Source organism: Paraglaciecola sp. MB-3u-78 (genome assembly GCF_002835935.1).
GTDB lineage: Bacteria > Pseudomonadota > Gammaproteobacteria > Enterobacterales > Alteromonadaceae > Paraglaciecola.
Window position 1 is genome coordinate 1 of sequence record NZ_PJCF01000086.1, and the last position, 57,671, is coordinate 57,671.

The 57,671-nt window shown below is 41.4% G+C and carries 43 protein-coding genes, 1 tRNA gene and 2 pseudogenes (1 of these 46 running past the window's edge); 30 read left to right on the forward strand and 16 right to left on the reverse strand.

Features of this window, described 5'->3' with window-relative positions; all coding sequences use genetic code 11:
• A partial coding sequence (ltrA, locus tag CXF95_RS26420) for a group II intron reverse transcriptase/maturase (protein WP_101201415.1) occupies nucleotides 1–1,338 on the reverse strand: 1,338 nt, incomplete at its 3' end.
• Between the two features lie 501 nt (nucleotides 1,339–1,839).
• Between ltrA and CXF95_RS30130 the strand changes: the two genes are divergently transcribed.
• The 12 genes and pseudogenes from CXF95_RS30130 (at nucleotide 1,840) to CXF95_RS26485 (ending at nucleotide 11,681) form a co-directional block, all read left to right on the forward strand.
• Complete coding sequence (locus CXF95_RS30130; RefSeq protein WP_198556744.1) at nucleotides 1,840–2,109, forward strand: hypothetical protein; 270 nt, start codon at nucleotides 1,840–1,842, stop codon at nucleotides 2,107–2,109.
• Nucleotides 2,110–2,294: 185 nt separating this feature from the next.
• Complete coding sequence (locus CXF95_RS26435) at nucleotides 2,295–2,975, forward strand: sugar phosphate nucleotidyltransferase (RefSeq protein WP_232788082.1); 681 nt, start codon at nucleotides 2,295–2,297, stop codon at nucleotides 2,973–2,975.
• A gap of 4 nt (nucleotides 2,976–2,979) precedes the next feature.
• Nucleotides 2,980–3,861 (forward strand): dTDP-4-dehydrorhamnose reductase, encoded by an 882-nt coding sequence (gene rfbD, locus CXF95_RS26440; protein WP_101201416.1) that lies wholly within the window; start codon nucleotides 2,980–2,982, stop codon nucleotides 3,859–3,861.
• A 23-nt stretch (nucleotides 3,862–3,884) separates the two neighbouring features.
• Complete coding sequence (gene rfbC / locus CXF95_RS26445; protein ID WP_101201417.1) at nucleotides 3,885–4,436, forward strand: dTDP-4-dehydrorhamnose 3,5-epimerase; 552 nt, start codon at nucleotides 3,885–3,887, stop codon at nucleotides 4,434–4,436.
• Nucleotides 4,437–5,513 carry a DegT/DnrJ/EryC1/StrS family aminotransferase gene (locus tag CXF95_RS26450; RefSeq protein ID WP_101201418.1) on the forward strand — a complete coding sequence of 359 codons (1,077 nt, stop codon included), beginning with the start codon at nucleotides 4,437–4,439 and terminating at the stop codon, nucleotides 5,511–5,513.
• 52 nt (nucleotides 5,514–5,565) lie between these two features.
• The gene (locus CXF95_RS26455; protein WP_157828270.1) at nucleotides 5,566–5,985 is read left to right on the forward strand and encodes a GNAT family N-acetyltransferase; all 420 of its coding nucleotides are present in this window, start codon (nucleotides 5,566–5,568) and stop codon (nucleotides 5,983–5,985) included.
• A gap of 188 nt (nucleotides 5,986–6,173) precedes the next feature.
• Nucleotides 6,174–6,365, forward strand: a pseudogene (locus CXF95_RS26460) (IS630 family transposase); the annotation flags it as partial.
• 26 nt (nucleotides 6,366–6,391) lie between these two features.
• Nucleotides 6,392–7,102 carry an ATP-grasp domain-containing protein gene (locus CXF95_RS26465; protein ID WP_157828271.1) on the forward strand — a complete coding sequence of 237 codons (711 nt, stop codon included), beginning with the start codon at nucleotides 6,392–6,394 and terminating at the stop codon, nucleotides 7,100–7,102.
• A 22-nt stretch (nucleotides 7,103–7,124) separates the two neighbouring features.
• Nucleotides 7,125–8,045, forward strand: a complete 921-nt coding sequence (locus CXF95_RS26470) for a 1-aminocyclopropane-1-carboxylate deaminase/D-cysteine desulfhydrase (protein ID WP_101201421.1) — start codon at nucleotides 7,125–7,127, stop codon at nucleotides 8,043–8,045.
• The gene (locus CXF95_RS26475) at nucleotides 8,042–9,052 is read left to right on the forward strand and encodes an ATP-grasp domain-containing protein (protein WP_101201422.1); all 1,011 of its coding nucleotides are present in this window, start codon (nucleotides 8,042–8,044) and stop codon (nucleotides 9,050–9,052) included. The genes CXF95_RS26470 and CXF95_RS26475 overlap by 4 nt, the downstream gene beginning before the upstream one ends.
• Nucleotides 9,052–10,503 carry a lipopolysaccharide biosynthesis protein gene (locus CXF95_RS26480; protein WP_101201423.1) on the forward strand — a complete coding sequence of 484 codons (1,452 nt, stop codon included), beginning with the start codon at nucleotides 9,052–9,054 and terminating at the stop codon, nucleotides 10,501–10,503. The genes CXF95_RS26475 and CXF95_RS26480 overlap by 1 nt, the downstream gene beginning before the upstream one ends.
• Nucleotides 10,503–11,681 carry a TDP-N-acetylfucosamine:lipid II N-acetylfucosaminyltransferase gene (locus CXF95_RS26485; RefSeq protein WP_101201424.1) on the forward strand — a complete coding sequence of 393 codons (1,179 nt, stop codon included), beginning with the start codon at nucleotides 10,503–10,505 and terminating at the stop codon, nucleotides 11,679–11,681. Before CXF95_RS26480 ends, CXF95_RS26485 begins: the two co-directional genes overlap by 1 nt.
• Before the next feature lie 415 nt (nucleotides 11,682–12,096).
• On the opposite strand, the gene CXF95_RS26495 is transcribed toward CXF95_RS26485, so the two are convergent.
• From CXF95_RS26495 to CXF95_RS26515, 5 genes and pseudogenes are all read right to left on the reverse strand, one after another.
• Nucleotides 12,097–12,639 (reverse strand): IS110 family transposase, encoded by a 543-nt coding sequence (locus CXF95_RS26495; protein ID WP_369809353.1) that lies wholly within the window; start codon nucleotides 12,637–12,639, stop codon nucleotides 12,097–12,099.
• 66 nt (nucleotides 12,640–12,705) lie between these two features.
• Nucleotides 12,706–14,322, reverse strand: coding sequence for an IS66 family transposase (locus tag CXF95_RS26500; RefSeq protein WP_101197785.1), 1,617 nt, complete (start codon nucleotides 14,320–14,322; stop codon nucleotides 12,706–12,708).
• Between the two features lie 35 nt (nucleotides 14,323–14,357).
• Nucleotides 14,358–14,723: an IS66 family insertion sequence element accessory protein TnpB gene (tnpB, locus tag CXF95_RS26505; RefSeq protein ID WP_101197784.1), complete on the reverse strand. Its 366-nt coding sequence runs from the start codon at nucleotides 14,721–14,723 to the stop codon at nucleotides 14,358–14,360.
• Entirely contained in the window at nucleotides 14,720–15,022 is a 303-nt protein-coding gene (locus CXF95_RS26510) for a hypothetical protein (RefSeq protein WP_101197783.1), read from the reverse strand. Before CXF95_RS26510 ends, tnpB begins: the two co-directional genes overlap by 4 nt.
• 89 nt (nucleotides 15,023–15,111) lie before the next feature.
• Nucleotides 15,112–15,561: pseudogene (locus tag CXF95_RS26515) on the reverse strand (IS110 family transposase); the annotation flags it as partial.
• A gap of 1,438 nt (nucleotides 15,562–16,999) precedes the next feature.
• Here CXF95_RS26515 and CXF95_RS26520 point away from each other — a divergent pair.
• Nucleotides 17,000–18,280 (forward strand): site-specific integrase, encoded by a 1,281-nt coding sequence (locus CXF95_RS26520; RefSeq protein ID WP_101201425.1) that lies wholly within the window; start codon nucleotides 17,000–17,002, stop codon nucleotides 18,278–18,280.
• A 565-nt stretch (nucleotides 18,281–18,845) separates the two neighbouring features.
• On the opposite strand, the gene CXF95_RS31230 is transcribed toward CXF95_RS26520, so the two are convergent.
• A complete protein-coding gene (locus tag CXF95_RS31230) occupies nucleotides 18,846–18,980 on the reverse strand; it encodes a hypothetical protein (RefSeq protein ID WP_255418962.1) in 135 nt (44 codons plus the stop codon).
• A 251-nt stretch (nucleotides 18,981–19,231) separates the two neighbouring features.
• Here CXF95_RS31230 and CXF95_RS26525 point away from each other — a divergent pair, with 251 nt between their 5' ends.
• The 8 genes from CXF95_RS26525 (at nucleotide 19,232) to CXF95_RS26560 (ending at nucleotide 35,365) form a co-directional block, all read left to right on the forward strand.
• Nucleotides 19,232–21,199 (forward strand): hypothetical protein, encoded by a 1,968-nt coding sequence (locus tag CXF95_RS26525; protein WP_101201426.1) that lies wholly within the window; start codon nucleotides 19,232–19,234, stop codon nucleotides 21,197–21,199.
• An 80-nt stretch (nucleotides 21,200–21,279) separates the two neighbouring features.
• Nucleotides 21,280–22,107, forward strand: a complete 828-nt coding sequence (locus CXF95_RS26530) for an OST-HTH/LOTUS domain-containing protein (RefSeq protein WP_101201427.1) — start codon at nucleotides 21,280–21,282, stop codon at nucleotides 22,105–22,107.
• 931 nt (nucleotides 22,108–23,038) lie between these two features.
• Nucleotides 23,039–23,953 carry a WYL domain-containing protein gene (locus tag CXF95_RS26535; protein ID WP_101201428.1) on the forward strand — a complete coding sequence of 305 codons (915 nt, stop codon included), beginning with the start codon at nucleotides 23,039–23,041 and terminating at the stop codon, nucleotides 23,951–23,953.
• Entirely contained in the window at nucleotides 23,946–27,485 is a 3,540-nt protein-coding gene (locus CXF95_RS26540) for a helicase-related protein (RefSeq protein ID WP_101201429.1), read from the forward strand. The genes CXF95_RS26535 and CXF95_RS26540 overlap by 8 nt, the downstream gene beginning before the upstream one ends.
• Nucleotides 27,482–28,921, forward strand: coding sequence for an AAA family ATPase (locus CXF95_RS26545; RefSeq protein WP_101201430.1), 1,440 nt, complete (start codon nucleotides 27,482–27,484; stop codon nucleotides 28,919–28,921). The genes CXF95_RS26540 and CXF95_RS26545 overlap by 4 nt, the downstream gene beginning before the upstream one ends.
• Nucleotides 28,922–28,930: 9 nt before the next feature.
• Nucleotides 28,931–29,575 (forward strand): retron Ec78 anti-phage system effector HNH endonuclease PtuB, encoded by a 645-nt coding sequence (gene ptuB, locus CXF95_RS26550; RefSeq protein ID WP_101201431.1) that lies wholly within the window; start codon nucleotides 28,931–28,933, stop codon nucleotides 29,573–29,575.
• Between the two features lie 9 nt (nucleotides 29,576–29,584).
• Nucleotides 29,585–32,518: a DUF1156 domain-containing protein gene (locus tag CXF95_RS26555; protein WP_101201432.1), complete on the forward strand. Its 2,934-nt coding sequence runs from the start codon at nucleotides 29,585–29,587 to the stop codon at nucleotides 32,516–32,518.
• Between the two features lie 12 nt (nucleotides 32,519–32,530).
• Complete coding sequence (locus tag CXF95_RS26560; RefSeq protein ID WP_101201433.1) at nucleotides 32,531–35,365, forward strand: ATP-binding protein; 2,835 nt, start codon at nucleotides 32,531–32,533, stop codon at nucleotides 35,363–35,365.
• A 66-nt stretch (nucleotides 35,366–35,431) separates the two neighbouring features.
• On the opposite strand, the gene CXF95_RS26565 is transcribed toward CXF95_RS26560, so the two are convergent.
• Nucleotides 35,432–35,734: a hypothetical protein gene (locus CXF95_RS26565; protein ID WP_101201434.1), complete on the reverse strand. Its 303-nt coding sequence runs from the start codon at nucleotides 35,732–35,734 to the stop codon at nucleotides 35,432–35,434.
• 312 nt (nucleotides 35,735–36,046) lie between these two features.
• Complete coding sequence (locus CXF95_RS26570) at nucleotides 36,047–38,245, reverse strand: hypothetical protein (protein WP_101201435.1); 2,199 nt, start codon at nucleotides 38,243–38,245, stop codon at nucleotides 36,047–36,049.
• A 456-nt stretch (nucleotides 38,246–38,701) separates the two neighbouring features.
• Here CXF95_RS26570 and CXF95_RS26575 point away from each other — a divergent pair, with 456 nt between their 5' ends.
• From CXF95_RS26575 to CXF95_RS26600, 6 genes are all read left to right on the forward strand, one after another.
• Nucleotides 38,702–39,232 (forward strand): hypothetical protein, encoded by a 531-nt coding sequence (locus CXF95_RS26575; RefSeq protein WP_157828272.1) that lies wholly within the window; start codon nucleotides 38,702–38,704, stop codon nucleotides 39,230–39,232.
• A gap of 124 nt (nucleotides 39,233–39,356) precedes the next feature.
• Nucleotides 39,357–40,274: a tyrosine-type recombinase/integrase gene (locus CXF95_RS26580; RefSeq protein WP_101201437.1), complete on the forward strand. Its 918-nt coding sequence runs from the start codon at nucleotides 39,357–39,359 to the stop codon at nucleotides 40,272–40,274.
• Nucleotides 40,271–42,265, forward strand: a complete 1,995-nt coding sequence (locus CXF95_RS26585; protein WP_101201438.1) for an AAA family ATPase — start codon at nucleotides 40,271–40,273, stop codon at nucleotides 42,263–42,265. The genes CXF95_RS26580 and CXF95_RS26585 overlap by 4 nt, the downstream gene beginning before the upstream one ends.
• Nucleotides 42,266–42,294: 29 nt before the next feature.
• Nucleotides 42,295–42,771 carry a DUF6641 family protein gene (locus CXF95_RS26590; protein WP_101201439.1) on the forward strand — a complete coding sequence of 159 codons (477 nt, stop codon included), beginning with the start codon at nucleotides 42,295–42,297 and terminating at the stop codon, nucleotides 42,769–42,771.
• Between the two features lie 279 nt (nucleotides 42,772–43,050).
• Nucleotides 43,051–43,464 (forward strand): DUF2787 family protein, encoded by a 414-nt coding sequence (locus CXF95_RS26595; RefSeq protein ID WP_101201440.1) that lies wholly within the window; start codon nucleotides 43,051–43,053, stop codon nucleotides 43,462–43,464.
• A gap of 132 nt (nucleotides 43,465–43,596) precedes the next feature.
• The gene (locus CXF95_RS26600) at nucleotides 43,597–44,325 is read left to right on the forward strand and encodes a hypothetical protein (protein WP_101201441.1); all 729 of its coding nucleotides are present in this window, start codon (nucleotides 43,597–43,599) and stop codon (nucleotides 44,323–44,325) included.
• Between the two features lie 150 nt (nucleotides 44,326–44,475).
• Here CXF95_RS26600 and CXF95_RS26605 read toward each other — a convergent pair whose 3' ends face one another.
• The 3 genes from CXF95_RS26605 to CXF95_RS26615 all read right to left on the reverse strand — a co-directional run bounded on the left by CXF95_RS26605 (nucleotide 44,476) and on the right by CXF95_RS26615 (nucleotide 47,972).
• Nucleotides 44,476–47,172 carry a UvrD-helicase domain-containing protein gene (locus CXF95_RS26605; protein ID WP_101201442.1) on the reverse strand — a complete coding sequence of 899 codons (2,697 nt, stop codon included), beginning with the start codon at nucleotides 47,170–47,172 and terminating at the stop codon, nucleotides 44,476–44,478.
• Nucleotides 47,173–47,502: 330 nt separating this feature from the next.
• Nucleotides 47,503–47,754 carry a hypothetical protein gene (locus CXF95_RS26610; protein ID WP_101201443.1) on the reverse strand — a complete coding sequence of 84 codons (252 nt, stop codon included), beginning with the start codon at nucleotides 47,752–47,754 and terminating at the stop codon, nucleotides 47,503–47,505.
• Nucleotides 47,755–47,887: 133 nt separating this feature from the next.
• A tRNA-Leu gene (locus tag CXF95_RS26615) sits at nucleotides 47,888–47,972 on the reverse strand.
• A gap of 626 nt (nucleotides 47,973–48,598) precedes the next feature.
• On the opposite strand from CXF95_RS26615, the gene CXF95_RS26620 reads away from it, so the two are divergent.
• The 3 genes from CXF95_RS26620 to CXF95_RS26635 all read left to right on the forward strand — a co-directional run bounded on the left by CXF95_RS26620 (nucleotide 48,599) and on the right by CXF95_RS26635 (nucleotide 52,433).
• Nucleotides 48,599–48,844: a PAS domain S-box protein gene (locus CXF95_RS26620; RefSeq protein WP_101201444.1), complete on the forward strand. Its 246-nt coding sequence runs from the start codon at nucleotides 48,599–48,601 to the stop codon at nucleotides 48,842–48,844.
• Nucleotides 48,845–49,177: 333 nt separating this feature from the next.
• Nucleotides 49,178–50,086 carry a transporter substrate-binding domain-containing protein gene (locus CXF95_RS26630; RefSeq protein WP_101201446.1) on the forward strand — a complete coding sequence of 303 codons (909 nt, stop codon included), beginning with the start codon at nucleotides 49,178–49,180 and terminating at the stop codon, nucleotides 50,084–50,086.
• A gap of 97 nt (nucleotides 50,087–50,183) precedes the next feature.
• The gene (locus CXF95_RS26635; RefSeq protein WP_101201447.1) at nucleotides 50,184–52,433 is read left to right on the forward strand and encodes a PAS domain S-box protein; all 2,250 of its coding nucleotides are present in this window, start codon (nucleotides 50,184–50,186) and stop codon (nucleotides 52,431–52,433) included.
• 146 nt (nucleotides 52,434–52,579) lie between these two features.
• On the opposite strand, the gene cheD is transcribed toward CXF95_RS26635, so the two are convergent.
• From cheD to CXF95_RS26655, 4 genes are all read right to left on the reverse strand, one after another.
• Nucleotides 52,580–53,206: a chemoreceptor glutamine deamidase CheD gene (gene cheD / locus CXF95_RS26640; RefSeq protein WP_101201448.1), complete on the reverse strand. Its 627-nt coding sequence runs from the start codon at nucleotides 53,204–53,206 to the stop codon at nucleotides 52,580–52,582.
• 392 nt (nucleotides 53,207–53,598) lie between these two features.
• Nucleotides 53,599–55,884 carry a methyl-accepting chemotaxis protein gene (locus CXF95_RS26645; protein WP_101201449.1) on the reverse strand — a complete coding sequence of 762 codons (2,286 nt, stop codon included), beginning with the start codon at nucleotides 55,882–55,884 and terminating at the stop codon, nucleotides 53,599–53,601.
• A gap of 3 nt (nucleotides 55,885–55,887) precedes the next feature.
• Nucleotides 55,888–56,400: a chemotaxis protein CheW gene (locus tag CXF95_RS26650; protein WP_101201450.1), complete on the reverse strand. Its 513-nt coding sequence runs from the start codon at nucleotides 56,398–56,400 to the stop codon at nucleotides 55,888–55,890.
• Nucleotides 56,401–56,672: 272 nt separating this feature from the next.
• On the reverse strand, nucleotides 56,673–57,671 hold the 3' portion of the coding sequence (locus tag CXF95_RS26655; protein ID WP_101201451.1) for a chemotaxis response regulator protein-glutamate methylesterase. 48 nt of this gene lie beyond the right edge of the window; 999 of the gene's 1,047 nt are visible here — the last part of the coding sequence; its start codon lies off the right edge, out of view; the stop codon is at nucleotides 56,673–56,675.

Genomic DNA, 57,671 nt, shown 5'->3' on the forward strand with positions numbered 1-57,671 from the left:
TGCTGCTTTAAACAAGAAGTGAGCTTTTGCCTTACCCTGTCTGTCTTTGCCAATGGCAAAGAAATTCCAGCGGCTAAGAAGACCCACAGTTGTAAAGTAGCGCCGGTGTTTCCAATTATGATTCTTTTGTGGATGTCGACGATCTATCCATTTCATAAGCATCTGAAATATCTGACTGTCTACATACGAAAAAATTTTCTTGGAAACAGCATGACGAAAATAATTTGTCCAGCCCCGGATAATCGGGTTTAATTGCCGAATTAAATTTTCTGTCTTCGCCGTGGGGTGCGATTTTATGATCACCCTGACTTTATCCAACACACTTTTTACGCTTGATTTGTCGGGTTTGATTAACAGCTTGCCTTTGTATTTCCTGATGTTAAATCCAAGAAATTTAAAGCCGGTGTCGATGTGCGTGATGTGGGTCTTCTCCTGAGCTAGCGAGAGTCCACGTGCTTGCAAGAATGCTTCTACAGAAGGTTTCACCCGTTCTTCCAATATTTCGGGTGTTTCTGCCGTGACGATGAAATCATCTGCGTAACGTATAACATTTATCTTGGTGAGTCCTCTTGTTGCTTCTCTTGTCACTGCTTCCAAACCATCTAGTACCATATTCGCATATATTGGTGAGATGACCCCGCCTTGCGGCGTGCCGGAGCTGGTCGAGTGAAACAAGTCGTTCTCCATAAATCCACATTTTAGCCATTGGGCCAACATGTGCTTGTCTGTTTGAACATTCTCCATTAACCAATCATGACTTATGTTATCAAAACAGCCTTTTATATCCGCTTCCAATACCCATTGAGCCGAAACGTTCCTGCACAGTGTATTAAAGCACTGTGCAATGGCATCGGCTGCGCTTCTTTTGGGCCTAAACCCGTAAGAATTGGGATCGCCTAGGGTTTCAGCCACAGGGGACAAGGCCAGTGCATAAAGTGCTTGCATCGCTCTGTCTCTCATAGTCGGAATTCCTAACGGACGTTTTTTGCCATTTTTCTTTGGAATATAAATCCGCCTTAACGGTTGAGCTTTATATCCTTTTCGCATCAGACTTTTCGTCATCGCATATTTTATGGCTGGTGTTTTCCAGCATATGCCATCAATACCGGGCGTGTTCTTGCCCTTATTCTGAGTCACTTTCATCACTGCCAAATACTTGGCCGCAAATGAGTGGGCGAGTAACCATTGCAAAGCTTTCGCCTTGCTATAACGACCTGCCTTTATTGCCTTCGCAATACGCGTTTGCAGTCGAAAGACCTGTTGTTCCATGACGTGACTATTAATGTCATGCCATTGTTGACCTGCCGAGGAGGCACCAGCATAAACTTCAGCCGTCATTTGCGTTTCCTCATTATTTCGATTCTCCAAACTCTCTCACGATTTTAGACCAAATGGACGTCTGCTCACTTTCGTACCAGATAACGTTTAAACCCGTATCCACGCGATTACAGCATGGCATTCGCTTGTTCCATTCTCCCAATCTGCACTTCCATAGGCTCACTTTGCAGTAAACTGTCCCTTTCGGGGGTTGTAAAGGGTTACCACGTTCCGCCTTTGAAGTACGTCGGGTTAGGTGCCCGCTATCGACCGGTCAGGATTGTTGGCTATGCGTGTCCACCCAAAAATGACACGCCTCCCGACATTGCCTTTTGGCTCAGGTGTATCAACCATTTTCACTTGTTTGTCGTAACGGTCTTTATCACGGATTCAGCTAACTTCACCATACCAACTGTCTAGCACTCACCCGAACATGGTTATCAGGAGGGTGCTTGTCTCACGATTTGCACCCCGGTTATGAATTGCTAACCTTCGTTACGTTGTCTGGGCAGCTCTTTATTCATGCCCGTAGATTCACCTGATGGCACAGGTGGTTTGATCAACATCCTATGTTATAAGTCAAACAACTTCGCAGGCGACTTCGTGTCGCACTTTAACATCGACATTGAAACCTGTGAGCAATGCGGTGGTGCGGTTAAGGTTATAGCGAGCATCGAAGACCCATTGGTGATCCAAAAGATACTCAGTCATCTGAATACAAAAAATGACGAAGTCGTCGAATTACTGCCCCAACAAAGTAGATCGCCGCCTCAGATAAGTCTGTTTGAATAACAACAGTTCATCATCATAAACAAAACTGGTTTGCACAACAGCGGGAGGCGCTTGTCTTGAATTCTGAATTACGTGGAAACAGTTGATTAATAGACGAAAAATCGCCGACTTTCACTCCCTTAAGGATATAAAAGAGAGGTGAATATAGAAAATATAAGGCATCATGTATTTTGATTTTAGGAAAAATGACGTTTTATTTTACCTATACTCAATATGCGATTCAGCCAAGTCCAGATGGATTAGCTCAAGCGTTTATTATTGGTGAAAAATTCATTGATAGGGATTCTTGTTGCCTAGTTTTGGGAGACAATATTTTTTATGGACAATCCTTTAGTCAGACTTTAAAAAATTCAGCCAGTCGAACAAAAAGTGCAACAGTCTTTGGTTCTCAGGTAAAAGACCCTGAACGTTTTGGTGTCATTGATTTTGATAAGAATATGAGAGCGCTTTCGATTGAAGAAAAGCCAGCTAAGCCAAAATCTAACTATGCGGTCACCGGGTTATATTTCTATGATAATCGCGTCGTTGATTTTGCTAAAAGAGTAAAACCTTCTCACCGTGATGAATTAGAAATCACCAGCATTAATCAAATGTATCTTGATGATAATTGCTTGAATGTTGAATTGCTAGGACGCGGTTTTGCCTGGCTTGATACTGGAACTCATGAAAGCCTGCATGAAGCATCTTCTTTTGTGCAAACGATTGAAAATGTTCAAGGGTTAAAGGTTGCTTGCCTTGAAGAGATATCGTGGCGCAATGGTTGGTTAACGGATGAACAGGTTCTTGCACTTGCTAACCCTATGATGAAAAACGAATATGGGCAATACCTAAAACGTTTAATTAAAGAATCAAAAGCTAAGGCATAAAGATATGCGTGTATTAATAACTGGAAGCAAAGGACAGGTTGGTCATTGCCTAACGGAACAGTTAAGAAATCATACTGATGCGCAAGTCTTAGCGTTAGATTCAAAAGGCTTAGATATCACTGATCAATCTGCTGTTCAGGCGACAGTGAATAAGTTTAAACCAAGCATCATTATTAATGCAGCCGCATATACAGCGGTTGATCGCGCAGAAAACAAGGTTGAGCTTGCTTATGCTATTAATAGAGCTGGCGCAAAGTATTTAGCGGAAGCTGCGAAAAATGTAGATGCAGCCATATTACATATTTCAACTGATTACGTTTTTTCTGGAGATAAAATTGGTCTATATGAAGAGACTGATATAACTGATCCTCAAAGTGTTTACGGTAAAAGTAAATTAGCAGGAGAGCAAGCGGTAATAAAAGCCTGTGATAAACACATTATACTGAGAACAGCTTGGGTATTTGCTGAATTGGGTAATAACTTTGTCAAAACCATGCTTAGGCTTGGTAAAGAGCGTGATCAATTAAGTATTGTTGGGGATCAGGTTGGTGGTCCTACTTATGCGGGTGATATTGCAAGTGCATTAATCGGCATAGCAACAGGAATTGATAATAACGAATCGGTAAAATATGGCTTATATCATTTTTCTGGTTTTCCTCATGTCAGCTGGTTTGAGTTCGCACAAGAAATTTTCAAAAAGGCTAAAGAGCAAAACGTCTTGGATAACATTCCCGCATTAACTGCGATCACAACCGCTGAGTATCCTACACCTGCAAAACGGCCCGCAAATTCAACGTTAGCTACGAATAAAATAACCGATACCTTTGCTATTGAAGCAAGCGATTGGAAACTAGCCATCAGACATCTTGAGCCCTATACAAAATAATTAAATCAGAAGAGTGATAACGAATGAAAGTCATTGATACGAACATCCCCGATGTAAAAATCATTGAACCAGATGTGTTTGGTGATGAACGCGGTTTTTTTATGGAAACATGGTATCAGAAAGAGTTTGAAGAAAAGGTAACAAAAGGTCCTTGCCAGTTTGTGCAAGATAACCATTCAAAATCGAAGAAAGGTATCTTACGCGGTCTTCATTATCAAACTGAAAACATCCAAGGCAAACTTGTCAGGGTTATCTCTGGTGAAGTGTTTGATGTTGCCGTTGATATTCGTAAGGGATCAACTACGTTTGGTCAGTGGGTGGGAGAATATCTCTCTGCAGAAAATAAAAAACAAATGTGGGTGCCAGAAGGTTTTGCACACGGTTTTTATGTAACCAGCGATGAAGCTGAATTTGTGTATAAATGCACTGATTATTATAACCCCAAGGCGGAACTATCTATTGCGTGGAATGATCCCACGTTAGCCATTAATTGGCCAATAAATGAAAATGGAAATCCAAGTGTCTCAGAAAAAGACTCAAAAGCTTCCCCATTTACTAATAAGGTGAATTTATAAATGATTGCTTTAAATTCCCCGTTAAAACCAAATCTTAAAAAATTGCAGGTTTATCTTGAAAAGATAAATGATAATGGTTGGTACACAAATTTTGGCCCTATGCATAATGAACTGACATTAAGATTGGAAGATTATCTTGGCGTTAAAAATTTGTTATTGGTCAATAATGGCACCACGGCTTTACAAGTGGCTGGCAAGACATTAGGGACTGAATCAATATTGTCGACACCTTTCAGCTTTGTGGCAACGGTGTGTGCCTTTAAGTGGCAAAAAGATGAAGTCGCATTTGCCGACATTGACAGGCAAAGTTATAACTTATGCCCCGAGGCTGTAAAGGCTGCTTACCGGAAAGGTTGTAAAGCAGATACGATAGTGGCTACCCATGTGTATGGTAACCCTTGTGATGTTGGCGCATTTGATAATTTAAGTGAAGATAAAAATCTTAAGGTTATTTATGATGCAGCGCATGCCTTTGGGATCAAGATTGGCAATGAATCGGTACTTAACTATGGCGATGCGAGTACCTTAAGTTTTCATGCTACCAAAGTTTTTCATACGCTTGAAGGCGGTGGAATTGTTTTTAAAGAGAAAGCCAACTTTGAAAAAGCCAAAGACATTATTAATTTCGGTATTCACGCCGGACAAGGTGTTGCCAATGTTGGTTTAAATGCAAAATTAAATGAATACCAAGCTGCGGTAGGCTTAGTCAATTTAGATGAAATGGATAATGTATTAGAGCATCGAGCCGCTTTATTTCATGCCTATCGAGAAGGCTTAAAGGATGTTGTTGAGCTCCCTACTTGGCATCCTGAAGCGAATCAAAATGGCGCATATATGCCTATTAAACTTGAAAATCCGGATCAGTTGGAAAAAGTTATCTGCGCTCTAAATAAAGAAAACATCCAAAATAGGCATTTCTTTTCTCCATCACTAGATCAAATATTTGTTGATAATTTTAATTACGGTACTCCGAACAGTTATCAAGTATCCGAGGGGGTTTTATGTTTGCCTATGCATGCGCATTTGACACTTGAGCAAGTAAGTGCAGTGATTAACAAAGTTAAAAGTAATGTATAACGATCATAAAACGGATGTGAATCATATTTATTCTTTTAAGAAAAATCTTAAAATGACAGAGACAGAAATATACAATTATCTGCAGTTAAGTAATTCTGATTTTGAACCCAGATTGACAAATAGAGTAACTCTAAGAGAATACGCAAAAAAACTTCAGGAGTATGCGGTATTTTCTGGTTATTTCTATAAAGAGCAACTGATTTCATTGGTAGCAGTTTATGCGAATACCAATATTGTATTTGTACCGTATATACATGTGAAGAAAAATCATAGGGGAAAAAAACTTGCAGACAAACACTTAGATGAATTGATTTGTGAAATGAAGTTGGAAAAAAAAATATCAATTAAACTGACTGTGAGAGAAGATTCTGCAGCCCATAAATTGTACCTTAAGCATGGTTTTTACACGATAAGGCATTTTAATTATGAAGGAACAGATATTTTAGGTTTGGAACTCGAGTTGATTTTATGATGTCGAATAAAATTGAAACTCCATTAGATTATGATAATACTCTTAGTTGTTTTTTAGTTGTTTTTTAGGTGTTAATTTATTTGTTAAGAGGGATGACCTATATCCAATTTCTGGTGGTGGTAACAAAGGTCGAAAAGCCGAATATATAATATCTCACGCCAAAAAAATTAATAGCACTGCTGTTGCCCAAGCAGCCAAAAGGTGTTCCCCATAAGTTTGACGTGGATAAACAAGCAGCGTTTATTGAGTATTATGAAGAGTTAAAAGACAACCTCAGCGAGAATGAGCCCTTGTTATTCATGGATGCAGTGCATCCTACTCAGGCGACCAAAATAACATCAGGATGGATAAAAAAAGGTGTTGATAAATCTATTGAGTCTATTGAAAAAATTAAGGAAGAATTAAAGTGAATATACTACTTACATCAGTTGGTCGTCGTTCGTACCTGGTAGATTACTTTCTGGAAGCTGTACTCGATACAGATCAGATTCATTGCTGCAATAGTGAATATACAACTTCAGTGGCGAGAGGGGATGGCTACTTTTTGTCCCCTCTTATTTATTCTCCTGACTATGTTGATTCAATCATTCGTTACTGTAAAGAAAGAGATATAACTGCTGTATTATCTTTATTTGATATAGATCTATTAGTTCTTTCGAAAAATGAGCAGAAGTTTAAGAATAATGGGATTGAGCTTATTTTAGCTCCATATGAATCTGTTTACTTATGTAATGATAAATGGAAAACTTTTGAGTTTCTAAAAGAAGTTGGTTTGAAAACCCCCAGAACTTATTTATCTGTGGGTGATGCATTACAAGCCATCGAATCGAGTGAATTGGAATATCCTTTAGTTATTAAACCTAGGTGGGGTATGGCTTCAATGGGGCTATATTTTGCAGATAACGAAAATGAATTGAAGGTTCTCTTTGAAAAATCTAAAAAAGACGTTTTCAGCTCATATCTTAAGTATGAGTCAGAGCTAACAAAAGAGAGTTCTATCATAATTCAAGAAAAGCTAATTGGCGCAGAGTACGGTGTCGATGTGGTTAATACTCTCGACTCTGAATACTTTGAGACTTTGGCTAAGCAAAAAGTCACGATGAGAGCGGGTGAGTAACCGTGTTTATGGAAGCAGATTTATGAAAGGCATGAATTTATCTAAGCTCTCTACTGATTACCCAGTTGAAATATTTGTACAAGATGACTCCTATTATCCATCTTATGGAGGGGGATCCAAAGCTAGGAAAATTGCTCCCTTCTTAAAAGAGGCACAGCTTAACACTTGTGATTCAATTGTTACGGCGGGAGCTGCTAATAGTAATCACGCTAAAGTTGTTGCACTTGCTTGTGCTGAGCGCGGATGGAAGTGCACTATCGTAGTTCATGACAAGGAGGATTATTCAAAAGGTAATTTACTGCTAATGAAATTGGTCGGTGCGAAGCTTGTATTTACAGCGCTTGCTGAAGTCGGTTCAGTCATGGACTCAGAGATGGAAAGTTTTCGTTGCTCTGGTAATAACCCTTACTATATTTATGGAGGGGGTCATGGTCTTCCAGGATATCTTGCATTTTATAATGCAGCTAAAGACTTTATGGCTTCTAATCCAGGATTTCACCCAGATTATGTCGTTCATGCTTCTGGTACAGGAGGCACTCAGGCTGGGTTGACTGTGGGTTTTAATGAGTTTTCACCAAAAACCAAAGTGATTGGGATATCAATTGCGCGTAATGAACAGCGTGGCTATGACATTGTCCGTCAGAGTTGCGAGAAGCTGAGTTTCCACTTAGGTATTGAAGCAGTTAGCTCAGGAAAAATATCTTTTAAAGATGACTGGGTAGGTGAAGGATACGGTGCTACGTATCCTGAATTAATGCAAACAATCAAAGCCTTTGCTACTAATTGCGGCCTAGTTACAGACCCAATCTATACAGGTAAAGCACTGCATGGCTTAAAGAGAATGATTGAAAACGGTGACATACCAGCCGGCAGCAATGTACTTTTTTGGCACACAGGGGGGTTGTTAAACTTCCTTGAGCATTCGAAGGAATTTATAGAATGAATATACTACTCACAAGTGTAGGTCGAAGAAGTTATCTAGTAAATTACTTCAAACAGGCAGCTCAGCCGGACGGTAGAGTCTTTGCTGCTAATAGCGACGCACTTACCAGCGGTATGATTGCAGCCGATAAAGCATATGCAGTCCCACGCGTGGATTCAGCAGAGTATATTCCTGCAATTTTGGAAATTTGTCAGTCTGAAGATATCGGCCTTGTAGTTTCTTTGTTTGATATCGACCTGCCTTATCTTGCTAATGCCCGTCAGCAGTTCATTGAAAAAGGAATTGAGTTGGTTGTGAGTGAACCTTGGGTTATTGATGTTGCTAATGACAAATGGGCAACTTGGGAATATCTAAATGGTCATGGCATACCAACACCTCGCACATTTCTTGTTGTCGAAACTGTATTATCTGAAATAGAGGTTGGATCAATTGATTTTCCATTAATCATAAAGCCTCGCTGGGGTATGGGCTCGATGTCCATATTTCGCGCTGATGACAAAGATGAACTGGCTTTTTTTCATAACTATGCCAAGAGACAGATTGAAAAAAGCTATTTAAATATTTTAAGTCGTGAAAATATTAATAATTCAGTCGTCATTCAAAAGTTTATTGAAGGCAACGAATTTGGTCTGGATGTTTTTAACGACCTGCAAGGAAATCATTTGCAGACTATTGCTAAGCAAAAAATTGCAATGCGCTCTGGTGAAACAGATTCGGCTAAAACTGTTGATGATTCAAGACTCGTAGGATTAGGAGAGAAGCTTTCAGGTCTTTTCAAACACAGAGGCAATATTGATGTTGACGTGTTGGAAAATAAAGCGGGTGATTTGTTTGTACTAGAAATTAACGCGCGGTTTGGTGGAGGATATCCATTCAGTCACCTTGCTGGGGCAGATTATCCTGCTGCATTAATTGCAATGGCTGAAGGGAAGGCGGTTGAGATTAATGCAGTCGTAACTGGATGTGTAGGTCTCAAGGATATCACTCTAACAAAAGCATCGGCATAATGTCTCTGACTGCTAAAACGACGACTGGTATTCTCTGGAACTTTGGCCAGCAATTGGCCACTCGTGGTGTTGGCGTACTTATTACGTTATTACTTGCCCGGTTTTTGGTACCTGAAGATTTCGGACTAGTCGCTATGATGGCTGTCTTTCTGGCGTTAGGTAGCTCATTGATGGAATCTGGGTTTCGAGAAGCATTGATCCGTCTAGAAAATGTTACTCAGCAAGACTATGACACCGCATTCTATGCAAATTTGTTGCTGGGCCTGTTTTCTTACGGTGTACTTTTTTTATCCGCCCCTGCTATCGCATATTTCTATGAAGAGCCCAAGTTGATAGAATTGATTAGGGTAGCATCCCTAACCATTATAATTATGTCTTTTCAGGTCGTTCAGGTTGCAAGCTTAAGCCGGAAACTCAATTTTAAGGCTCAGCTCAAGGCGAGTTTACCAGCAAGTATGATTTCTGGAACTACCTCGGTGTACCTTGCATATATTGACTATGGAGTATGGGCGATTGTCAGTCAGACTTTGTTGAATGCGTTTATTCAAACCGCACTTCTGTGGAAAGTTGAAAGCTGGCGTCCGACTCTTGAGTTTAGCTGGTCTTCCGTTAAAGCGATGTATAATTTTGGTTACAAACTATTTTTTTCTGGTGTGTTAGATATAGTTTTCCAAAACCTCTATGTAATTGTAATTGCCAAGGTTTTCTCAACATATGTTGCCGGGCTATATTTCTTTGCAAATACTATGAAAGAATTAATTGTACAGCAGTTGGTACGATCTATTCAGGCAGTAACCTATCCTGCATTAGCTTCTGTACAGCATGATAATGTTCGCCTAAAACAGGGATATAAAAAGATAGTTATATTAATGACAATGATCTTGTTCTCTGGGGTTTTGTTCACTGCAGCTCTTGCAGAGCCAGTTTTTCAGATACTGCTGCCAGATAAATGGTCCCCGGCAATTCCGTTTTTTCAGTTATTGTGTATAGCTTCATTGATGATGCCTTTGCATTCAATTAGTCTAAATATATTGAAAGTCAAAGGCCGCTCTGATCTTTTTCTCTATCTGGAAGTAATTAAAAAAACAATTAACGGCTTAGTTCTTCTCGCTACATTTCGCTATGGTGTCTATGAGATATTGACTGGCCAAATAATTACTTCCTTTATTAACTTTATTCCGAATAGTTATTTTTCGAGTAAACTTTTAGGGTATGGCATAAAGGAACAAATTCGCGATTTCCTCCCGATTTTAGTTATTACTGCAGTAGTGGCTAGCATGGGATGGAATGCATTTGCACTATTTTCTAGCAGTATGTTTGCTGGTGCCATTTTCTCTTCGATCTTAATGGTTGTAGTTTATGTAATTAGTGTTTTTGTATTCCAGCGTGAAGCATTCGATTTATCGCTTTCTTTCTTAAAGCAGTTTTCAAATAGGAAAAAGGTTGTTTAATGGTTACATCTAAACCTAAGCTACTACATATAATTAGTGATGAAAAATTTCCTGATGCTGCTTATCGCCAGTTCGAGGTGGCCGCCCCTGGGTCAAGTACCTATTTGTTACCTGATACGAAAAATGAAATTAAATATTTGAAAGAGATAAATCCATTAAGAGTGTCTAAGTATTCATTTCTTAGTAAGAAATTTATTAAGTCCTTGGACCAGTATGATGCTGTTATATTGCATTCGATGAGTGATTTTGCTCTAGAGATAATAGGGCGGTCAAATTTAGATGTGCTATTTGTGTGGATTGGGATGGGATCTGATTACTGTGATTTTATATATGGCGACGTTTCGGAAATATTGGAGCCGAAAACGACAGCTATTGTTAAAGAATATATGCCTAACACAACTAACCAAAAAATCAAGAGGGCCTTAAAGAAACTAGTTTACCCTCATTCCATGAAAAAAAGAGAGCTTATTGAGCGTATTGCAATATTCTCTCCTGTTCTTCATTCAGAATACAAAGTTATTAAGCAGTCTTTAAAAGTCTTTCCGGCAGAATATGTGAAATGGAACTATGGGACGCAAACTGATCTCTTTGATAGTGACGCAGAAGCTGGGTGGGCAAAAGGAAATAATATTATTGTTGGTAATAGTGCTAGCCCAAACAATAATCATATTGAGATATTTCATATAATTAATAAGATCGGTCTTCCGCTGGATACTAAAATAATTGTACCTCTTAGTTATGGGGTACCTGATTACCGAGAACGTATTATTCAGGAAGGTAATGCAATTTTTGGTGACAATTTTCAACCAATTACTGAGTTTCTTAATTTGAAAGAGTATGTTGCCCTACTAGCAAAATGCCCAGTAATGATAATGAATCACAAGCGTCAGCAAGGCGCGGGTAATATCGGTATCGCGTTATTCCTTGGAACCAAAATATTTATGAACCCTGAAAGTTTGCTATTAAGTGAATATTTAGCCCAAAAGCTTGCAGTGTTTAAAATAGATGATCTGAAAGGAGAGCTTGAATCTGGTATTAAAGGGCTGAGCCAAGAGGCTGCAACATTCAACCGTGAATACCTCAAGCGAGAGAAAGGATTTGATACGCATGTTGAACAAACTCAAGCGTTTATAAAACGGATAGTAGAGTTGAGGTGTTCTCGAATAAAACCTTTTTAAAGACATATATGGACGCTCCCGTGATGTCAACTTACTACTTGCCCCTTCGCGCTGATTTTTAGCATGAATGATTCTTTTAATCGTGTATTACCGCTAGTCCGTTGTGTTGAAGGCAGTCTAAAAGTGGTTAGTTCTGACATATATTCAGGCTCTTTATTAGCGTTGGTTTTATCAACACTGGCCTCTGATGAACTCCGAACCTTATCGCCTTTAAAACACCCATTCGGATTATTATCCGTGTCCTGGTCTGGCTTTGATGAGGTAGGATAGACCGTTTTCTTCATCATTTTATGACTAGCGGGGTGGGTAAACTAGGTGTTATCCCGTGTCTTGCCTTCCACAACACCCAAACAGGCTTAAAGCCTTTGTCTTGATCGGAATTGAGCTAAACAGGGATAACGTAAAGGGTTTCATATTAAGCACTGACCTCTAAAGAAGCCGGCATTGCGCGATAGTGCTCTTGACGTGTGAGCAATACCCATATCAGCCGGGCAAGGCGGTGGGCCATCGCGACTGCTACTTTATTAAATGGTTTTGTGACGCGAAGTTTCATGGCCCATAGGGCTAACGGGTCGCTACTTTTAGGTGCACGACTGACCAGGGCTCTGGCACCGTGTATCAGTTGCTTACGCAAGTAGCGGTCGCCTCGCTTGGTGATACCGCCCATTTTACTGATGTTGCCTGAGGCGTGTTGCTTGGGCGTGAGCCCTAACCACACCGCAAATTCTTTGGAGCTACTAAACGCCTGGCCTTTGTCAATAGAGGCTAAAAACGCTGAGGCATTAATGACGCCTATGCCGGGAATACTGAGCAATATCCTACCGCTTTCACAGCCGTCGACAAATTCGGTTAACTGTTTTTCAATACGCTTCAAGCGGTTAATTGTGGTTTTATATTCACTCAACATATCAATCACCATATCTTGTAATCGGTGGCTGTATTGAGGGTTATCAATGATACTGGTTAAGCCATGTAAGAATGCTGCGTGGCCACAAGGAAAGTAAGCGGCTAATCAACCCACGTATCAAACAGTCGTAATACTGCGCTTATAGTTCCACGGCAATAACGCTTCAAAATCTTCCACCGTTTCCGCATAGGGTATCGCTTTGAATATAGTATTGAGATATGCGTATGGCTCAATGCCATGTAACCGAGCGGTTTCAATCAAGCTGTAATGTGCGGCACTGGCGTTTGCGCCAGCAGGTGTGTCGGCGAATAACCATGCACGCCTCCCAACGGCAAAAGGGCGAATGGCGTTTTCAGCCATAATGTTACTGATGCGAAGCTGCCCATCTGTGCAATACACAGTGAGTTTATCCCACTGATTATGCAAGTAGGTCATGGCCTTGCCAGTTAAACTGTCGGTGGCCACGCGCGGTTTGTTTGCCGTGAGCCATGCCTGCAGTGTGTTTAATATCGGCATGCTCTTAGCTTGGCGAACGGCCAGTCTTTTCTCATTGCTAGCATGTTTGATGGTGCGCTCAATCCCATAGAGCTTGTTAATCAGGCTCAAGGCCATGTCGGCTTTGCTGGCTTTTATTTTTTTCCCTTTAGGTTGTGATTGCTGTGCCTCGATGAATTTGCGGCGAGCGTGATCCATACAGCCTAATTGAATGAGCTGGTTTTTGCGGCACACTTCGTTGTAACCTGCATAACCGTCGGTTTGCAGGTAGCCATGAGTAAATCCATGTAGCAAGCGCATAGGCACATGGCGAGCACGCGATGGGTCATAGTCAAACAGCACGCTTTGTTGGTCGGCTTTACCGCCGAGTGTCACCCACATAAATTTATCGCCCGTGGGCGCAAGCCCTGGCTCTTTTAATACCTGAATGCGGGTTTCATCCGCCATAATGAGTGAGCCGGCATGCTGAGTCTCCCTTAATAAGTTAATTAAGGGTTGGATTTGTTTGCCTAGCGCAATGACATAGTTGGCGAGTGTTGTTCTTGATATGCTGCCCCCGTATCGTTCGATAATCCCCTCTAATCGATAAAGCGGCATGCCATCGGCGTATTTAGCAATAATGATGTAGGTCATTAAGTTGATACTGCCCATGGCTTTGGGTACAGGGTGTTTAATGACCTCAGCCGCTTTCATGGTGGTTGTGCCTTGTTCGTCTTTAAACACCGCCTTTTCCTGCATGTACTCTAGTACCTGTACTTTGGCAGGGATAATATCTAGCTCTTCTCTGACTTTCACAAAGAAGGTATTGATTGCGCCTTCTTTTTCAGTATCTGACAAATACGCAAACACTTGGGTGCGTGGTAGGTTTTTAGCAAAGGGTTTGCGACCGGTTTTGGCTTTAGGCTCGCTTGTGGTCGGTAACTCAGGCTCAGTTTGTTCTGGCTCACTGGTCGCTTCGGCTTCGTTGAACAAGTTACCTTGCTCTGGCGGGGTTTGTTCAGAGCTGCTGCCAAAGCGTTTGCTATTAGATAAGCGTAAATACTCTTCGAGTAACTCAACGCGCTTTTTAAGTGAATCGATGACATCAGACTTCTTTTCGATGATGTCACTTTGCTCTGCAATCAGTGTTTCTTTTTCCCCAATCACCCCGTCTTTTTCAGACAGCATAGCTTGCAACCTTGACATGGTATCGGTGTCGCTAAAAGCCTTGTTTTTATGGGTGTTGGGCGGTAATTTCATGCCCGATATTATACTAAACTTGAGGCTAAAAAGCCCTAAAAAACACTGTCGAAATGCAACTTTTTATGGCCCTTCATGGCACTAATATCAAGACCATCAAGTAGCCAGTTTATTTGCTGGCCGTTGAGTGTTATCACCTCCTTTTCACACCTCGGCCAAATGAATCTATCTTCCTCTAGGCTTTTGTAATACAGCACGAAACCATTGTTTTCCCAGAACAGACATTTGATTTTAGTGCGCCGTTTATTGGTGAACACATACAAGTGACCCGAAAAAGGGTTGTGACCCAACTCACATTCGACAATGGCGCTAATGCCTCGAAATGACTTACGGAAGTCAATTGCCTGCGGATATAGATAAATATGCGTAAGCGACATGCACGGGCGCATCGCACTTGTCATGACAATGCCGCCGTTAGCTGTTTCACCACATCGATATTATTGGGCGCAATACCCGATAACGACAGGCCATTGGCGAAGTGCAGCGTTAATAATTCTGGCTTGGGTAAATACTCTGGAATAGGCAATGCAATGAAACCCGTTTTGACCGGTGCTGTTTCTTGCGTTTCTAATCTACGCTTATGGTGACTTAGTCGCTGCGGGTTTAGTTGATGCTTTTTACAATACTGCGTTTGTGTTAATGCTGAATCCTTCCATTGGCTTACGTGTTGCTGCCAAAAGATGATGGGTTGTTTTGACATGTCATTTCCTCACTTGATTTCAGTGACGAAATTATGCACCAGCGGTAATGGTAAAATAAGACCGTGGGTTTATTTGGCGCTTACCAAGGAAATACCACCCCAAACTCACTTAATAGCCCTCTGGATTGATTACTCAACGCGACTTTGTTTTTACCAAGCCGTTCACGAATACGGTGTAAACAGCAGATTTCTTGCTGGTGCTCGGTTTTAATCGGCACAAAACGGATAAATGGACGTTGACTGGCTTCTGCTATTGCAAACGCATCATTGTGGTCATTCTTGTTGCCCCGTACAAAAGGCGTAACGTGTTGAGCAGGGATAAGCTTTACATCATGGCCTAATTTAGCCATTTCGCGGCCCCAGTAATGGGATGAATAACAGGCCTCCATCACCACCATCGTAAGCGCTTGCTGACGGATAAAGTCAAGCAACTGATCACGCTTTAAGCGCGTATTAAACTGCGGTTTCATACGCTCATTCACGCCACAAGCCTGAAATACAGTCTTTGCTAAATCGATAGTAATTGTTCTAAGCTTCATCTTGGATGTTCCCTATGTAAATAGTCTGGTTGAAACTACTATTTTGGCGCATTGACGCCGTAATAGGGAGCGTCCATCTCATCATCCAACTTAATTTCGAATAAATTGCACACTGGGTGTATTATTAATTTCCATTCGTAATTTAAGCCCTTATCGCCAAACTTCAGCTGCAAGGTTAGAAGACAAGAGCAAAAGAATTTGCACCACAGAGTTCAAAGAGGCTTCGCTGCACAGAGGAACTGATAATAAGCATTGAGTTTCTTTTCCTCTGCGCGCGGCACCCGGCGACCTCTTTTTCCTCGGTGGTAATTAAATGTCTTTTGTCTTTTAAGCCCTAAAAACGGTTTAATCCATCCAACAACAGATACAAATTCTAGACACAATAAACCGACATATTGTCGGTTTATTGTTATTTGCAAAGTGGTACCAGTGGGTTAAGACGAGGCTTTCTGGAGCATTGCTCCAGTCGTCTTAACAACGAGACAGGGAAGTCGAGTTTGGGTGCGGATCATCAGGGAAGTGTTATTGACCTGCCCAAAAGGTTTCAAAGTGCTCAAACCCCAGACACAAAAAAACCGACATAAGTCGGTTTATTGTTGTTTGCAAAGTGGTACCAGTGGGTTAAGACGAGGCTTTCTGGAGCATTGCTCCAGTCGTCTTAACAACGAGACAGGGAAGTCGAGTTTGGGTGCGGATCATCAGGGAAGTGTTATTGACCTGCCCAAAAGGTTTCAAAGTGCTCAAACCCCAGACACAAAAAAACCGACATAAGTCGGTTTATTGTTGTTTGCAAAGTGGTACCAGTGGGTTAAGACGAGGCTTTCTGGAGCATTGCTCCAGTCGTCTTAACAACGAGACAGGGAAGTCGAGTTTGGGTGCGGATCATCAGGGAAGTGTTATTGGCCTGCCCAAAAGGTTTCAAAGTGCTCAAACCCCAGACACAATAAACCGACATATTGTCAGTTTATTGCTATTTGCAAAGTGGTACCAGTGGGTTAAGACGAGACTTTCTGGAGCATTGCTCCAGTCGTCTTAACAACGAGACAGGGAAGTCGAGTTTGGGTGCGGATCATCAGGGAAGTGTTATTGACCTGCCCAAAAGGTTTCAAAGTGCTCAAACCCCAGACACAAAAAAACCGACATAAGTCGGTTTATTGTTATTTGCAAATAATGGTACCAGTGGGCGGACTCGAACCGCCACTCCCGAAGAAACCAGATTTTGAAAAGAACGTGGCTATAAATATCCATATACATCAATAGGATAAAACAACAAAAAGACACTTTGCAAATTCTTTGCATGAAGCCAGTCACCAATAGTTAATATTAGCAGTCATTACCATGGCCAAATCTACGTACAGTTTCTAAAACGATAGCGATTAAATTCAAATCAGTTACAATCAAAAGTAGACACTAAATGTTTTCTTTGCAAGGATCGTAATTGAGTACACAAATTGACAGACATAGCATTGATGACGCGCTATACATTTATCTTCAGGACAACAGCAAGAAGTGGTACGCACGATTTCAATTGTTTGGTAAATGGTATTGCAAATCGACCAAGGAAGTTGGAAAAGACCAAGCCATTGCCAAAGCACAGTTGCTGCGTATGGAATGGAAAATCAAAGCTGAAACAGGAACGCTAACAAAAAGTAAGCGTTTCCGAGATGTTGCCGAAAAAGCCATTGCCTGTATGGAGCTCGAATTGGCTAATGGTGGTGGCATAGCGAGCTACCGAGAATATATTCATGTTTTAAAAAGATACCATGTTACTTTTTTCGACCGCATTTACATCACCTCTATTGACCATCAAAAGCTTAGAGAGTTTGATGTCTGGCGTACACAACAAGCTAAAAGGGAGCTGACCAAGTCAACCATTCTGACTCACAACGCGGCAATGCAGATGGTCTTCAAGCAAGCGATAGAAAATCAATGGATGTTGCCTATACAAGTGCCTGTTCTTTCAAACAAAGGCGTCCAAGGTACTAGACGAGCATCATTCACACCGGATGAATATGAACACTTAGTATTTAGCAACGCTGAAATGATGAAGAACAGCAGAAAGCAAGTTACCGCAGACATTAGACAGCTACTGTTTTGTTACATGGAATTTGCTATCAACTCTGGACTAAGACCGGGAACCGAACTAGACCATCTGACTTGGGGAGATATACAAGTTGAGTCACACGATCACAAGAGCCGGTTTTTCATCACCGTTAGAAAAGGAAAAACAACCAAACATACTGGAACGCGCCAAGTCGTTTGTAAGCAAGGTATATTTGATGTTATTCAACTTCTGATACTAAAACACAAGAACCGCAAAGCGACAGACTTATTGTTTCGACTACCAAACGGAGATACAACAAACGAACTCGGACCGACCTTTTCTCGGCTGCTCAAAGAATGCGATATGAAAGAGTCACCAAGTGGCACTCGTACGCTATATTCACTGCGACACACCTATATTACCTGGGAATTAATGGCACAAAGTGTGTCTATAGACGTTCTGGCTAGACAGTGTGGCACCAGTATCCAAATGATTGAACAACACTACAGCCATGTTGTGCCGAAAATGTTCAGCAACCAATTGTCAGGTATGGATATGCCTGTTGAGGCCAAAGAGATTAAAGACCGATTCGATGTGCCTGATAAGACAAAAGAGTTGTTCGCCAAGAAAGCTAAGGCATGGGCTGACAATTATAGAAAACGTGGATGTATTTAACACCGCTAAGAATCCAATCACACTAGACTGACTAGCACCTATGTGCCATACCCGTCGTTCGTCATTCATTTGTTGACTGACTCAATGGCAGTTACCGGCCTCTTTATTTCGCTTCGATTACTAGCAAGTTAAACGAACAGTGCTCTCCATCGACTAGGAAGTAAACGACTGCAAAGCCCAAGTTTCCGGTCATAGCTTTTTTCTTCTTTTTAGTCTGACGTCGATCTAGTCTCAGTAATTCAATTATCACGTATGACGGCTTTTGGCTCTTGCCGTGAACCAGCAGTCAAAAGTTATTAAATCCCCCAGTATGAGCTTTTCCGTTGCAGTGGATACCCGACACTGAATTGTATAATCATAGTCAACCGCACATAATATGTATTTAAAAATGCTTGGTTGCTAATTTTCAAGTTTAAGGAAACAGAGATGTCCCTCTGTTTCCTTTGAGCTTACTTACCTTTTGGTGGGTTATTCCCTCTTCCGGACCCAGATGGATTCCCTTTACGGCTAGGCCAGTTTGGGTTTTGCCCCATATGTAGGTTTTGAACTAAGTTAATATCCATATTTACTCTCCTAGGTAGTCATCATTGTTAGGATTGTGGCCATCAGACCAATCATCCATATCTGCATCATTGTTTGGGTTGTTAATATCAGACCAAAGATCTAGTTCATCGTTTGACATGTCATTAGTATTTGCCATGTTAAGTTCCTCTTTAATTGGAATTAAAAATTCCGGATTAATTATTCAAATAGTTAAGCTATTTGCTTGTCTCATTAGACCTATTGATCTTCTCGACAGTTGGAATATTAAAATTAGAGTCGGTCATAAAACATGAAACTAGTTGTCCCCCCTTAAATTTTCTACTGTTATAGGGGGAGGTCATGATGTTTCATGGTAGAGTTTATTCCCTACGGGAATAATTAAGGATAATTAACGAGTAAGGAAAACTTATGAACGCCGCCCCATCAATTGAAGCAATTTTATTGCAAGTTCATCAAAGCCTCGAATTACCTCCATACACGACTAAACAAAAAGCTTCATTCGCGCAACTCAAGAGGCCTTTAAACAAACATTACGAACAACTGAATGAAATACTTGATGGAATATATCGCGCACTTGAAATTCATAACGATGAATCGGCTTGTGCAGATCTAAGTACCCACATTGTTAATTTCGCACTATTTCAGAAGGCACTAGAGCTCAAAACCTGGACCTTTAATGCAGATGCAAAGCAGGTTATTTGGCAACTAATTAGTCACTCATACGTTCCTGGCATTGCAAGAGTTATGGCGTTTTGGCATCTTGATGATGTAACTGACAAAGGAATGCCTGGAGGGCGTTTCTGGTATTTACCGACAGAAACAGAAGATCGTTTGAGAGTCATGATGCCTGTAGAACAAGTTTGTGCTTGGCTACTCGACCTGATTGGTATTCCATTGGATAGAATTCGAGAAACCCGTTTAAATAACAACGATCCTGATAATTTAATTCGGAATATATACAACTGGAAGAGTGGTAAGGTCCCCCGATATGATACGATTAAAAACAGCTTTCCTGACAAAAGCGATATAGAATTTAAAGGCTGTTTATATGTTGACAGTTCAGCGGCTGTTGAAATCCAACTAGAAACAGTTGCCAAGTTTATTCAATTTAAAAATCTATCTTCGGAAGATTTAATCCACGAAATACCTATTAGAAACTCTAGTGAGATTGATAAAATCATCGCTGGTAATGGTAAGTTAGAAAATATTAAAAACTTCATTAAATTGATGTCTATCCGATATGCTCAACCAACCTTTAAAACTATCAGGCAGAGGCTTCATATAGCTAAAGCAATACAAGATGGTTACAAGCGCTTAATTAAATATTTGTGTCCATGTGTTTCACCGAAAAATATGGATCTTGCACAAAACAAAGTTTTACAACTTTGCCATATTTATAAATATATCTATAACCTAACAATTGAAGCGCATCGGTTAAATCACGGAGAGTTAGCAGAAAATGAGTGGTTTGACGGCAAGCTTCCCTTAATAGATAAACACAGTTTGTTCTTATCTGTTGCACCTTCCATGTTTACTTGCTCGTCTTCATTACTTGGTGAAATACTTACAAAGCGATTTAATGGTATGAAATCAAGTGACCCGTTAATGGATCTTTTTGATGAAAATAAGGATACGACGATCGACTTATTTAAGTATAAAGTAGATGAGCAAGCTAGATGGGCCAGTGAAACGATAGCCATAGATGTACTGCAAAAAAATGTTACGAAAGGCTCGCCGTGGAGATCATTTCAGAAAGAAGACCGTTACTGGGTATTGACGCAAGTTATTCAAAGTTTAGCTCATAACCCCAAAGCTTTTAACGCTGGACTGAACCGTTTAAAAGAAGTAGCAACTAGCCTATTTGAGGAAGCAGGGATTATTCAGCTTGAACTGAACTATTTGGTCGACATGGATACAAGCAAACGACCTAAGAACATTCAAGAAACAGTTGAGTATTTACTTGCAGAAATAGAGAAAAATGAAGGATATCAAATTTGGCAAGCACCGGCTTTGGCAGCCAAAGCAAAACACTGCATAGCCTTAAATGAGTTTAAATCTGCAAGTCGTTTTTTTAAGGAGGCACTAGATGCTTGCAGTGAGAGAAGTTATGGCCCACTAAGGGGGTTTATAGCCAGAGATACTTTGGCAACTTTACTACAAATTGAAAAACTCAACAAAAATAATCATGAACGGTATTTACGTGAAATGATGGCTAACGATGTTTTTGAAATAAAAAACCCTTTTATTGAAGTAAGGCTGGAAAGCGTCGCGCGTGATTTAAATACTTACTTTTGGGATGAACTCTACAAGCCTTATCATAGAATCGCAAAGCTTAAGCCAGCGACAGATAGCCCCTTTTTGAGAAAAAACCACTGATTAAATATTTAGGTTGAGCAAAGCGATTCATCTATAGTCAATAACATGAAAATTAGAAGAACGATAAAGGATTAACACACGTGAAAAACGAAGAATTTGTGGATGAAGTACTAAGGAAAGTAGGAAGGAACGTGGTTCTTTTTCAACAGCTTGAGCAACTGTTTAAGTTTATTGTCGCTAATGGCAATCTCGCTGGATTTACCAGTGAAATCAAAACACTAAAACAACAACAGGAAAACAAAGTAAATAAGCAAACGATGGGGACCTTGGTTGGGGAATATGTCGAAAGTTCAAACCCAATGTTAGAGGCTGGCTCGCACGAGCCCGAGCAACTGGATGAAGCATATTTATCATTCAGTTTCAGGATTAAGTTTGATGAAGATTATTATCAAAGTCAGAAAGCAACTCTCGCCCAATTAGTCTCAGATAGAAATGATCTGATTCATCATCTATTACCTCGCTTTAATATAAATTCTGCTAAAAGTTGCGAAGCGCTAGGCCAAGAACTTGATGAACAGGCAGAAAAAATTAGGCTCGAAATCAAAAACGTACAATCAGTTGCTAAGGCTTTGCACAAAGGACGAGAGGAATTAGGTGATTACTTGCAATCCGAGAAAGGCAGAAAAGAACTAGAATTATCTTTTTTAAGGCAAAGCCATTTAGTACTTATGCTTGGAGACATCGCCACTCAAATAAGTAGAGAAGACGGGTGGGCTTTAATTAGCTCAGCTGGCCACCTAATCAAGGAACATGCACCAGAAGAGCTTGAGAAAATGAAAGAAAAGCATGGATATAGCTCACTAAAGAAACTTATCCAAGCCAGTAAAATTTTTGATATACACGAAGAAGCCACACCAAAAGGAGGAGCTAGAATTTTGTATAGATTGAAAGCGGAATGGGTAACTTGAGTCATTCAATATGCCAATTGCAAACAGTAGGAAATTGTTCACAACTGTCAATCACTATGGCTCACCTAACTTGCGGGCTATGGCACAAACGTCTCACATAATTTTGACCGGCGTATGACCGCTATTGCCGTGAACTTGTCATACGACTTAGCCAACACGTATGAACGTTGATCGCTCAACCCCCCTAGGCAGGTTATTGGCAGACCCGTATGTACAATGTTGGTAACAGCCTCGATTTTTCACTTCTTAATTACCAACAAAACTTGGTTATACCTTACCAATATTATTGCTTTTGTTAATACATATTAACACAAACTGGCTCTGATTTTGGCTAGCTAAAGTGCCAAAAGCTTGCTGCCAGCATAAGTTGACTATTCATTAGCTAGCTTGTTATTTACGTCAAACAAATACGCGTTTTCTTTCATAACATCAATTATATTCGGCTCGCCGACCTGATCATCCGTATCCCCCCTTTCGGGATAATCAAAACGGTCACGATAATGCCGCCAACTGGCAAGTAAAATTCGACAAAGCCAAGCAACAAGCCAACACGGCCCTAGCAAAACAACAGACCGATAACATCATCGAACTGGTACTGACCAGGCTATATAAGCTTCGTAATCAAATCATTTACGGCGGTGCTACTTAGAACAGACATGTGAACCGCAGCCAATTGAATGATGGAGTTAGTCTTCTGGGCAAACTGGTACCCATAATTATTGAAGTGATGATGGATAATCCCCAGGCATTGTGGGGCGAGGCGAATTATCCTGTGGTGGGTTAGGGCTTATAAAACCGAGAAAATAAGCCGACCGAACAAAGCACGTTTATGATTGACAACAAGAGCCATGAGTCGTAGATTATCCGCTAATCAAAATGATTACGTTTTGAAGTTAACGTTAGATGTCGCAGTCGTAGTAGATAAGGAAGTATGCAGAATAACGAACTTGAACAGCTCAACTTTGCCCAGAAGCGCCGCCTGGCGTTTATCGACTTTTTATTGTTGTTTAAAGGCTCCTTTTCCCGTGGTGACTTAACTAATAAATTTGAAATGGGTATGGCCAATGCTACGCGAGATATTGCGCTGTATCGTGAACTGGCACCAGATAACTGCGAGTTTGATAATCCAGGTAAACTCTATCGCCAAAGCAAGCTCTTTAGCCCTTTATTTGAGCATGACGCCCGCAAAACTCTGGTCAAGTTAGCCAATAACATTAGTGATGGTTTTGATGCCATCGGCGATATACAGTTTCCCGTCGAAGCCCCAAGCCAGCTTAACGTGCCGGATATTTTTATCGTCGCCCGTCTGGTGCAGGCCATACTCAATAAAAAAGCGGTTAGTGTAATTTATACCTCTTTAAGCAGTGGCTCAGCCAGCCGTGAACTGGTGCCCCATAGTATTATTGATAACGGATTGCGTTGGCATGTAAGAGCCTTCGATCGCAAATCCTCTTCGTTTCGCGATTTTGTGCTCACCCGTATCAGCAAGGTAAAACTACTCGACGACAGTGACGACAAAGCGCCCGAACAACATGAAGTCAAACTCGAAGATCATCAGTGGCAGCGAATTATGCCACTGCAACTGATACCACACCCCAACAATGTGCAGTTTCCCACTGCTATAGAAATGGATTACGGCATGAGTGCTGGCGTGCTTAATCTAAACGTACGAGCCGCTTTGGCCGGTTATTTGTTAAGACGCTGGAACGTGGACTGCACCGAAGATGCCAGATTAATAGGCGGCGAATACCAGCTTTGGCTGCGCAACCAACAAAGTCTTTACGGCGCTGAGAATTTGGCGATAGCGCCGGGATATAAAACAGATATGGAGGTCAATAATGGTTAAGTTAGAAGACATAAAAAAAGACGCACAAATCAGAGGTATTCAGGCTGAAGAGATTGTGCGAGTGGTGCAAGTGGAGGCGATTGGTGCCGATGCCATTACTGTTTATTACAAAGACAGTCAGGGTCAATTGGGCGAGCAGATGCTGTTTCGCACTGACGAAGTAAGGCTGGAACTCGCTAAAACCGGTCGCCCTTGGGCGTTTGATGCTCCTGGTGCAGAATTTAAGCTGGGCCTCGAAGCTTACCGTATTACACAGGCAGCGCTGTTTGATCCAATGATGGCCGTTCATACCTCGAACGTTGACCCTTATCCTCATCAGATTTCCGCAGTCTATGAGCATATGTTACCCAAACAGCCCCTGCGCTACGTCTTGGCAGACGACCCAGGTGCGGGTAAAACGATTATGGCGGGCTTACTCATTCGTGAGTTACTCATGCGAGCTGATGCTAAACGTATTCTAATCGTCTCGCCCGGCTCACTCACCGAGCAATGGCAAGATGAACTATTAGAAAAATTTGGGGTAACCTTTGATATTTTTAGTCGTGAAAAACAAGAGCAATGCGCATCAGGCAACTACTTTGATGAGACGGACCAGCTTATTTGTCGGCTCGATCAACTCTCCCGAAATGAAGACTTCCAGGAGAAGCTTAAAAATACCGAATGGGACTTAATCATTGTTGACGAGGCCCACAAACTATCCGCCAATTATTTCGGCAATAAGGTTAATAAAACCAAACGCTTCCTGTTAGGGGAATTGCTCGGCTCTATTACTCGCCACTACTTACTGATGACAGCAACACCGCATAACGGTAAAGAAGAAGACTTCCAAATTTGGCTATCGTTGCTCGATGGTGATCGCTTTTATGGTAAATTCCGTGAAGGTGCCCATAAGGTCGACGTAACAGACATGATGCGTCGCATGGTTAAAGAAGAGCTGCTCAAGTTTGACGGTACGCCACTGTTTCCAGAGCGCAGTGCCTACACGGCTAACTATGCCTTATCGCCGCCAGAGGCATCACTTTACGAGCAAGTTACCACCTACGTGCGCGAAGAAATGAATCGTGCAGATAAACTCGACGGTAAAAAGAAGAATAATGTTGGTTTTGCCCTAACCATGCTGCAACGCAGATTGGCCTCTAGCCCTGAAGCAATCTATCAATCATTAAAAAGACGACGAAAACGTTTAGAAGCAAGGCTTGAAGAAACCAAATTATTAGCAAGGGGGCAGGCTGTTCAGCGAGAAGGTATTGCTGAAACACTGGCTGAATATACCGCTAATAATAAAAACGGTTTGCCTGACAATTATGACGAGTTGGATGAAGATCTCAGTGCAGAGGAATACGAGTTATATGCCGAGCAAGTTGTGGATCAAGCATCCGCGGCAGAAACTATTCCCGAACTTGAAGCCGAAATCCTGAGTCTTAAGGATCTTGAATACCAATCGCTCACCGTTGTGCAATCTGGTAACGATAAAAAATGGGAAGAACTCTCTTGCCTGTTACAAGATAAGCCTGAAATGTTTACGGTGAGCGGAAGCAGAAGAAAGCTAATCATCTTTACCGAACACAAAGATACCCTCAATTACCTAGTAACCAGGATCGGCGACATGCTTGGCAATACCAATGCAGTGCGCACCATTTCTGGGGCTACTAATCGCGATGCCAGACGAAAAATTCAGGAAGAATTCCGTAACGACCCCGAAGTTGTGGTGCTGGTAGCAACCGACGCTGCAGGCGAAGGCGTTAATTTACAAAACGCCAATTTAATGGTGAATTATGATTTACCCTGGAATCCAAATCGATTGGAGCAACGTTTTGGTCGTATTCACCGAATCGGCCAAACAGAGGTGTGCCACCTTTGGAACCTCGTAGCCAGTGAAACTCGTGAAGGGGAAGTTTTCCAAAAACTGTTCGACAAAATAGAAATCGAAAAGAAAGCGTTGGGTGGAAAAGTATTCGACATATTGGGTGAGGCCTTCGATAACATCTCCCTAAAAGAGCTATTAGTGCAAGCAATACGTTATGGGGAAGACCCTAAAACCAAAGCAAAAATGAATGAGGTAATTGAAGGCGCGCTCGACTCAGAACACCTGAAAGAAATCATCAAACGCAATGCACTGGTCGATCAGCATATGGGGCTAGATGAACTTTATGCGGTAAAAGAAGAAATGGAAAAAGCTGAAGCACGTAAACTGCAACCCTATTTTATTCGTGCATTTTTTACCGAAGCCTTTCAAACCTTAGGTGGTGAAACCCGTGCGCGTGAAGCGGGTCGTTTTGAGGTGCGCTATGTACCCGCAGCCCTTCGTGAGCGGGATCGTATTATCGGCGAAAGTCGAACGCCTGTGCTCAAAAAATATGAACGCATCTGTTTTGAAAAACAACATGTTCGCCAGCCCGGCAAACCCATGGCAGATATGATCCATCCTAGTCATCCGCTGATGCATTCAGCAACCGATTTAGTCCTACAAGCACATAGGCCAAAGCTCAAACAAGGTGCCGTATTAGTCGACCCCAATGACGACAACACCGAACCCAAAGTTTTATTTATGGTAGACCACACTGTGCGAGAGAGTGGTCATGATGGTGTAGTGGCATCACGGCGTTTACAGTTTGTTGAAATTGATGAACAGGGTAAGGCCACCAATGCAGGTTGGGCACCACACTTAGATTTGCAAGCCATTGACGATTACGATCACAAACTGGTGGCAGACATACTACAAGCAGACTGGCTCAATAATAATCTAGACGCAATGGCACTTAACCATGCTTCTCAACAATTAGTGCCAGAGCATTATGCCGAAGTTAAAGACCGGCGAGAAAGGCAGGTGACTAAAATTCATGCAGCAGTGAGGGAACGCCTAGTAAAAGAAATCAATTACCAGCAGGATCGTGCAATTAAATTGCAACTTGATGTTGAAGCCGGAAAACAACCACGTGTCGCACCAGAACAATTTAAACGCAAGGCGGAAGAGCTGGCCGCCAGGTTGGAGCAAAGAGAAAGCGAATTGATAGCCAGAAAAAATGTGGTCTCCAGCACACCAGTGGTCATAGGCGGAGCATTGGTCATACCCCAGGGTTTATTGTCATTGCGCAAAGGTGATACGCCGTTTGCCATTGATGCCGCTGCCCGTGCACGGGTGGAACGAGTGGCCATGAATGCCGTCATGCAAGCAGAGCAAGCATTTGGTCATTGTGTTACCGATGTCGGCGCTGAAAAGTGTGGTTGGGACGTGACTTCGCGCCCACCCGTTAATGCCGACGGCTCCATCAAGCCAGACCGCCATATTGAAGTAAAAGGCCGCTCCAAAGGCCAAAGCACCATTACCGTGAGTCGAAACGAAATAATTTATGGCTTAAACCAAGCTGAAAAGTTTATTCTAGCCATTGTTGTAGTCGATGCAGACTCGCATGAAGGTCCGTATTACGTAAAAAATCCTTTTAATGTCGAACCTGATTTTGGCGTAGCCAGCATTAATTATGATCTCAGTGATCTGTTATCGAAGGCTGTAAAGCCGGAGCATAGTTTATGAAATTAGAAAAAATAACGCTGGAAAATTTTCGCTGCTATCAGCATTTGGATATTGATCTCCACTCAAACATCACAGTATTGACTGCAAACAATGGTCAAGGTAAAACGTCAATTCTAGATGCAATTCGTATTGCGCTGTGGCCATTTATCAGTCAATTCGATTTAGCAAAAACAGCCTACGCTGACCCAGCCAACACCATTATCATTGATGATGTGAAAATCTCAAAATCCGCTGAGCAGAGATCACCAATATTCGGTGCATTGGATGAAATGGCGAGACAATTTCCTTCATCCATTACAGCAGTTGGTTGCTACAAAACAGGAATAAGTAGTTGGCAACGTTATCGTGATAGCGAGGCTAAAAAATCACAAACCAAAGATGATGTAGGTGCAAAGGCATTAAAAGATTCGGCTAGTGAACTTCAAAGTACAATAAGAAATTTAAGTTTGCCACCTAGAACTTTGCCGGTATTTGGATATTACGGAACAGGTCGCCTATGGCGGGAAAAGCGACTTATGGATGGTAAGAAAGGTGCAAAAGAAAGAAATAACGAACAGATAAGAACCTTTGCTTATCGTGATTGCTTAGACCCAGCATCCAGTTTTAAACAGTTTCAAGATTGGTTTACTTCAGCGTACCTAAAAGTTATGGAGTATCAAATCAAACAGTTAGAGGATGGCGCAACGTTTATCGAAGTACCTAACGAGTTACGCCGTCCGGTAAAAGTAGTTCAAGATGCGGTAAACGAAGTGTTAAAACCGGTAGGTTGGCAGAACCTCCAATACAGCGAAAAATACGATAAATCGTTAGTCTTGAAACATCCAAATCATGGCGTGATGAAAATATCTCAATTAAGTGACGGCATTAAAAATATGTTAGCGATGATTGCTGATATCGCTTATCGCTGCGTATTACTCAATGGGCATTTACAAGACCAGGCCGCTAAGCAATCCCCAGGTGTTGTTATGATTGATGAAGTGGATATGCATTTACACCCGCAATGGCAGCAAACAGTTATAGCCTCCCTGCGTCAGGCATTTCCAAATATTCAATTTATTGTAACGACTCACAGCCCCCAAGTTCTGTCTACAGTGCCGGCAGAAAGTATTCGCGTTATCAAACACGAAGTTGATATCAATACAGATGAAATCATTTCGACAGCTAATCCACCAACAAAACAAAGCCGGGGGGTAGCCAGTGCAGATGTTATGGCAGAATTACAATTGGTCGACCCTATCCCAGATGTAGAAGAAGCTTACTGGCTAACTCAATACAAACAACTCGTTACCCAACACGGACATGAAAATGTTCAAGGAAACCTATTAAAAGAAAAAATCATTGAACACTTTGGTGAGTCTCATCAAGAATGGCTCGAATGCGAACGATTGATTCGCTTACAAGCCATGAAGGCCAAACTGCCAAAGCGCAACAATTAAGGGGCGAAGATGCATAAACTAAATCGCCCTATACCGCCAACATGTTTGTGCCAGTATCAACATGGAAGAGATAATTGGGGCAATGTTACGCCAGAACACAAAAGTGAAATCTGGCTAAAGCTCGACGAAATGCAGCAGTATCGCTGCGCTTACTGTGAAGCTGAAATAAAAACAGACCGAGCTAACAGTAACTCACACATAGAGCATTTACGCCAGCGCAGAGCCAATAGTTATCCTCAAGGAACTTTTCTGTGGAGCAATATATTTGGCTCTTGCAACCGTCAAGACAGTTGTGGCAAGCATAAAGACTACCTACCGCGATATATCCATGAAGACCTTATCAAGATAGACGACGAAGACCCTGAAGCGTTTCTTGAGTTTTTATCGGACGGCAATGTCGTACCAGTCAAAGGATTAAACCCTAATCAGAAACATCGTGCTGAGGAAACAATTCGCATATTTAATCTAAATGGTGCCTTACGCAAAATTCGAGAATCAGCTGTAAAAGGCTATATGCAAACAGCAGAAGAACTTGCAAGCTATGCCGCAGAATTCGACGAAGCCGAATGGTTGCCACTGCTGCAAAACGAATTAGACAATATAAAAAAATTGCCTTTTACTACAGCCATTAAACATGTGTTGCTACCGGCATGAGAGAATTAAATGACCAAAATTTATAGCCCAAAAAAACTGATCGAAGTGGCATTGCCGTTAGATGAAATTAATATTGCTTGCGCCCACGAAAAACAACCAGGTATAGGTGCTCACCCAAGAGGGTTGCATCTTTGGTGGGCTCGCAGGCCATTGCCTGCAGCTCGTGCAGTGATTTTCTCACAAATGGTTAACGACCCTGGCTACCAACAAGGTGATGGTTTTAAGTACGGCGTCAATAAAAATGAAGCCGAAATAAAGCGGGAAAAACTGTTTCAAATTATTCGCGATTTAGTCAAGTGGGAAAACACAAATAACGAAGAGGTGATTAATCGTGCTCGCGAAGCCATTAAAGAGAGTTGGTGTGAAACCTGTTATTTAAACCGCAATCATCCTCAAGCGTCCGAATTGTTTAACCCTGACAAACTACCAGCCTTTCACGATCCTTTTGCTGGTGGTGGTGCTATCCCATTAGAGGCACAACGCTTAGGACTAGAAAGTTATGCCAGTGATTTAAACCCTGTGGCAGTCATGATCAACAAAGCCATGATCGAAATTCCACCGAAGTTTGCAGGTCAGGCACCTGTTGGCCCAATACCAGACTCAGATAAGACTAACAAAAAGAAAGCAACCAAAGATGCTTTTGAAGATTGGAGTGGTGTAAAGGGCTTGGCCGAGGATGTTCGGCGTTATGGCCATTGGATGCGCGAAGAAGCCATGAAGCGTATTGGACATTTGTACCCCAAGGTTCTGATCACCGATGAGATAATCGCTGAGCGGCCTGATTTAAAGGCCTATGCGGGAGAAGAGTTAACTGTAATCACTTGGATATGGGCACGCACGGTCAAAAGTCCTAACCTAGCTTTTAATCATGTAGATGTTCCTTTAGCTTCGAGTTTTGTGCTTTCTAGTAAGAAAGGCAAAGAAGCTTATGTTCAGCCTGTTATTGCTGGTGATACCTATCATTTTGAAGTGAAAGTAGGGAACCTTCCAACTGAGGCAAAGTTAGGAACCAAAGTAGGAAATGGTGGAAACTTTAAGTGCCTAGTATCTGGAACTCCTATACCTGTTAAAGCGATTCGCGAACAGGGGCAGCAAGGTACATTTAGTAAGCGTTTAATGGCTGTAGTTGCAGCGGGGAAATCAGGGCGAGTTTATCTGGCACCAACATTAGCAATACAAAAGGTTGCGGATTCAGCCCATTCAAAATGGGGGCCAACTACACAGATAAATCACAACCCTCGGGATATTAGAACTCAATTATACGGCTTGAATCAATATGGTGATCTTTTCACTCCGCGACAATTATTAGGGCTAACCACTTTTTCAGACTTAATTGATGAAGCTCGGATTAAGGCCATTAGTGATGCAAAAGCGGCTGGTATGAGAATAGATGAGTTAGGGATTGATCAAGGAGGAATGGGAACCACCGCTTATGGCGAAGCACTATCCGTATATTTAGCTTTTGCATTAGATAGACTTGCTGACTACAACAGCAGTATTGCTACATGGAAGGCTTCTGGTGAGCAAGTAATGCAAACATATAAGAGACAGGCACTGCCTATGACATGGGATTTCCCTGAATCAAATATTATGGGAGATAAGTCGATATGCTGGCTCAAAGCGATAAAGTATACATCTGACAATTTAAATGCTTGCACTAAGTTAAATTCGCTTGTACCAGGTATTGTATTACAAGCGGATGCTGCAACACAAAATGTTTCAACAAACAAGGTTATTTCGACCGACCCTCCTTACTACGATAATATTGGCTATGCGGACTTATCTGATTATTTCTATGTTTGGATGCGCCGTTCTTTAAAAACTGTATTTCCAAATTTGTTTGCGACATTGGCGGTACCTAAACTAGAAGAATTGGTTGCGACTCCTTATCGACATGGTAGTAAGGAAAAAGCCGAAACATTCTTTTTAGATGGTATGACAAAAGCCATTCATAGAATGGCTGAGCAAGGTCATCCAGCATTTCCGGTCTCAATTTACTATGCGTTCAAGCAATCCGAAACCAAAGAAGGTAGTACATCTAATACAGGTTGGGAAACATTTTTAGAGGCGATTATTTTGGCTGGATTTTCTATTGATGGTACCTGGCCAATGCGTACTGAATTAGCTAATCGTATGATTGCTGCTGGTACAAATGCTTTGGCTTCGTCGGTAGTGCTAGTTTGTAAAAGAAGGGCGGTTAAAGCTCCATCGATCTCTCGCCGAGATTTTCAACGTGAACTGCGGGAGCAAATGCCCGACGCTTTGGAAGCCATGATTGGAAGCGAAACAGGCTCCACGCCCATCGCCCCGGTGGATTTAGCCCAGGCAGCCATTGGACCAGGTATGGCTATTTATTCTAAATACGCGGCGGTACTGAACCAGGATGGCAGTAATATGAGTGTACACGAAGCACTGATTTTAATTAACCGCGCCATTACCGAATACTTAAACCCCGACAGCGGCAACTTTGATGCCGACACCCTCTTTTGTGACGACTGGTTTAGCCAATACGGCTGGAGTGAAGGCCAGTTTGGCGAGGCGGATACTCTGGCACGCGCCAAAGGCACTTCGGTAGAAGGTGTGCGTGATGCCGGTGTCATTGAAGCCGGTAGTGGTAAAGTACGTTTATTAAAGTGGAGCGAATATCCCAGTGATTGGGATCCTAAAACCGACTCCCGCACCCCTATTTGGGAAGCTTGCCACCAGTTAATTCGTGCTTTAAATCAACAAGGTGAAAGTGCAGCAGGTGCCTTATTGGCTCGTATGCCAGAGCGTGGTGAACCTATTCGCCAGTTAGCTTATCACTTATACACACTATGTGAGCGTAAAAAATGGACAGAGGAAGCCCGCGCCTATAACGAATTGATTGGGTCCTGGCATGGGATTGTAGCTGCCTCACACGAGGTTGGACATAAAGACGAACAAGCTGGATTTGGCTTTTAAGGGAGATTAGTAATGAGTTTAAAACCATGGCGCGAAATTGCACGCCCACACAAAGACGTATTAGACGGTACATTTAAACAATCTGAATTTGCCGCGGATATTACCCAGGTAGCCAATGGTACGGCACCGGCTGAATATCAGGACGCCAAAAAATTCTTTTCTCGGACGTTTATTACTGAAGGAATGCGATTACTGTTGATTTCAGTGTCTCAACGCTTGGCTGGTTTAGGCGGCGACCCGGTTATTCAACTACAAACTGCCTTTGGCGGTGGTAAAACCCATACTATGCTGGCGGTATTACATTTAGCCAGAAGAAGTGTGAGTACCAATGAATTGGAAGGTGTATCTCCTTTGTTGGATCAGGCAGGTATTCATGACTTGCCTGCAGCCAAAGTGGCGGTATTAGATGGGATCAACATGTCAGTCAGCCAGGGGAAGAGTCACGGGACTCTTGTAGCCAACACTTTATGGGGTGAAATGGCCTGGCAACTACTGGGTGATGAAGGTTACAACTTGGTGGCGGCCAGTGACCGTGATGCTACAGCGCCAGGCAAAGACGTATTGGTGGCCTTGCTAACTCAAGCAGCACCTTGCGTGGTGTTGGTTGACGAATTACAAAAATTCTTTAGCGATCTAACGCCCGGTAAGCAGCTCAATGCAGGCAGTTACGAAAGCAATTTGAAGTTTATCCAGGCCCTCACTGAAGCGTTTAAAGCGGTGCCCAATGCCATTTTGTTGGCATCTCTCCCCGAATCAGAAACAGAAGCTGGTGATGCTTTTGGGCAGAAAACATTGGTAGCACTTGAAAAACATTTTGGCAGGGTGGAAGCTGTTTGGAAGCCGGTAGCAACAGAGGAGGCCTTTGAAATTGTGCGCAGACGCCTGTTTGACCATGCGGGGGAACGGGCTCAGGTTGAAGGTATTAGCCGCCAGTTTTGTGACTATTATCGCCTGCATGCGCAGCACTTTCCCGTGGAAACTCAGTCGAACCAATATTTCGAGCGTATGTGTCATTCGTACCCCATCCATCCAGAGATTTTTGACCGTTTATATGAGGACTGGTCAACCCTGGATAAATTTCAAAGAACTCGCGGTGTGCTGCAATATATGGCAGTTATTATCAATCGCTTATGGAATGACAATAATCAGGACGCACTCATTTTGCCAGGGTCTGTGCCATTAGATGACAGTTTAGTTAGAAATAAAAGTATTCATTATTTACCTCAGGGGTGGGAGCCTGTTATTGAGCGTGAAGTCGACGGTACACGTTCTGAACCACATAGAATTGACGGTGATGATACGCGTTTTGGTAGCGTACAAGCAGCGCATAGAACGATGCGCACGATATTCTTAGGGAGCGCCCCTGCAGGAAAAGATCAGGTGGTTAAAGGTATCCAGCTTGAACGAGTATTGCTTGGTAGCACACAACCAGGCCAAACTGTAGGGGTGTTTGTAGATGTACTGAAAAGGTTGCGCGACCGCTTGCATTACCTCTATTCAGATCAGGACAGGTTTTGGTTGGATACTAAGCCTAATTTGCGTAAGGAGATGGAGAGCCGAAAACAAAATATTGATAAGTTGATGTTAAAAGAAGAACTCAAAAAACGTGTGAGTAGCGTTTTCGCCCGTCAACATATATTTGCCGGGATCCATGTCTTTACCGATTCCAACGATGTACCCGACGATTATGGGACAGGACCGAGATTAGTAGTGCTGGCACCTAACGAAGGGTATAGCCGCACGGACGCTACTGCTGCGGTTAATGCTGCCGAAAAGATTTTACAATTCCGCGGAGAACAGCCACGCCAAAAACGTAATCGTTTAGTTTTCCTGGCCGCCGACTATGATGTTGTCAGCCGATTAAATGATAGCGGAAGAACGTATTTGGCATGGAGGGAAATTGTATTAGACCTCCAGGAAGACAGGCTCAATCTTGATGCTTTTCAAGCAAAAATTGCAAAGAAAAGCGCGGAGGCAGCTGAAAGAGCATTGACACAAATGGTGCGAGAAACCTATAAGTGGATAATTTGTCCCCAACAATTTAAGCCTACCGACCAAAAAATTGACTGGGAGCCGGTCGCTGTATCAACCAACGCATTAAACCTAGTACAGGAAATTGAAAACAAACTGCGAGAGGAAGAGTGGCTAACCACAGAGTGGTCACCGATACATTTACGAAACTTGATGGCGCAGTGGTACATCAAAGACGGCCAAAAAGACGTAAGTGCATTAAAGATTTACCAAGACACTTGCCACTATCTTTATTTACCGAGACTGGTCAATGACCAGGTTTACAAAAATGCACTGACTAAGGGCCTTGAAAACGAAGACTTCTTTGCGTATGCGGCAGGTAAGGACGGTGACCACTATCTGGGCTTCCGTTTTGGTAACAATGGTTTGCCAACCTTGGATGAATCCTGTTTGCTAATCGACCGAGACGCAGCCTTAGAATACCGAGAACGCACAAAACCAGCCCCACAACCGGAGCCCACTCAAACTGTTGGCAGTGGGGATGCTTTTACACCTACGCCGATGAGTGGCCTAAATGGTGGACTACCTCAACCAACATCATTAGGCGAGCCACCACAAACCGATTCAATCAAAACAGCTGTTAAGCGACAGTTCTATGGCAACATTGACCTAGACCCGGTTAAGGCCAAAATGGACTTTGCCACCATCGTTGATGAAGTGGTGCAGCAATTTACTGCCAAGCTTGGTGTTGATGTATCTATAACTGTTGAGATTCAAGCTAAGTCAAAAGATGGCTTTGATGAAGCGATGCAGCGCACTATAAAAGAAAATTGTAATGTGCTGCGTTTTAGTAGTGCTGAGTTTGAGGAAGATTAATGTCAACTGGCGGTGTTGGCTGATTTAACAACCAACACCTCCATAGATCCAGCGTTGTGTTAGTGCTCAAAGCCAATGCGCAGGTATGACTAACTCAAACGATTTAGCCGCATACTTAAGCCTTGAAATGATTTCCTGATGTTTGGCTTGATCATAGTTTTGATTCGCCTTGCGCTGCTCGAGTATTTTTTGAAGCAGCGGCAGGTTAAACATCTTAAGTAGGTGGAGGTTTTTCCAGCTTGGCTGACCAAAAAGGTTATAGATAACCTCGGTACCATCACGCTCACTGGCAAGACGTTTTTCACCAGTGATTAACGCTTCAGCCTTTTCGGCTTCGTCACGGTCGTCGTAGGTATTGAGTAGTTTCATTAAAAATAATAAGATTTTACTATAAGTAGCGTGATATTAACTTGGTTGAGATGCTAATGACAAATAACGGATTACATTATTGGCTATAAAAGCCAAATCAGGATAAGTTTGGTGTAGGTTAAGCCCGAAAGATACTGGCAATACAATAAAGCGTGGCCAATATTAATTGATCATTACACCATTATTCAGGTTGGCACAATATTGGGTAGCTTCCTTCACTCCAATATGAAGGGATAATCTCCACAACTTTTATACACTCAGTACACTCAGGAAAACTGTTAACACGTTACCTGAGTGTTCTGAGTAGTAGTATTAAATATCTAACAACTTCGATTCATGCAGATACTCGTTTCGTCGCCAGCACTGAGTTTTAGATTTATCCGTTGTATCCTCATAAAGAAACCCACATTGAACCAACAATAGTATCCCCAACTCAGCGAGCTTGGAGTTCCTACCAATAATGATCCAACCTTTTTGAGCTACCTCCCTAACTGTGATTTTTTCGTCTAGCTTACTAATATTTTTTAGAATAACTTGAGCACACTCAGCAGCAATGTTGACATCAACATCAAGAATTTTTAACGTATGACTCTCTAGATAAACAGCATAATTAATCGCCATTTTTATGTCGTTTTCTTCTAATGCTCTAGAGTCTTCAATTTCATCAGAATCGTAACTCTGAATCACTTTAAAAATCGTCGCAAGTGTTGGTACTATTGTCTCAAATCCTGAGTAGAAGTGGCGAGTTAAGTCTGGAAGATTCAGGTCGTTTGTCCTAGCTCGTACGTCTTTCAACCAATTTGAATACAAGTCCTCTGCCGATGGAGTCAAAACAATTTTCCGTTCAATATCGTCAGACTCGCGGTAGACTGCATCCGCAATTTCTAATAATTTTTTGATACTCACTTCAGCTAACTTACTTTCAGGTTCTTCATGCAGTGAAGGCTCAGCATCATTCTCACAATAGAAATTCATCTGAAACATTTTTAGACTGTCTATTGATGAGCTATCATTATCCAATGCAGACTGGATGGACTTTGCCAAAGTCCTGGGCTTACAAGCGCCAACATATGATAAAGATCCAAATTTTGATGTACGGTTATTTCCTATGTCTTTTTCGAGTGCTATACCGCTGTCGCAGTGAAAAGACCCTGTAACAACAGTTTTAAGAACATCATCTTTGCCTTCCATTAAGTTAGCAAGAAAATTAGTAGAGTCACTCTCAAATACACATAATCCATTGGCATTTTTTAACACACACTTTTTTGTGGTACTTGGACTTGTGTTCTTGACGATCAATCTATTTTCATAACAATCCTCAGGAAAATAAACTGACTGCAAATAGTACTCAGCGGCTCCGTCAAATTCGGAGTGCGAAGGTAACCTCATCTTCATTCGATGCGCAGCAGCTAATTCAGCCTTGTCGCGATTGAAGTTCAAACTTTTAATTTCATTGCTTAATAAAGTTTTCGAATACTCATCCATAAATTTTTTATTTGCATGGGATAAGAGGGGCTCAAATACTTTATATGTGATCTCGATGGCTTTGCTGGTGTTAGAGTGTGGTTGCGACACTATCAAACCCCAAATTCCAGTAAACAAATTATTGTACGGAAAATCATTCATTATAACTTTGGTGTCATTGCCAATGCATGCACGCAAAACCCCTAGCAAAATAGGTATTACAACTTCAACTCTACAATCCGCATGCTTTGCAATATAAGATGCTGATTCATAGATATAGCTTGGAACGAAATCAGGTTCAAACTTCCGTAATTCAGCAGTTTGATTGGGAAAGCCCAGTGGAATTGGCATTGGCGTTAAGCCGTCACAATGTTCCAAAATAAATTTTTCTTCTGAATAAACGAATAATTCCGTATTTTGAAGTCTTTTAGAGATGATTTTTGGTTGTTTTAAACCCGGCTTAAAACGCATTGTAAAAGTCCGGCGAAACTTGGCATATTCACAACAACAATCATTGTCCAGGAAGATGTCGGTTATGTTGCTAAAGTTACAACTCCCATTGTCTTCAATGACAATGAACATGTTTAGTAACTGTTCATTGTCAAGCTTGAACAATGCAGGCCTGTACATTGTAATGAGTTCATTTATTTCTAATTTCTGCTCTTTTCCTTTTTGGTATAATTTAAATTTGACATTTAATATTTTGTGCTTTTCATTATTATCTGGCCTTATCCTTAGCTGTAGATGTTGCCTACGATAACCGCTGTTAATAAGAAGGTTAGACGCTTCTTCTGGATTTTCAGCATTTTTGATAATACAAAATCCCCCAGTTGATTTTTTGTATCTAAAAATCATATTCCTGATTGGGATGCCAAGAATTATTGATGACCTTTCAATAAATGTTTTGACGTACGATAGTCGTTTATCAATATCCTTAACGGACTCAGCAGATAGACTCGCTGCCATTGGCAGTGGCGCATTTAGAATCGTTGCCATTGGCACTGGTACATTGCTAGGTTTGTTTGTTTCAATTTTTATATTAATCATTTTTTACCCCTAAATCATTATGTGTCGATTCGACAACACACATATTAAGGATTGACGCGTTAACCGTTACCGTAATAAGCATCTATATTTAAATAAAACAAAATTGGATAAAAACCATTGTAAAACAATGATTTAAGAGTTTTTTTTCGGAGTTTTGTTACTTAAATTTTCAAAATTAATAAAGTTAGCAATTGTAATTCGTTTTATTATTAATAACGAAAATAAAATAACGCCTTATGCTATTGTTTTAACTGTATTTTATTTCAATATTCTTATATATTTTGCAACTACATTTTATTTTTTAAAAAAGTCAAAAATTCGGTGGACAGGATGACAAAACTAGGAACGAAGAAAAAACCAATCCGGTTGCTACCTGACGGCTCACTTAGAACAAAGTTTGTTAAAAGCACATCACATGTTTTCAATAAAAATGAGCTTGTTACTGAGATGAGTAAAATGAAGTCACCTAAGTATGGCTTCGATCTCTATATAAAGAACCTTATTAGAAATCCATATCTTAAGGCGAAAGACATAAGGTTAGGTTTTTTGTTGTTTGATTTACTTACGAATAAGCAATTAGACCCCTTGTTTACTACATTGCCTAAAGAAGAATTTCGTATTTCGAGTATAGGCGAGCAAGGGATCCTTTATTTAGCGGCTTCAAGAGCAGTAAGCGACGGTTATGAGATGATATCAAAGCAGAGCCTATTCGACTTGGCCACACGAAGCAAAATGAGTCTAACGCAGTCAGAAATCATAAAAATACTAAATAAACTTCACAGTTTTTTTTATATAACGTGTACAGAAATATGCAAAGAAAATCTAGCGAGCAATAGGATTGGCTTTAAGTACAAATGCAATGAGTTGCCCTTGTCTATGCAAACTAAAGTAGTGCACATAAGACTAAATCAACGGTTTGAGAAACTTGACTTCACCAATCAGTGGAAAGCAATTAAACGTAAAAAATCAAAGGTGAAAGTTACCTAATAACCCAGGTCAAAAACAGCTCTATTCCTTCCTCAAAAGGCTTGCTAGTATATACATAGCAGTACTGCTAGCACGTCACTTTTCACTCAAATCTAATCAAAATACTCACCAAACTGGAGTTCATATGACTACAGCAAGTCCACTTGCGCTGTATCTAGGCAGGCTTGCGCCTAATAGTCGGCGCTCAATCAGATCTCAGCTATATAAAGTGGCTAATATTATGGAATGGCCACTGGATAAACGCGATGCCATGTTCCATCAAGTCGATTATCAGATGGCATGTCAGATAAAAGTAGAGCTCATTCAGCACGGCTCATCTGCCAAATCGGTTAATCGCGCCATGTCAGCCATTCGAAACGTGGTTAAAGTCGGTGTACTAATGGGTTTAGTGGCGGAAAACCAGCTTATTCAACTCAGTGCCATCAAGCTGGAAAAGACCTCTCAGCATCAAGGTAATCCGCTTAACGCCACGCAAGTGAGTGAGCTATTTGCTTATTTAGCCAAAGACACCAGCATCATCGGCGTGCGTAACATCGCTATTTTCGCTGTGTTACTCGGTGCTGGTCTTCGTCGTAGTGAGTTGGTTGCGCTCAAGCTGAGTGATTTAACACTGTCCGAGAGCCATTTAGTCGTGCAAAAAGGCAAAGGCAACAAACGTCGAACGGCCTTTTTGCCTAAGTGGTGTGTTGAGCATATTCATGCATGGCTATTACTTCGAGACTATGACACTGGTTATGTGTTTAATCCGGTGAATAAGTCTAATCGCGTTAATGTTAATCGAGGTATCACAACCGAAATCGTCTATTTGTTGGTGCGTAACATGGCAAAGCATGTAGGTCTGGCCACGGTATCACCGCATGACTTACGTCGTACCTATATCACTCGCTTATTGGAGCAAAACATCGATTTGAATACGGTGCGCCTAATGGCTGGACACGAAAACATCAGCACCACCGTTGTTTATGACAAGCGTGACAATAAAGTCATGCAAAAAGCAGCGGCAACACTGAGTTACGGCGCATCCAACGTGGCAACATCATGAGTCGTCAGGCTATAACAGCGTTAGCGGCGCACTATGCCACAGCATTGATCACAAACGGTTTAACTGAACGCCAGTTCAAAGCACTGGATACGGACGCGCTGGCAAAGCTCGCTGGCATAACGGTACATCACAACAAACCATTGTCGTTAAAACAGGTTAAGACTGCGCTGGCTACCATCACAAGTGATAGCCTAAACGATGTGGTGTCACATAATGCGCGACTACTTTGTGATGTCTATCGAGTGCCTGTGGCTTGCATGGATATTATTGAATACATCATTGCAATCAGTGCATCGAGTGCGCTGCGGCAACTTATCGATGAGCTGTATTTTAGTGATTTAGCAGACGATATTCATCGGACTTTACTTAGCCAGTTTGGATTAGATGAAAGCACCTGTTTTGAGTATCTCGATAGCTTGACCTCAAGCGGATTTATTCGCTCTTCAACACTCACCGACACCAATGACGTGGTGCTACCAGATAACCAAGTTCGGTTATTAACTGTGTCTAAACTTGCCGATACAGAAGCTTATCTCGCGCACTTATTGGTAAAAAGCCCATCGCCTGTATTTAAAATGAAAGACTTTGCTCATCTGGATATCGATACGCTTTGTCGCTATCTAAATAGTGCATCTAAGCAAGCGCTCAGCGGCGTTAACATTCTGATTTACGGTGATGCCGGAACAGGTAAAACAGAGCTGGCCAGAGCCCTTGCCAAGTCGATATCCAAAAGCCTTTACGAGACACGCACCGCAAGTGATGGACTTAAACAGGCACAAGACAGGTATGACTTAATTGGTCATAGCCGATTGCGTTTGCAATACCTATCTTCGATGCAATTACTGCTAAGCAGTAGCACCACTTCAATGTTTCTGGTGGATGAATGCGAGTCTATCTTTGCCGACAGTGATGAGTATTACGCCAAAGACACATTGCACCGACTGTTAGAAAGTAATCCGGTGCCGTGTATCTGGATAACCAACCATGTTCAATGCCTTGAGCCGAGCTTTATTCGCCGCTTTAAACTGGTGCTTGAAGTCGGTGCCATCGAAGGCAAACACATCGAGCCATTGGCAAAACAGGCGTTTCGTGGTTTAGGTGTTAAGCAAGACTATATCGATACTCTACTCACCACGCCGCATATCACACCAGCACATATAGGCAATGCAGTGCATGTGGCAAAAGCGATAAAGGTATCCGGCCAAGCCGCACAAAAGATGATATCGGATGTTGTTCACAACACGCTTAATGCATCTTCGTTATTGGACACACCACTTCGCTACAAACCAGAAATGCCGTTTGATGCAAGTCTATTAAACTTCAAACAAGGTAATGACGTTACCAAGCAGATAGAAACGGCATTGTGGCATCAAGCACCGGTTCGCATTTTGTTATCTGGCGAGCCTGGCACAGGTAAAACAGCGTATGCGCATTACTTAGCGCAGCAACATGACTTAGCGCTTGTGTCAGTGCGTTGCTCCGACGTTTTAAGCAAGTATGTTGGCGAAAGTGAGTCCAACATAGCCAGTATTTTTAATGACGCACAGCAGCGTGGTAGCGCGTTATTACTGGATGAAGTTGACAGTTTATTAGTGTCACGTGAGCGTGTTAGTGAGCACCATAACATCCAGCTTATCAATGAGCTGTTAACACAAATTGAATGTTTTGAGCAGCCAGTGTTTGCCGCCACTAATTACGCCAAACTATTGGATAAAGCCGTACTGCGCAGATTTGATTTTAAACTCGAAGCGCAGTGCCTAAACGTTGAACAGGCATTCCGGTTATTCAAGCGAGTTTTATCACTTAGACAGATAAGCAAACAGGAACGACAACAACTGTCTAGGTTAACCAATTTAACCGCAGGTGATTTCGCTATTGTGGCGCGTCGCATGCGGTTTCAACCCGATGGTGATTTTCGGCAACAGGCATTGACACTGCTTATCGAAGAAAACCGTCACAAGCAACCCAACCAACCTATCGGTTTCATCTAGAAGCCACACTAACCCAAAAGGTAAACAACATGACTACATCTTTATTGAGTTCTCTCAAGGTTACTGCTCGCCCTAAAATCGAGCCTAAACTACCGATTATCGGTAAACGTATGAAGCTGATTGAGAAACTAGAGCAACAACAGGAAATGGCAACCTGCATGCTGGAAAACAAACCGTTTGAAGCATTCAGAGAAAAGATGGTGAAAGATGCCGTTACCGGAGAGCGCACCAAACAAAGACGCGCCGTATCCATTAAGCCTTGGTATTACGATAGCGATGGTCACTACTTCTTAGAAGTCAAAGTGAACAACAAGCCTATTGATATTCAAACAGGTAAACCTGCCATCGATGTTGGCGATAAAGCAGACCTACCAAAAACCATCGAGACGATTATCCTTGCCGTCGAACAAGGTGAGCTGGATAGTTTCATCACGGCCAAAGTGGTAATAGGTAAAAAGGCCACACCAGCCAAGCCTGATACCGCTAAAACATCAGGTAAACCTTAATTTCTTAGTCGACTCAGTGAACAGCTGTTCATTGGGAATAGCTGCTTCTCTTTTAATTTTTCTATTCAACAAGATGTCGTGGAGCGCTTCAACGCTTATTGATGGCAATCCACTGTCAGGCATTACTTACGACAAGTTTAGAAAGTCGAATGAATAGACATGCTCCATTTACTTGCATGCTAATAAATTAGTATTTGCAGCACATTGCCATCTGCAAGTGCCAACCAATCAAGCACCCTTTTTTCTACAAAACCAATCTAACTTTAAAGAGAAATCATTATGCACATTAACTATGACGGACTGGCGTTGCCTGTTTCTAAATCACTTGCCGATGCCTTAATAGCGATCATCGACCAAGACAAACTCACTGGCGAAGCGGTCACGATAAACTTTCGTGATCCGGATTACTCAGCCGAAAAAGGTGGTTTTCATCCGGTGGAGATAAGACTAGAGAAACGAAGTGATGCGTGGCAGTTCTGCTACATCACCGACTTTTGTTATGTAGGAAGTGGATACACCGCTGAACTGGCCAAAGACCTCGACTTCGATTTTCAGGCTGGTGTGTTTCAAAACCTGTTCGGTGTCTTTCCTATCGAGCAAGCAACAGATATGTATCAGATTTGGGAAAGCAACTTTTTGCATTACTGGCAGGAAATGGAAGTTTTTAACGTTGTTTTTAATAGTGCCGGTTAGAAGTGTCAAACTGCCGATCTAAGGATGATATGTAATGAAGCGTCTACTTTAAATTGATAGAGTAGACTCTTCGTGGTGATGCAAGCCAATGATTAATATATACCAATAGCTTGAATTAATTAGGATTAAAGAATGAGTCGGCAAGCAAGAGATATAGAAGACCAAAATCAACATGAAAGAATGGCTGAAGTCAGAAGTTACAAAAGGCGGCCAGAAGATATTTCTAATAAGATAAGACGCTGTTCTCGCGATAAACAATTGGTGAAACATACCAATCAAGCTATCGAAAATATTAACAATGCGATTGATACACTCATGACAAATATTGATAGCATCAACAATGAGTCAGCATGGGCGCTTGAGTACAACACGACAGACGAGCTTTTTGACCAGCGAATCAAGTGTCCGCCACACATCTCAAACCATTTAAGAAAATTGCAAAATTTCAAAAACTCAAAGCTCGGAGGCAGGGATATAGCTGATATCAGAGTCATTGATTTGTTCAGATTATTAAACGATTCAGATTTAATGGACACTACGTTGAGAATAATTGACAAAAAAGATCGCCAGCCAACTCTTAAAATTGTTATTAAAACTATCAAGAAAATACATGTTAAAGGTCATGGAAACTATACAATCCCCCCAAAAGTCTTGGATAGTTTCTGTAAAAACAGCTATGTAAAGCCAACTCGCGTTGTTACCGGTTTAATACTCACGTCAGACAGTATCCATGATAAGTTTGAACAAACACTTCCATCATATTCTGAATCGCAGAACAAACTCAGCAATCGTGGCTTTGGCCCAATCGACCCTTACCATAAAGATATGCGAGACAAAAAGAAAAGAAGCATTAAGAAATAAGGGCTTCACTCCAATTAGTCCTTATTTTTTTAGCACTATCATTAGCGAATATGCCACTTTACACATAACAGCTTGATAATTATTTTCACCCAGCACTGCTGAATTGAACAGGCTCATTAGGTTAGCAACTAAGCATCAGGGTAATCATGATTAGAATTCATGATATAAGTCAGCCCGTGATATTATAGTATCCAGTATATTAATGTCTTCGTCGGTTCCCTTTACATAATAGTGCGAAGTGCTTGGACTTTTAATAATAAGTAAATGTTTTCTTGGTCGAGTCAGTGCGGTGTATATTAGACGGCAATAATCCAGCCTTTCATCCATCTTCTGGCCCGCAAAACGCGGGTCAATAACTATACATGCATCACATTCCAGTCCTTTCGCTGCGTGCATAGTCATTACTTTCGTATTCTCATCAACATCGACTAGTTGGTCACTGATTGATTTTTTTTGAGCCTTGGTACGGACTAATATTAGAACGTCACTGGTGTTAAGAGTTTTTAGATATTGCCTGACATTTATCACTGCATCATCGATAGTATTAGCAATGGATAAATACGGTTTACAGCCAGCTTCAGGTTGAGTTGTTCGAAGTTCATGTGCAAATTTACCGGTATGCCGTCGAGCAAAGTTAGTCAGCCTAAGCAAATGGATACTTGCTCTGTGTTGCCGGCCTACTTTATATTCCTTAGCATATTCACAATCGCGAACTAGCTTGTCAATAAGCTCTGGACGGCCCCCACGGAATCGGTAAATTGCCTGAGAGGTATCTCCAACCATTGTCACTGATATATCACTTTCAAGGAGCCTCTTTATAATACGGATTTGCAATCGATTTGAATCCTGCATCTCATCTAACAGCATATGAGTGCAGCAAGATTTTAGTTTCGAAAGGAACTCGGCATCCTTTAGGTGTTTTTCCAACAGTATCAGTACGTCATCGAAATCCCATAACTTCATCTCACGCTTACGAAACTCATAGGCATTAATGACTTTGACCAACTGGTCAGTATGATCTGCTATATTCAGCGTTTCAGCCACTTGAGAAAGTGGTTTGACATCCCTGTTGGCAAGCACAATGGCCTGTTCAACAACTTTTTCTTTTAGACTAGAAAAACCAAGATCTTCGATTATTTTTCTAATAGTGTCCAGACGATAACTGCCGTCTTCGTCTTTGTCTTTGTCTCCGATAAATTGAAACTTTGCAAATAATGACGAGTGTTCGCGAAGACTATCACCGCACCACTTTGTAAAGGTAGAGATAGTCACGTTATGATTGATTGAATGATCTAGTTCTTCAACAGCTCTTAGCTGAAGATCTTCGACAGCATCATTAGTGAATGCTAGACATACTAGCCACTCTTGCTTGCTACTTTGTTGCTCTTGAAGAAATTTCATCCGTTCTAAAAGCAAGCTTGTTTTTCCAGTTCCTGCGCCGCCATATATGACTGTAAGCTTTGCCAGTGAATGCTTGGCTTTATCCCACGAACGGTATACGCCTGTGGCTATGGAAGGGCTCGGCGCATTTGAAATAAGTGGATTTTTCTCAATCTCGCCTAGCCATTCATTATTAAACGACTCAAGCTCACTACTGCTAAATGATTTGGGCTTTCTGATAGTATCAAGCAGCGATTGAGCCAACTCTTTCTTAGCATTATCAAACCATTGAGAATTTAATGTTATAGACGTTTTCTTCTCCTTTCTAGATGTCTTAGTCAGCGGTTGGTAATGAGGTTTACCTGCATAACTACCAGTAATACTTTTATCCTTCAATAGGCGCTTTAATTCCTTATCTGATAAAAATGGTAGTATTTTAGGGTTAAAAAAAGCTAACGGTTTAAAGCTGATATTAACGTCTGGTAGACTGCTAATAGGTAGTGCTTTCTTATTCCCATCACGTCTAGGTCGATAGCGACGCTCAACACGACTCGTCACCGCCAGTTTTTCTACGAATGACTTTTTTTCCGCCAATGGGCTGCCATGTCTTCTATGATGGAATTTTGCTTCTTTTAAAATCTTGTCGTAGAGAATAAAGAAGTTGCTTCGAATTCTGTCACCAAGATAGGTAGTTTCTGCTAGACAGTTTTCAGGTAAAGACTCTCCTGATGTAACTCGCTTATTTTTTTTATGGTTTGGATAAAGAAATAGCTGTGACAAGCCAGGCAGATTAAAGCCTATATCTACACGGCTAAAGGTTGCTTTGTTCATCAGTTGTTCAAATGGACGAGCACCAACGTTGGATTTGATGTGGCTGAAAAAGATTTGCAGTTCAAAGTCAGTAAATTTACTTGGAATAAGGTCGATTCTGAACTCGATACTACCGTTACCTTTTGAACCGTCAGATATGTAAAGTTGAATACGTTTATAAAGATTCCCAAACAATGCTAATGAAAACCTATGAGTGTAAATAACGCCTGTTTCCTTGTCAGTGTTGACATTGACATGACCAACACCTGACTCACAAGAAACTTTAAGTACCTTCGCTTCAGCCTTGTTTCTTGCTTTTACGAGCCCACGTGCTGACAGCAACTTTTCAACGGCTGCGTTATTATTGCAATCAAAGTTTAGAGATAGGTAATCCACATCCAGATCAAGATGTTTTTCTGGCTCCCTAAAATAGCACGCTAAAAGCGCTGATTGGTAAGCACAGATATCCTTATTACGAAGTAAATGTATGAGTGCTTGCTGATTCTTTTTGTAGCTGAAATCATTAACATCTATCCGCGCCCGAATAGCCTGATTAAAATCATGATGGATCAGTGTATTATTTTCAGTTGAAAATCTGTTACTCCAATAGTAATTAACAATCTGTTCGAATGGCGTTTTGGCGCTTAAAGATGTCATGGTTATACTCACAGATAGCTTATAACAGTAAAATCAGAAAATGGCACTTATCATGGGTTATAGTACTATTTTAAAGCCCTTAGAAAAGCAAGTTTGCGTGCGTAAAAGACCAATATCCTACCACACGTCACCAATCCTCAAATTCAAAGTGAGTCATGATATCAGCAGCGTTGCGCAATGCATAAAATCACCTAAATTAGTCCGGAGCATAATTGATAAGCTCATCGACAAGCCTATTTTTTCACTTTGGTACGCCGAGTATTGATTTGAGTTTAGATAATTGCGCGTTGTCTGCGTCCATAAGCACGGCAATTTTTTGTTAGAAATATTTTACTTAAATGCCTTATTTAATATTTTTGTTAATTTATAGAATTCAGAATAATCTTCTGTATTAGGCTGTGCATTATCTTTAAAATCAGCTAAATAAAGTGATTTTAGACGGTTTTTAGCGAACTTTTGCTCTTCTTTAGTTCCGTGTATACCTTGTTGAACCAACTCAGGATTACCTGTGTTTACACGGTTTTTGTAGAGGTCCGGAATTAGTCCTTCAATACTTCTAGACCCTGCTTTGTTAACACCCACCAGTCAGATCTGATTTCGACTGCGGAAATGCCTGAGATCCTCAACTTAAGTGGCGCTCGTAACTACTGTGTCTTGAGGCTTTTTACGCACAAAAAAACCGACATAAGCCGGCTTAATGTTTTCTTGCAAAGAATGGTACCAGTGGGCGGACTCGAACCGCCACTCCCGAAGAAACCAGATTTTGAATCTAGCGTGTCTACCAATTCCACCACACTGGCATCGTTTACTCAACTTACTTAAGTTAAAAAACTTTGCAAATCTTTGCAAGCATTTTTTTACTTGTTATAGTCAAAAGGTACTTACCTTTCAATGACTTACCAGTTAGCTTCCACTAGGCACACTGTGTTTTGAATCTAGCGTGTCTACCAATTCCACCACACTGGCTTCGCAAATACTTGAAGGTTGCTTCAGCCAATCTCCAAGAGGCAGGCATTATAGCCATAGAGGCTTTGCTTGCAAGTTTTTTGTGAATTATCCCGATAGTCTGCCGACTTTTTAATCAACAGACTATAAGGCTTATCCATATTGCACCTAAATCAGAAATTCGCTCAACTACAGCATTTATGTTTTTTTGGCATGATTGAATTGAATATGAGCCATTAATAACGGGGGAGGGGAGAAAATAAAGTACCGACCGTTTTTAGTTCCTTGCCTGATTTTCAAATAATCGGTATTATTTGAAAATCAGGTTATTCATAGCATTAAACTTAAACTGTTTTTTTGTTGTGTGTTGATAAAAAAATTAGCAAACAACTTAGCAGCCAGATTTGCAAATATTAAAGGAATTAAGTCATGGGTAAGCGCTAGTTCAAGATGTTAAATGAGCAGTTGAAAGGTAAATATTTTGGCAAATACAAACGAAGTAACGTTACATGACTTTGAGAAAATATTTAACATATCCACATACATGCAGTGCATAGTAGGAACAGACGGCTACTTCAAGACAATCAATCCTGCGTTTTCCCAGAATCTGGGTTTCAATTATGAAACCCTTCTCAATCAGCCTTTTCTCAATTTTGAGCATCCCGATGATGTTGAGTTGACACAACTAGAAATCGCAAAAATAGAGCAAGGTATTGTTTTTTATTGATTATAAATTGCCAAACATGACAGGCAGCGACGTCGCTTTTGCGATAGATTCATCTATTGAAAAAATACTGGTAACCTGTGAACTATCGGTAAATTGTAATTATAATTTTAAAAAAATCATTTCAAAACCTTACAAGTTTGATCTTATAGCAAAACTGATAGATGAACATCTGACCCAACTACCCCTTAAGCATGCAAGCAAGCAATTAAAAGATCCAAGGGTTTGATTCCACTAACTGGCCATTTTGATTTTACACACTCAGCCATTAATATCGACTGGGTGTGCAAAGGATTAACAGTCCGTTGCAGTTGCACATAAATTAAAGAAGAAAGCATGAAAACCCTAATAATCCTTATTGTGATATTTTGTTCATTTACGGGGGCAGCAAAAGATAATGCAATACCACTGCTCTCGATATCGGGTGCTAACTGGTCTAGTGATGAAATCACCTTTATTAAGGCATTACATAAAAAAGGCAGTTTAAAAATAGCCACAAGAATTAGCCCCCCCATTTATCAACGGCATAAAGATGATTCGATAACTGGCTTTCATTACAACGTATTAAAAGCGTTTACTGACCTGACAAAAATAAATATCGAAATAGAGGTCGTTACTTGGGAACATTATTTTTATCGAAAAGGCAAAGACCTTAGAAAAGCTCAGTACGACCCAAGTTACTCTTATATTCCCTCTCTGATTGGAAATGTAGACATTTACCTTGATACTATCACTGCATTACCTTGGCGTGAAAAAATGTTTGATATCATCCAATATATCCCCTCACGACAGATGATTATCTCCAGAAAGAACAACATACCGAATAATGTATCTGATTTAGACAACAAGTATTTTGCCATGATGAAACATACGTCAATGGAAAATAATCTTGAACTACTGGTCAAAAACAATAATATCAATATCATCTACAAATATTTCGATAACTTTGATGATATGGATAAGATGGTGTCCGAGGGTGAGGTGGACTTTACTGTTTATGATAGTGATCGGGCATTTTTTACTGTAAAAAAACGCGATAACCTGACCATAGTATGGCCTATCAGCGATATTCAAATGATGGGTTGGGGCATAAACAAAAACAATCAGTTACTTAAAGGTATTTTAGAAAAGTATCTCAAATATGCTCAAGAAACAGGGTTGCTGGACAAATACTGGAAAATTTATTACGGCGTAACCTTTGTGGAATATCTTAATATATTAAACTTGGGAGTAACAAAACATTAAATTAAAAAACAAATTACTGGCTTTCATTATCCCTTCAATTGTTATTCCAGTAGTAGTCATTATTTCCTTAAATTTTTTTATAGCCCATGACAGAATAATGGCATTGCAATATAAAATGTTAGTAAACAATGTCAGTAATATCCTTGTAGCGAGTCAGGCTGACTATAAAACCATCAGTGCATTAAATATGACAGATGTGGTGTTTTATCGTGAGGCCACTCAGAAAGGTATTTTCCTTAATATTGTCAAAAATCTGGCTCCAGGCACATCCATTGCAATTTTTGATACTCAATCTAATGATGTCATTTATTCTTATCCAGAGGATGCTAATAAATTTCTCCTTAGTAAAAATCACTTGCAGTCTATGGTCATGGATAAAAGTGGGCAAGGTGAATTTAATGGTATTACAGTGTCAAACAAAAAAAGCACAACTATCGCCGCATTTGACATCGAACCTAACTGGAACTGGCTGATTATCAGTTATGTTGATAAAGACCGTTTAGTCACCATTGTCTATGACTCAATCGCCATATCGTCATTGCTAGCGGCAATATTTCTGATAATAATATTTATTGTTGTTTTTAGAATATCTAGGGGCATCACTAGGTCAGTTGAAGCACTAGAATTCGGCGCTCAGCAACTTTCTGCCAATAACCTAGATGTGGAACTTGTTATAAAAGGAAATAATGAATTTAGCCGCCTTGCAAGTAGTTTCAACCAAATGGCTCGGGAAATAAAACTCACTCAAAACCAACTAAAACATGCTGTTTTAGAAAGCCAACAAACCAACTCATCGTTGTTGGACAGTCGCCAGCAGTATCAGGATTTAGTTGAAAACACCCTAGACCTGATTACCAAAGTTGATGCTGATGGTCGGATTTTATTTGTGAACCATATGGCCAACAAAATCTATGGTTTATGCCCTGAGGATTGTATTGGTCGACAATTCTCTGATTTTATTCACCCTGACGATAAAGAACAAACCAGACAAGAATTTGCTCTTTGGTTAAAGGACAACAATAACGCCTTCACCCATGAAAATCGTCAAGTAAGTGCTACCGGGGAGGTATTTCATATGTCATGGTTATCGAATCGCCATGATAGTAAAAATGGCAAAGGAATGATATTCACAAGCACAGCCAGAGATAACACAGAACAAAAGCTCATTTTTGCTGAACGCAAAAAACTCGAAAAACAACTGTTTCAAAGCCAAAAAATGGAAGCAGTTGGTCAGCTTGCTGGCGGCATGGCCCATGATATTAATAATATGTTGGTCGTGATACTAGGTAATGCCGAATTATCCTTGTTAAAGACAGACCGCGCAGAGTCAATTGTGTCGAATATGCAAAGTATTATTCAGGCCTGTACACATTCATCTGAGCTTATTCGGCAACTACTCACCTTTGCCCGTAAACAGGAAATCACTCCTGAAATAATAAACCTAAATGAATCAGTAATGGCAATGTTGGCTATGTTGAAACGGCTTATTGGCGAAAATATACATCTTAGCGTTGAGAAAGAAACAAGTATTTGGCCTGTTAAAGTGGACCCTACTCAGGTCGATCAAATTATTGTGAATTTGTGTGTTAATTCCCGGGATGCAATTGCAAACATTGGCTCAATAACAATTAATATTACGAACTTGAGCGTTGACGAAAATACTAAAATTGGTCTAGATTCGATTCCAGCGTTTGTTCTTCCAAAAGGGGATTACGTTCAAATTTCCGTTGCCGACGATGGTTGTGGTATGAGTGAGTCGCTGTTGGAACATATATTTGAACCCTTTTATACGACCAAGGAACTTGGCAAGGGAACAGGATTGGGCCTATCCACAGTGTTTGGGGCAATTAAGCAGAACAAGGGATTTGTTGAGGTGTTAAGTCAGCCAAGACAAGGCACAACCGTTAATATTTATTTCCCTAGGGAACATGAATCAGTGCGGATAGCAAAACCTGCTGTGGTAAAAGCATCCCATAGAGGCACTGAAACGGTGCTAATAGTTGAAGATGAACAAGCTTTATTAGAAATTGAAACCATTATGCTCGAGCAGAAAGGGTACAAGGTATTAGCAGCCTCTACCGTCGCTATTGCCGAATCCCTGACTAAAGAGCATGCTGGCCAGATTGACCTACTACTTACCGATGTGATCATGCCAAATATGAACGGTAAAGACCTTGCTATTAAGTTATTAACTATTAGTCCCAATATGAAAGTGCTTTTTATGTCAGGTTATTCAGCAGATATTATTTCAACCAAAGGCGTGCTGCAAAATGACGTCCCATTTCTACAAAAACCCTTTTCGATGGAAGCATTAACCTCCAAAGTGAATGAAATATTAGATAATTAAGACTAACTTAGGGTTAGATATTTCGATTGATATGGGAGAGCACAAATTTAAGCGTTAGTCCCCCAGCAACTCAATGCATCTATGGTGTAATATCGACCATTTCGCCTAATACCCTATTTAAGTAGTGTCATTAACAAGGAGCACTTTTATAGATATTTTATGGGTCCTAAACACATATCCACATCACCACTTTTGGACGTTTGTCTAATGCGCATTCTATACTCACTCTCTCGGTCCATAATGGTGCTATTGTGCAGAGATTTAATTTTTCTGATATTAACGTCTCCAGAGTCTGCTGAAAAATAGACTTTACGGGGATAGTTATCAAGTAAGTCGTTAGCCAAAATAGGGATCTGTTGAGTCTGCAAATAATCCAATATAAATTCAGCATTGCGGTCACCCACACTATTCCCTACAACCCCTTTCAGTAAATTTGCCCCTCCGAATACCTTGGCCTCCAATCTGGATTTATCTGCACCGAGCTTTAACATTTGATTAATCAGTAGTTCCATCGCATATACACCATAACGAGTAGATTCTGAAATAGGTGAAAAGGGGGGTGAATTGTCGCTAGGTAATAAAAAATGATTCATACCACCAATGCGCGCTTTAGGGTCACGCAAACAGACCGCGACACACGATCCAAGAACAGTCACAATAATAGTGTTGTCGGTGGTAGCAAAATATTCTCCAGGCAATATTTTGACCACATCACATTGGAAATGTTGGTCATAATAGCTGTTGGGAGCAAAACTCTGATTTTCAAACTCCACTACTATTTATCCTTTACAGGTCGATAAAGGGTTTTTCCCTTGGCGTGGTTAAGGGCAGTATGTTTGAAGTGCATCATTTCACTCATCTCGGGTAGAACCATATCTTCATTGTTACCTATTCCGTGATGGAAAAGCTAGGTTGAATTTGTGGTCAACATGGTGAAAGCCTGCTTTTGAGAGCGATGCACTCCACCTTATTGAAGATACTCTGTAGCAATGGCTATTTAGTTGTTGTTTAGTCGCTTACCTAGTCAAGGATACAGCTTCGATTCTTTACTTTCAGCCAACTGAATTCAAACGCCTTTGTACAAATCCCTGCGTACAACAACGAAATCCAGCTGACTAGATATACATGTTCGTCCTGCTTCCAGTTCAGGCAAAATCCAATCTATTTAAAAGCTTTCCCACTCATCTTCTTGGGGTAATGCTGGTTTGACTTTCTTCTGGGCCATGGTTGCTTTTTGTTTGGGTTTACTTGCCTTAGGTGCGGGCGGGCTTAATGTTTTGCGCGGCGCGGCACTTTGTTGATGTGCGACTTGGGTGTCATCCATTTTAAAGGATGCAACACGTTCGGTCAGTTGTATTGCCTGAGACTGAAGACTTTCAGCCGCTGCTGCGGCTTGCTCCACTAACGCAGCGTTTTGTTGTGTCACTTCATCCATTTGGGTGATGGCTTTGCCAACTTCATCAATCCCAGTCGCTTGTTCGGCTGAGGCTGCTGCAATCTCTGACATAATATCGTTAACCCGTTTAATCGAAGTCACTACTTTTTCCATGGTTTCGCCAGATTGATTAACCAGTACATTACCATTTTCAATTTTAGTTACGGAGTCAGAAATTAGTCCTTTGATATCTTTTGCTGCATCAGCTGAGCGTTGTGCCAAAGACCTGACTTCAGATGCCACCACAGCAAACCCCCGCCCCTGCTCACCCGCCCTAGCTGCCTCTACCGCAGCATTAAGCGCCAAAATATTGGTTTGAAAAGCAATGCCATCAATGACGCCAATAATATCTGATATTTTTCGAGCCGATTCATTAATGGAAGCCATAGTAGCGACAACTTTCTGAATAGTTTCGCCCCCTTCTATAGCCACTGTTGAGGATTCTGAGGCCAAACTATTCGCTTGATTTGCATTTTCTGAATTCAACCTGACCGTACCTGTGAGTTCTTCCATACTCGAAGCGGTTTCTTCCAGACTGGAAGCCTGCTCTTCGGTTCGACTGGATAAATCTGCATTGCCCTCTGCGATTTCGGTTGATGCTTCGTTGATAGTACTTGCGGCGCTATTTATTTGCGAGATGGTATCGCGAAGTTCACTCACAAAACTGTTGATAGCATCCCCTAACTCTTGAAATTCTCCTTCAAATGTTTCTTCAATAGACGTGGTTAAGTCTCCGTCAGATAAACATAACAAGACCCGTTTAATTTCATTAATAGCGTTTTTACGCCCCGTAATATCGGTGGCATATTTTGCCACTTTAAAAGGCTTGCCATTTAAGTCCATGATCGGATTATACGAGGCTTGGATCCAAACAACTTTGCCACCTTTACCAATACGTTTGTATTCTGCAGCTTGGTATTCCCCGCGATTTAAGGTTTCCCAGAACTGTCGATATTCAGGGCTTTTTTTGTATTCTTTGTCAGCAAACATACTATGATGCTTGCCTTTCACTTCGTCTGCATTATATCCCATGGTGTTGAGAAAATTATCATTGGCTTGGATGATAGTGCCATCCATATTAAACTCGATAACCGCCTGGGATTTTCCGATGGCTGCTATCTGGCCTGCGTAGTCGGCGGCCTGCATCCTTGTCGCTGTGATGTCGGTAGCAATTTTCACAATCTTGAAAACGCGACCCATTTCATCCTTCACTGGCGCATAAACCGCCTGGATCCAGACCTCTTTGCGAGATTTGGTAATACGTTTAAATACATCACTTTGTGCCTTACCGACATTGAGGTCGGTCCAAAATTGAGCATACTCTGGCAGGACTGACTGAGCCGGGTCTACAAACATTCTGTGGTGTTTGCCCTCGACTTCGTCGATTTTGTATCCCATTAAATCAAGGAAATTTTTGTTCGCATTGAGAATATTGCCGCTCAAGTCGAACTCGATATAACCATATGATTCATCAATGGCACCCAGAATGCCTGCGGCGTTTTGGCGTTCAAGCTCCTGTTCGGTGATGTCATAGCGAACGCCTAAGTATTTTGTAGGCTTACCGTTTTCGCCAAGGAATGGGGCAATGACTGCATCCACGTAATATGGCGTTCCGTCTTTGGCGCGGTTTTTGATGACTCCGCGGAACGTGTCTCCGCTTTTGATAGTAGACCAGACTTGTTTAAACGTTTCTTTGGGCATGTCTGGGTGACGGGTAGTGTTATGGGGTTGACCTATTAGTTCAGCTTTAGGGTATTTAGAGACTTCGATGAATTTGTCATTGACCGTGACAATATCACCCCTAAGGTCAGCAAAGGATACGATACTGGTCAGGTTCATAATATCGGTGCGGACGTTGAGCTCCTGCTGGGTATTCGCCATTTCATTTTGTAATGCAGCCATAGCGGCTGCTTGTTTATCCAGTTGAGCTGACTTAGCCGCTAACTCTTGCGCCTGTGCATCCAGTTGTCTGCCACTGACCAGTTTCGAAATCCACGTTGTTTTGATTTTATTCATTGTCTACTCCTGCGAATGACTAAGTTGTGTGTCTACCAATCCGAGCTCATCGCTCAAAATCAGACTTTCTATATTGACTAAAATAACCATCTGATCATCAATCGGCACTAGGCCAAGCAAATAACGCGTATCGAAAGTCACACCAAATTCTGGTGGTGGACGTATTTGCTCGTCAGCTAAACGAATCACATCTGATACGCCATCCACCACAATGCCAAGAATGCGCTCCGCTACTTTTAGCATGATCACAATGGTAAATTCGTTGTAGGTCGCTTCGCCGACTGCAAACTTCAGTCGCAAGTCCACAATCGGAACAATGTCCCCTCGCAGATTAATCACCCCTTTTATGAATGGGGGGGCATTAGCCACTTTGGTGACGGCCTCATACCCGCGGATCTCTTTAACCGACATAATGTCCAAAGCATATTGTTCTTCCCCTAAAACAAAACTTAGAAACTCCCGAGAGTCTGCATCTGTGTAGGATTGATTATCCTGAGTTGTTTGAGCATTAGTCATGTTTTTTACTCTATTTACTGGGTGGTCTAACCACCCCGGTCAAAAATTCAACTTCAAGGGTCATGACGACCCCGGCCCGATAAATCGATCACTGCAGTTGCTGTTGAAAAATCACTGATAAAATGATCATTTAAAAACTGTAAAGGTATAACAACTGATAATAAATTAGACCTGAAATGCACAGGTCCGAATATTGGTAAAAATACCTAAATTGAGGGGAAATTAAGGTTCTAGCCTAAAATGAATTTCATACTTCGTGATAGCCTTTAAAATTATAAACGAGAGCCGGCATTGACTGAGTGTAAATATTTAATCACTGCTCCCGCCATGGCATTTAAGGGTAAAACTTTATCCACACCACCGAGATTAATGGCTTCTTTAGGCATACCAAACACCACACAGCTAGCCTCATCCTGAGCTAAGGTATAAGACCCCTGCTGATGTAAGGAAAACATACCGGCTGCGCCATCTTTACCCATTCCCGTTAATATCACGGCCACGGTGTTCTGCGCTGCGCATTGAGCCAAAGAATTAAACATCACATCTACTGAAGGTTTATGACCACTGACTAAAGGCGTATCCGCCAGTCGCAGACGATAATCCGCACCACTGCGCTCTATGAGTAAATGGTAACTACCTGGCGCAAGGTAAGCGTTGCCGGGAAGAATACGTTCTCCCCCTTTAACCTCGATGACGTTTATTTTACACAATGAGTCTAAGCGTTTGGCATAGCTTGTAGTAAAACCTGGGGGCATATGTTGGGTGATCACCACACCGGGACTGTTAGAAGGTAAGTCTAATAAAAATTCTTTTATGGCTTCAGTGCCGCCGGTAGAAGCCCCCACAGCGATTATTTTTTCGGTACCAGTATAATTTAACGTTGCGGTGTTAGCTGACTTTTGTTTTGTTGCGGGCTTCACCTTAGATTTAGCGGCGATCCTTATTTTATCGATAATTAATTGCCTGTATTCCTCAATACCTTGGGCTACGCCTAACTTGGGTTTAGCAATATAATCTATGGCTCCGAGCTCTAAGGCGCGAAGTGTTGCATTGGCGCCCTGTTCGGTTAAAGTTGATATCATTAATACTGGCGTAGGGTGAGCTTTCATTAACTTTTCAAGGAAGGTTAGCCCATCTACTTTGGGCATCTCAATATCCAAGGTGATCACATCTGGCGAAAACCTATTCACCAAATCTCTTGCCACATAGGCATCGGGTGCGGCGCCAACTAAAAACATATCTTTTGCTGACTTAACAATTTCACTGAGCAA

What these genes read in the sequence shown, in the direction of transcription:
- CXF95_RS30130 (WP_198556744.1), top strand. Translation starts at nt 1,840, where the DNA reads ATGCCCGTAGATTCACCTGATGGCACAGGTGGTTTGATCAACATCCTA.
- CXF95_RS26435 (WP_232788082.1), top strand. Translation starts at nt 2,295, where the DNA reads ATGACGTTTTATTTTACCTATACTCAATATGCGATTCAGCCAAGTCCA.
- rfbD (WP_101201416.1), top strand. Translation starts at nt 2,980, where the DNA reads ATGCGTGTATTAATAACTGGAAGCAAAGGACAGGTTGGTCATTGCCTA.
- rfbC (WP_101201417.1), top strand. Translation starts at nt 3,885, where the DNA reads ATGAAAGTCATTGATACGAACATCCCCGATGTAAAAATCATTGAACCA.
- CXF95_RS26450 (WP_101201418.1), top strand. Translation starts at nt 4,437, where the DNA reads ATGATTGCTTTAAATTCCCCGTTAAAACCAAATCTTAAAAAATTGCAG.
- CXF95_RS26455 (WP_157828270.1), top strand. Translation starts at nt 5,566, where the DNA reads ATGACAGAGACAGAAATATACAATTATCTGCAGTTAAGTAATTCTGAT.
- CXF95_RS26470 (WP_101201421.1), top strand. Translation starts at nt 7,125, where the DNA reads ATGAAAGGCATGAATTTATCTAAGCTCTCTACTGATTACCCAGTTGAA.
- CXF95_RS26475 (WP_101201422.1), top strand. Translation starts at nt 8,042, where the DNA reads ATGAATATACTACTCACAAGTGTAGGTCGAAGAAGTTATCTAGTAAAT.
- CXF95_RS26480 (WP_101201423.1), top strand. Translation starts at nt 9,052, where the DNA reads ATGTCTCTGACTGCTAAAACGACGACTGGTATTCTCTGGAACTTTGGC.
- CXF95_RS26485 (WP_101201424.1), top strand. Translation starts at nt 10,503, where the DNA reads ATGGTTACATCTAAACCTAAGCTACTACATATAATTAGTGATGAAAAA.
- CXF95_RS26500 (WP_101197785.1), bottom strand. Translation starts at nt 14,322, where the DNA reads ATGAAATTACCGCCCAACACCCATAAAAACAAGGCTTTTAGCGACACC.
- tnpB (WP_101197784.1), bottom strand. Translation starts at nt 14,723, where the DNA reads ATGACAAGTGCGATGCGCCCGTGCATGTCGCTTACGCATATTTATCTA.
- CXF95_RS26510 (WP_101197783.1), bottom strand. Translation starts at nt 15,022, where the DNA reads ATGTCAAAACAACCCATCATCTTTTGGCAGCAACACGTAAGCCAATGG.
- CXF95_RS31230 (WP_255418962.1), bottom strand. Translation starts at nt 18,980, where the DNA reads ATGGCAAATACTAATGACATGTCAAACGATGAACTAGATCTTTGGTCT.
- CXF95_RS26525 (WP_101201426.1), top strand. Translation starts at nt 19,232, where the DNA reads ATGAACGCCGCCCCATCAATTGAAGCAATTTTATTGCAAGTTCATCAA.
- CXF95_RS26535 (WP_101201428.1), top strand. Translation starts at nt 23,039, where the DNA reads ATGCAGAATAACGAACTTGAACAGCTCAACTTTGCCCAGAAGCGCCGC.
- CXF95_RS26540 (WP_101201429.1), top strand. Translation starts at nt 23,946, where the DNA reads ATGGTTAAGTTAGAAGACATAAAAAAAGACGCACAAATCAGAGGTATT.
- CXF95_RS26545 (WP_101201430.1), top strand. Translation starts at nt 27,482, where the DNA reads ATGAAATTAGAAAAAATAACGCTGGAAAATTTTCGCTGCTATCAGCAT.
- ptuB (WP_101201431.1), top strand. Translation starts at nt 28,931, where the DNA reads ATGCATAAACTAAATCGCCCTATACCGCCAACATGTTTGTGCCAGTAT.
- CXF95_RS26555 (WP_101201432.1), top strand. Translation starts at nt 29,585, where the DNA reads ATGACCAAAATTTATAGCCCAAAAAAACTGATCGAAGTGGCATTGCCG.
- CXF95_RS26560 (WP_101201433.1), top strand. Translation starts at nt 32,531, where the DNA reads ATGAGTTTAAAACCATGGCGCGAAATTGCACGCCCACACAAAGACGTA.
- CXF95_RS26565 (WP_101201434.1), bottom strand. Translation starts at nt 35,734, where the DNA reads ATGAAACTACTCAATACCTACGACGACCGTGACGAAGCCGAAAAGGCT.
- CXF95_RS26570 (WP_101201435.1), bottom strand. Translation starts at nt 38,245, where the DNA reads ATGATTAATATAAAAATTGAAACAAACAAACCTAGCAATGTACCAGTG.
- CXF95_RS26575 (WP_157828272.1), top strand. Translation starts at nt 38,702, where the DNA reads ATGAAGTCACCTAAGTATGGCTTCGATCTCTATATAAAGAACCTTATT.
- CXF95_RS26580 (WP_101201437.1), top strand. Translation starts at nt 39,357, where the DNA reads ATGACTACAGCAAGTCCACTTGCGCTGTATCTAGGCAGGCTTGCGCCT.
- CXF95_RS26585 (WP_101201438.1), top strand. Translation starts at nt 40,271, where the DNA reads ATGAGTCGTCAGGCTATAACAGCGTTAGCGGCGCACTATGCCACAGCA.
- CXF95_RS26590 (WP_101201439.1), top strand. Translation starts at nt 42,295, where the DNA reads ATGACTACATCTTTATTGAGTTCTCTCAAGGTTACTGCTCGCCCTAAA.
- CXF95_RS26595 (WP_101201440.1), top strand. Translation starts at nt 43,051, where the DNA reads ATGCACATTAACTATGACGGACTGGCGTTGCCTGTTTCTAAATCACTT.
- CXF95_RS26600 (WP_101201441.1), top strand. Translation starts at nt 43,597, where the DNA reads ATGAGTCGGCAAGCAAGAGATATAGAAGACCAAAATCAACATGAAAGA.
- CXF95_RS26605 (WP_101201442.1), bottom strand. Translation starts at nt 47,172, where the DNA reads ATGACATCTTTAAGCGCCAAAACGCCATTCGAACAGATTGTTAATTAC.
- CXF95_RS26630 (WP_101201446.1), top strand. Translation starts at nt 49,178, where the DNA reads ATGAAAACCCTAATAATCCTTATTGTGATATTTTGTTCATTTACGGGG.
- CXF95_RS26635 (WP_101201447.1), top strand. Translation starts at nt 50,184, where the DNA reads ATGGCATTGCAATATAAAATGTTAGTAAACAATGTCAGTAATATCCTT.
- CXF95_RS26645 (WP_101201449.1), bottom strand. Translation starts at nt 55,884, where the DNA reads ATGAATAAAATCAAAACAACGTGGATTTCGAAACTGGTCAGTGGCAGA.
- CXF95_RS26650 (WP_101201450.1), bottom strand. Translation starts at nt 56,400, where the DNA reads ATGACTAATGCTCAAACAACTCAGGATAATCAATCCTACACAGATGCA.